Genomic DNA, 57,671 nt, shown 5'->3' with positions numbered 1-57,671 from the left:
AAGAGCGCGCAATCACCAACGGCGAGCCGTGGGGATTTGCCCGTCTGCTGATGGTTGGCGATAACGTCATGTCGGCCTTTATCCGCCTGCTCCGCGCCAAGACCTGGGCACACAAGTGGAGCATCGGTAAACGCGTGCTCAAGGTCTACGCACCGCTGGCGCTGCTGCATTGGGGCGCGTGGTATGTGTTTCTCGGCTTTCACGCGGCCAATGGCATTGCGCATTTGCTTGGCTCGCCCATCGAGTGGTCGGCCACCACGCTTTCGGTGATGCAGGTGATCGATATTGCCGCCGTGGTGATCATCGGCCCGAATGTATTGCGCACTTTTTGCCTGCACTTCATCAGCTCGAACATGCATTACTACGGCGACGTCGAACCGGGCAATGTGCTGCAGCAATGCCAGGTGCTGAACCCTTGGTGGCTGTGGCCGTTGCAAGCGTTCTGCTTCAACTTCGGCAGCAGTCACGGGATTCATCACTTCGTGGTCAAGGAGCCGTTTTACATTCGCCAGATGACCGTGCCGGTGGCGCACAAGGTGATGCGCGAGATGGGTGTGCGGTTCAATGATTTCGGCACGTTTGGCCGGGCGAACCGGTTTGTGCGCGGAGATGAGGAAGTGGTGTCCGGGGAGGCGGTGGAGGCCTGACAGATGCCCCTCACCCTAACCCTCTCCCAGGGGAGAGGGGACTGATCTAGCTGTTTATTCTGGATACATCGACCTGAAATTTCGAGCCGACCTCAGGTTGGAAAAGCATGAAGATCTGCTCCCTTTCCCCCTCTCCCTCAGGGAGAGGGCTGGGGTGAGGGGGGCTTTTGATCTTGGTTCAATCCGGCTGAAACGGCGAAGCACTGAGGATCACCCCGGTCTCTTCCACATACCGCTGCCAATGCCCGATCAAGTCAGTGAGTTTCTGCGGCTGACTCAACGCCAGATCATGAATCTCCCCTGGATCGCTCGCCAGATCATAAAGCTGCCAGGTCGCCGGCCCGACCGGTCCGGGAATCCACACCGCCTTCCACGAGCCCTGGCGAATCGCCCGGCGTCCGAACAATTCCCACCCTGTCACGGTGTGCTCGTCATGCACCTGCGCGGTTTCGCCGGACAGGAAGCCCAGCCACGACTTGCCGCGCAGTGGCGCCACCGCTTTGCCTTTCCACTGTTTGCCCGGATGCCGCACGCCAGCCAGATCGAGAATGGTCGGGGTGATGTCCATCACCGTGCCGAAACCATGGCTGATCTGCCCTTTGAGCGGCAGTTGCGGATAGTGCAGCAGCGCCGGCACGCGGATCCCGCCCTCGGTGGTGAAAGCCTTGAACAAGCGTGACGGCGCGGTTGCCACTTGCGCCCAGTTCGGCCCGTACCAGACATAGGAATTGGCCCGGCCGATGTTGTTGAGGCTGTTGTCGTAATGCTGGTTGAGGTAGGTCATCAGCTCCGGGCCGAACTTGGGGAACGCTTCCAGCAGCGCGCCTTCGGCCCCGTTGTCGGACATGAACAGGATAAACGTGTTGTCGAGCTGTCCCTGCTGGCGCAGGTAATCGACGACCCGGCCGATGTTCCAGTCCATGCGCTCGACCATCGCCGCGTAGACCTCCATGGCTCGTGCGGAAATCTGCTTTTGCTCATCGCTCAAGGCGTCCCACTGCGCGCTGAGCTGAATCAGCGGGTGCGGCTCGACGTCCGCGTCGATCAGGCCCAGCGCCTTGAGTTTTTCCAGGCGTTCGAGGCGCAGCACTTGCGGGCCGGCGTCATAACGGCCACGGTATTTCTCGACGATCTCGGCCGGTGCCTGCAGCGGCCAGTGCGGCGCGGAGAAGGGCAGGTAAGCGAAGAACGGCCGGGTCTGATCGCGTTCCTTGAGGTACTGCAGCAGCTTGTCGCCGAAGGCATCGGAGGAATAGAAGTCCTTCGGCAACTCGTCAACAAACTGATCGTCCTCGATGTACAGCGCCGGGGTGGATTTCAGCAGGCCCGGCGTTTGCTCATCGTAGGTCGGCTCGAAACCATAGTGGTTGGCAGCGCCCGGCAACAGTGAAAACGAGCGCTCGAAACCGCGCGCATGGGGCGCCAGTTCAGCCTTCAGACCCAAGTGCCATTTGCCGCTCATCAACGTTTGATAGCCGGCCTCGCGCAGCAGTTCGGGCAGGGCGACGACGCGGTCGTTGAGGTAGCCCTCGTAGCCGGGTTTGCCGATCAGTTCCGGGGTCAACGCTTCGGCCATTGTGCCGATGCCGGCGATGTGGTGATCGGTGCCGGTCAGCAGCATCGAGCGCGTCGGCGAGCAGGTCGGTGCGGTGTGGAAATCGGTCAGACGCAGACCGTTGTGGGCCAGCGCATCGAGGTTCGGCGTAGCGATTTCGCCGCCGAACGCACCGATGTCGGAAAAGCCTAGGTCGTCGGCCAGAATCACTAGAAAGTTGGGACGTTGCGGCATCGCGAAACTCCTGTTCAGCAGGCAATGAACGTCAGCGGCAGATCGCGGATCTGCACCGCTGCGCTCGGTTGGTAATGGTCATCACTGGTCAGTTCGTGCAGCAGTTCTTCACGCAACTGATGGAAGTCGTAACTGCTGCGCTGGCGCGGGTGCGGCAGGGCGATGTCGACCACTTGCTTGATCCGCCCCGGACGCGGCTCCATCACCACCACGCGATCGGCCAGAAAAATCGCTTCCTCGACATCGTGGGTCACCAGAATCGTGGTGATCTGTGCCCGCTCGCGGATCGCCAGCAGCTCGTCCTGCATTTGCTGGCGGGTCAGTGCGTCGAGGGCGCCGAAGGGTTCGTCGAGCAACAGGATTCGCGGGCTGGCGACGAGACCGCGAGCAATCGCCACGCGCTGCGCCATGCCGCCGGAGAGTTGATGCGGATAGGCCGCGGTGAAATCGCTGAGGCCGACCAGCTCGATAAAGTCTTTGATGCGTTGTTGCTTCTGCGCTCCGCTCAGCGGTTCATTGACCAGACCCAGGCCGATGTTGTCGGCGACCGTCAGCCACGGAAACAGACGATGTTCCTGAAAGACGATGCCGCGCTCGCCGCCGATGCCGCTGACGGCCTTGCCATCGACACTGATCTGCCCGCGAAACTCGGTGTCGAGGCCGACCAGCAAACGCAGCAAAGTGGATTTGCCGCAGCCGCTGGAGCCGACGATGGCGACGAATTCGCCCTCGGCAATGTCCAGGTTGAATTCGCGAATCGCCTCCAGTTCGAAACCGTTGACGGCGAAGGATTTGCCTACGTGGTTGAAGCTGACAATCGGTGCGTTCATGCGTGTCTCCAGCGGGTCGCGCGAATTTCCAGGCGTTGGCCGATCAGGTTGAGCAGGGCGCCGGTGAGGCCGACCAGCAGCATGCCGGCCATGATCAGATCCATACGCAGCAGCTGCTGCGCGCCGATCATCTGACTGCCGATGCCGCCATTGGACGGCATGAAATATTCAGCGCCGATAGTGCCGAGCCAGGCGTAGATCAGGCTCAATCGCAGCCCGGCGAAGATCCCCGGCGCAGCGCCGGGCAGGACCAGTCGACGCAGGCGCTGGCCGAGGCTCAGGCGCAGCACTTGCGCGGCTTCGTTGAGTTGCGGCGAGAGGTTGGCGACGCTGCGCTGGGTGGCGATGAACAGCGGGAAGAAGGCGGCGAGAGCGACGAACACCCACTTGGCCAGTTCGCCGAGACCGAACCACGCGGTGAGCAGTGGCACCCAGGCGAAAATCGCAATCTGCCGCAGTGCGGCGAGTGTCGGGCCGAGCAGGCGTTCGCTGAAACGCGACAGGCCGAGGAGCAAGCCCAGGGCGAAACCGAGGCCGCCACCGATCAGCAAGCCGCCCAGGGTGCGGCTCAGGCTCAGCGTCATGCCGTTGACCAGCGTGCCGTCGAGCAGTCCGTCCCATGTCGTGCTCAGCACAGCCGCAGGGCTGATCAGAATATTCGCGTCGACCCACTGCTGATCATTGGCCGTTTGCCAAAGCGCCAACAAGCCCAGCGGCAACAGCCACGGTTGCAGGCGTTGCCAGCCCTGATAGCGCGGGCCGCGAGTGATGTGCGCGGTGGCCGGGTGCGGCCAGTGCAAGAGTCTGCGGTCGAGCAGACCGATGCCGCGATCCATGGCCACACCGATCACACCGATCACCACGATGCACACGAACACGATGTCGAGCATGAACAGCTGCCGCGCCCAGACCATCAGATAGCCGATGCCTTCACTGGAGGCCAGCAGCTCGACCGCCAGCAACGAGGTCCAGCCGGCGGCGAGTGCCAGGCGCACGCCAGCCATGAACGCCGGCAGCGCAGCGGGAAGCACCAGACGACGAATCAGCAGATGCGGCGGCAGGCGCAACACGGCGGCGGCTTCGCGCAGTTTCGGTTGCGCATCGCGCACACCGACCAGTGTGTGCAAGGTCACCGGCACCACAATGGCCTTGATCAGCACCACCAGTTTCAGCAGTTCGCCGATGCCGAAGAACACCATGAACAGCGGAATCCACGCCAGCGTCGGCACCTGCGCCAATCCAGCGAATGTCGGAAAAACCAGGCGCTCCAGACGTCGACTGAAACCCAGTGCGGCGCCAAGCACCGCGCCGGTCGAAACGCCTGCCAACAAACCCCAGATCAACCGTTGCAGGCTGATCCACAAATGACTCCACAACTCGCCTTGGGCCAGTTCCACAGCGCTGCTCCACACCAGCGATGGCGCCGGCAGGATCTGCTCGCTCATCCACTGATTGCGCGCGGCCAGCCACCACAGGACGAACAGGCTGACGGGCAACAGCCAGGGCAACAGGCGTTGATTCAGGCTCGGCCAGGTGCGACGGCTTTTCAGCGGCGGCGCGGCCAGCGGCAGGCTGAGCAGAGATTGACGGGCCATGGGTGACCTCCGTTGTCGAGTTGCATGGCGAACCGCTTTTCATGTGGCAGCGAGCCTGCTCGCGAAATGGCTGTTTTAAGGCAGCATTGATGGCGGCTGGCATTGCCTCTTCGCGAGCAGGCTCGCTCCCACACTGGGTTTCGTCATATATGAAACTGATCTAACAAACTTGCGTTAGATGCTATCGGGAGATAAGCGAATCCATTTAAGGCTTGCCTGCTTACGCGCATCCAATGCATTCGAAGAATATTTTCGATGCTGTTAATGCATATCGCGCTGCAAACCGCACACGCCCTCGCTTAGGTCATATAGATATAAAAATGTGCATTTATAGTATTTAAGTGAAGGTATGCATCCAGCCTACTTTCGGCTCCTCAGCGATCAAGGAGCCGCACCCATGAACCTTCCCTTCAAACGAATCATCAGCCTGCTGGCCGCCCCGGCGCTTGCAGGCTTTCTTGCGCTTGGCGCCCAAGCCGAAGAACTCAAGGAAATCCGCATCGCCGTGCCTGACCTCAGCGCCGGCACTCAACACAGCGGCGGCGGCATCGTCGATGTGCTGCGCGATCAGCAGATCTTCGAAAAGGCCTTCGCCGAGCAGGGCATCAAGATCCAGTGGAGTTTCTTCAAGGGCGCCGGGCCGGTGATCAATGAGGCGTTTGCCAATGGGCAGGTCGATCTGGCCTATCTTGGCGATCTGGCCGCGATCATCGGCAAATCCAATGGTCTGGACACGCGCCTGCTCAGCGCCACGGCGCGTGGGGTCAAGCAATACCTCGGCGTGGTGCCCGGCTCGGGAATCAAGACCCTGCAGGATCTCAAGGGCAAACGCGTGGCGATCTTTCGCGGAACGGCAACGCAACTGTCGTTCGATGCGGCGCTGGCCAGTCAGGGCCTGAGCGAGAAGGATCTGAAGGTGATCAATCTGGATTTCAATGCGGCGGTCTCGGCGCTCGCGGCCAAGCAGATTGATGCCTCGTGGGGCAGCTCCGCGCTGAGTGCGTTGCAAGCCAAAGGCCTGGCGGAGTTGCCGCTCAACACCAAGGACCTTGGCGGCGCTGGCAGCGTGCAGGCGGTGTTGCTGGGTAATGGCAAGTTTGTCGACGCCCATCCAGAGGTCATTGCGAAACTGCTCAAGGCGCAGCAGCAAGCGGTCGAGTGGCTGACTCAGGACAGCAACAAGGATGCCTATGTGCAGCTGGTATCAGGGCTGGCCAGTTATCCGCCGGTGATTCTTGCTCAGGATCTGAAGGACCAGAATCTCAGCGAGATTTTCCCGTCGACACTGGATCCGGTGTTCTTGAGCGGCCTGCAAGACAAGGTCGACCTGGCGGCGCAGCAGAAGCTGATCCGCAAGCCGTTCAAGGTCAGTGATTGGGTGGCGCCAGAGCTTTCTGCAGCCAGGCTTTAGCTTCCAGATCGTTCCCACGCAGAGCGTGGGAACGATCGGCGTGTGTCACGAAGGGGTTTCAGACAGCGACGCTGACGTCCTGCCGATCCACCGCGACCAACGTCTCGATCATTGCCCTCGCCGCCGGCGACAACCGAAACCCGGTGCGGCTGACGATGCCGCAGCGGGCGTTCATGCTTTCGAGGTTCTGCGGCAGGTTGCGCCAATGCAGCAGCACCAGCGAACCCTTGGCGACATCCTCAATAAACGCCTCCTCCGTGCCGACGCCGATCGCGTTGGATTGCAGTACCACTTTGACCAGCGCCGGAAAGTGCTCGGTCTCGATGGTCGGTGAGAAATCGATGCGCCCGCTGAGGTTCGCCAGCAGCTTGCGAATGCCTGGCGGGATCAGGGTGGCGGCCAGGGGAAAGTCGAACATGTCGTTGGTCGACAGGCTTTCCTTGGCCAGCAACGGATGCCCCGGCCGGCAGAAAAACACCCCGCGCTTGGGCGTCAGCGGTTGCGTCTGGAAATTAGGGTCGGACTCGAAATGGCGGATATCGGCGATGAAGAATTCGATCTCTTCGCGGCTCAGCGCGCGGCTGAGTTTTTCCCAGTTATCCACCTGAAAACAGGTGCGCACTTTCGGATGCGCATTGATGAACTGCGCCACCGCATCGGGCACCAGTTTCACCGCTGGCGCCGGCCCGCAACCAAAATGCACTTCGCCGGCGTCGAGCTTGGTCATTTGCGTCACTTCAGCGCTGAGCAACGCTGCGCCCTGCACCAGGCTCAAGGCATGTTGCAGCACCACCTGGCCCTCGGGCGTGGGGCGCAGATCCTTGTTGCCGCGATCGACCAGCACGCAACCGAATTCCTGCTCCAGCCCCTGAATGCTGCGGCTGAACGCCGGTTGAGTGATGCCCATGGCGTCTGCCGCACGGACAAAACTGCGGTGTTCGTTGAGGGCGATGAAGTAGCGCAACTGGCGAAGATCCATATGCTTTTCCGGCATCCTAAAAATAGCTCGAAGGCATTTGCGACGAGGGTTGCTTGAGGTTTTAAATGCAAGCTCTTATTCCGTCAACGAAGCATATGAATATCTATTAGATGTAATTGGAATATAGATAGAGCGTTGTTTCGCTGCCGCCAAAACCGTAAACCGTCGATGAGGGTCTTCCCATGAGCAATGCCGCACTCGCCGTAAAACCCGTTTCTCACGCGCTGGAAATTCACCCGGTAGCCGGTCGTATCGGTGCCGAAATCCGTGGCGTGCATCTGTCCGGTGAGCTGGACGCCGCCACTGTCGAAGCCATCCAGCAAGCCTTGGTCGAATACAAAGTGCTGTTCTTCCGCGAGCAGACGCAACTCGACGATCAGCGTCAGGAAGCCTTCGCCCATCTGCTTGGCGAACCGGTGGCGCACCCGACCGTGCCATCGCGCGAAGGCACCCGTTACCTGCTCGAGCTGGACGGCGCCGAAGGTCAGCGCGCCAACTCCTGGCACACCGACGTGACTTTCGTCGACGCTTACCCGAAAGCCTCGATCCTGCGCTCGGTGGTCGCCCCGGCCTTCGGCGGCGATACGCTGTGGGCCAACACCGCGACCGCTTACCGCGGCTTGCCGAGCGAGCTGCGTGAGCTGGCCGACAAACTGACCGCTGTGCACAGCAACGAGTACGACTACGCCGGTGCGAAGCCGGACGTCTCGGCAGAGAAGCTGGAGCGCTATCGCAAAGTCTTCACCTCGACCGTCTACGAAACCGAGCACCCGGTGGTGCGCGTGCACCCGATCAGCGGCGAGAAGAGCTTGCTGCTGGGGCATTTCGTCAAACGCATCAAAGGTTATTCACAGGCGGATTCGGCGCACCTGTTCGGCTTGCTGCAGAGCCATGTGATCCGCCAGGAAAACACCGTGCGCTGGCGCTGGCAGGCTGCAGATGTGGCGATCTGGGACAACCGCTCGACGCAGCATTACGCGATTGATGATTACGGCACCCAGGATCGCGTGGTGCGCCGGGTGACGCTCAAGGGCGAGGTGCCAGTGGGGGTGAGTGGGCAGCGCAGCCAGACCATCAAAGGTCGTGATTGAAGATCAAGAGCCCCTCACCCCAGCCCTCTCCCAGAGGGAGAGGGAGCCGACCGAGTTATCTCGCGTTATGCATCGACCTGAAAGACCTTATCGATTATGGATTCGGTGAAGCTGGATCAGGTCGGTGCACCTCTGAAAATATCCCCCATTCAGTCCCCTCTCCCTCCGGGAGAGGGTTAGGGTGAGGGGCTCTTCCCGCTACCACACACCAATCTGAACAACCTTGTCGGTTTCCGGTTCGCCATAACGAAACCGCTGCCCGCGCAAATCGATCTCCGGATGGCTGATCGTCGTCCGCCGCTTCAGTGCGCGTACCCATTCAAACAGATACCCCGCATGCTCCTCGCGCACCGCCGCGTACGCCGGGTCCTCACCCAGATCACTCAGCTCCTGCGGATCATTCAACAGATCAAACAGCTGCGGTCTAAACCCGTCGTACGCCAGGTATTTCCAGCGCTCGCTGCGCACCATGGTCATGCGGCACCGGTCGATCGGCTGGCCCAGTCGTTCCCGCGCCGGGGCCTGGAAGGCGTAGTCGTATTCGCTGATCGCATAGCGGCGCCAATCGGGATATTCCCCGTGCAGCAACGGGATCAAGGAACGCCCTTCCAGCCGGTGTTCCGCGCCCGCTAATCCCAACGCTTGAAGAAACGTCGGCAGCGCATCGATGGTTTCCGCCAGCCGCTCATCGACAGTGCCACGAGTGACATCCGCCGCCGCCCGAGGGTCGCGCACGATCAACGGCACGCCCACCGCCTGCTCGAGCAAAAACTCCTTCTCACCGAGCCAATGATCGCCAAGGAAATCGCCGTGATCGCTGGTGAACACGATCAACGTGTCATCCCAACGCCCGTTGCTCTGCAGAAAATCGAACAGCCGCCCCAACTGATCATCCACTTGCTTGATCAGGCCCATGTAGGTGGGGATTACATTCAATCGTACTGAGTCGCGGGAGAAGTTGAGGCTTTCCTCATGCTGGCGAAAGGCAGTGTATACGGGGTGTTTGCTGGCTGCGGAGGGCGTCGCGCGGACCGGATGAAGAATCGATTTCGTACTGTACAAGGCGTGGTATGGCGCCGGTACGATATAAGGCCAATGTGGTTTGATGTACGAGAGGTGTAAACACCAGGATTTCTCGCCTTGCTCGGTGATGAAGTCGATGGCGCGATTTGTAGTGTAGACAGTCTCTGAGTGTTGCTCGGGAATTCGTGCTGGCAAATTCGCATGACGCATTTTCCAGCCGCTGAGGATTTCACCGTTCTCGCCTTCGGCGGCATTCGCCCAGTCGTGCCAGGGATTCTTGCCATCGAAGCCCTGCGCGCGCAGGTATTGGGTATAGGGCGCGGATTCGCGCTTGTCGTCGAATGACGGATCGTCGGGGTAGATGCCGTCGTGGCGCAGGTACGGTTCGAAGCCGACCTCATTGAGCAACTCGGCTTGCGCGCTGTCCGGGTTGATTGCCAGGCGCTGCAAGGCGTCGACATTGGCCGTCGCATGGGTCTTGCCGACCAGCGCGGTGCGGATGCCGTGAGGTCGCAGGTAATCGCCGATCGTCAATTCATCCAGCGGCAACGGCACCGCGTTCCAGGCCACTTGATGGCTGCTGACATAGCGCCCGGTGTAGGCCGACATCCGCGACGGGCCGCAGATCGTGCCTTGGGTGTAGGCACGGCTGAAACGAACGCCTTCGGCGGCGAGGCGATCGATGTTCGGTGTGTGCAGATGCGGGTGGCCGTAGCAGGACAGGTAATCGCGGCGCAGTTGATCGCACATGATGTACAGCACGTTGCGCACGGGGTTGGGAGGAATGGGCATGGAGTTCACCGGTCAGTGGGACAGGTGAGGGTTTTCGCTGTCGGTGGGGGTTTTCGGCAAGTGCATTTGGGGAATGGTTTTTATGCAGCGATTGCATCAGCCTCTTCGCGAGCAGGCTCGCTCCCACATTGGAAATGCGTATTCCTGTGGGAGCGAGCCTGCTCGCGAAGGGGCCAGCTCAGACAGCAAAATTCTCCAGCGAACACACCTCCTGATCTTCCGCATCAACCACTTTGATCTGCTCAATCATCGCTTCGGCCAACGGTGACAACCGATACCCGGCGCGGCTGACGATGCCATAGCGGGTGTACAGCTCCTCCAGATCATCGGCCAGGCCTTCGATCTTCAAACAGACCAGCTCACCCTTGGCCAGATGCAGCGCATCGGAATACGCGCCGACAATTCCGATCGCCTCCGAGCGCAACACCACACTCAATAGACTCGAGCCGTTTTCGCATTCCACATTCGGGGTGAAATCCGGACGACCGCTGAGGTCGACGATGACCTTGCGCAGGTTCGGCGGGCGGATGCTGACCGCCAGTGGATAACTCAGCAATTGCTCGGCAGTGATGCGTTCAAACGCCGTCAGTGGATGCCCGGCGCGGCAGCAGAAATGCCATTTGCGTGCCCGCAAGCGGTAGGTCTGGTAATCCGGATCGGCCTCGAATTGCCGGGTATCGGCGACGAAGAATTCGAACTCTTCGCTGAGCAGGCGTTTGCTCAGGCTCTGCCAGTCATCGACTTGAAATTGCACCCGCGCTTTCGGGTAGCGGCCGATGAACGCGCCGATCGCGCGTGGGATCAATCCAGCGGCTGGCGCCGGCCCGCAGCCAAAGCGCAATTCCCCGGCCTCGAGGCCATTGAACTGGCTGATCTCATTGGCCATCTGCTGCGCACCGCTGACCAGTCGCCGCGCATGTTCGAGCAGCACATGGCCCTGTTTGGTAGGCGGCAATTCCTTGCGCCCACGGTCGACCAACTGGCAGCCGACGCTGTGTTCCAGTGCTTGGATGCTGCGGCTGAATGCCGACTGCGACAGGTTCACCGCCTGCGCTCCAGCCACGAAGCTGCGTTGCTCAACCAGAGCAATGAAGTGACGCAATTGGCGCAAGTCGATATGCATTTTTCACATAAAAAATATCCGGGAAATGCATTGGATATGCATTAGGTCGACTCCTTATAAAGGCAATCTCTTATGCAGTAAATATATCTAAATCCATAAATAAATAACTTAAAAGAATATGCAGGACTGAAGATGTCTGTGTGTTTTTTGACCAGGAGCCGCGCCATGAGTCCGTTGAATCTCGCGTTACCCCCATCACCCCGACGGCTCAAATGCCTGCCTTTGGCGCTGTTGCTGGCAGGCAGCGCCAGCTGGACTCACGGCTATGCCGCCGAAGCCGAAACCCCTCCGCCCGTCCCCGCAGGCACAGCGGCGGCCAACGGTTCGCAGCTGGAAACCGTGACCGTCACCACCCGCCGCCGCGAAGAAAGTTCGCAAGACGTGCCGACGCCAATGAGCGTGGTCAGTGGGCAGAATCTGGAGACGCAACGGGTTTACCGGATTCAGGACTTGCAGCAACTGGTGCCCAGCGTCAACGTCGCTTACATGCATGCGCGCCAGTCCAGCGTGTCGATCCGTGGCCTGGGTAACAACCCGGCCAGCGATGGCCTGGAAGGCAGCGTTGGCCTGTACATCGACAACGTTTATCTGGGCCGTCCGGGGATGGCGGTGTTCGACCTGATGGACATCGAACAGCTCGAGGTCTTGCGCGGTCCGCAGGGCACGCTGTTCGGCAAGAACACCACCGCCGGGGTCATCAACATCAGCACCCGCGCCCCCAGTTTCACACCGGAACGCAGTATCGAAACCTCGGTCGGCGAGGACGGTTACTTCCAGACCAAAGGCACGATTTCCGGGCCGCTCAACGATCAACTGGCCGGGCGCTTCTCGGCGTATCGCACGCGCAGTGACGGTGACATCAAGAACGAATACGACGGCCACGACCTCAACGGTGGTTCGCGCGAGGGCTTCCGCGCGCAACTGTTGTTCAAGCCCAATGAAGATTTCAATCTGCGCTGGATCGGCGATTACAACGAAGAAGATTCCAGCGCCGGCACCCGCGTGTTGTACAACACCGGGCCGACCATCAACGGCGTCAATCTGTATGAATCGCGGGCCAGCGCGGCCGGGGCGACGCTGGTCAACGGCCGGCATCGCAAGGTCAATCTCGATAACGACCAGCACGTCACCGTGCATCAGGGCGGCACTTCAGTGGAAGCCAACTGGACGTTGCCGAGCGACTTCACCCTGACGTCGGTCAGCTCTTATCGTTTCTGGAATTTCACCCCGCGCAACGACGATGGCCTCAACGTGCCGGCCAGCTACAACGCCGGCGTGTCGGTGGAAGACAAACAGTATTCGCAGGAATTTCGCCTGGCCTCGCCCAAGGGTGAGTTCTTCGATTATGTGGTCGGCGCCTACTATTTCGGCTCGGATCTGGACAACAAATCCTTCTCCTATTACGGCCCGCAGGCCGACATCTGGAATGGCACACCGGCGGGCAGCCTGGCCAACGTCACCAGCGTCGGTAACGGCCATATCCAGACCGACAGTTTCGCCCTGTTTGCCCAAGGCACCTGGCACCTGAGTGAACGTCTCGATTTCACCGCCGGGGTGCGTGGCACCTACGAAGAGAAAAACGCTTCGGTCAGCCGCAACGCGCCGGTCGGCGGCGTGGCGGTGGCGGGTGCGGCAGCCAATGCGCGTCGGGGGCGTGCCGGCGTCTACGATTCCGGTGATTTGAATCAGTACAGCTCCAGCCCCTCGGGACTGCTCAACCTGAGCTATCGCATTACCGACGACGTGCTCGGTTACGCGACGCTGTCCCACGGCGAGAAATCCGGCGGGGTCAACCTCGCGGTCGGCTCCGCACCTACCGCTGGCGCCGACTCGTTACTGATCGGCACCGAGCGCGCCAACAACGCCGAACTCGGCTTCAAAAGCACCCTGTGGGATCGCCGCCTGCAACTCAACGCCAACGTATTCTGGACCCAGGTCAACGCCTACCAGACCAACGCCTATGACGCCGCCAACCGCGTGCAATACCTGACCAACGCAGGCTCGGTGCGCTCGCGTGGCATCGAGTTCGAAAGCACCGTGGTGCCGCTGCGTGGCCTGACCCTGAATTTCAACGGCTCGTACAACGACGTCAGCTACCTCTCGTACAAGGATGCGCCGTGCCCGCCGGAAGTCAGCCAGGCCCCGGGTGCGCCGGCCTCGTGCGACCTCAGCGGCCATCAAGTGGTCGGCGCGTCGAAATGGATCGGCAACGCCAACGGCGAATACAAATGGAATCTGGCTAACGGCTTCGAACCCTACGTCACCGGCAGCTACGCGTTCCGCTCCAAAGCGGTGGGCACGGTCGAGGATTCCGACTACGGGCAGATCCCCAGTTACGCGGTGGTCAACCTATCCACTGGCTTGCGCGGTGATTTCAATCAGGGCCAGTGGGACGTCTCGCTGTGGCTGAAAAACGCCTTCGACAAAACTTATTACACGACTCTGTGGACCGGCGGCAACGGCGGCTATGAAGGCCTGCTCGGCACCCCGCGAACCCTCGGCGTTACCGGTCGCTACGACTTTTAATTGAGCTTTCAAGGCGCTGACCTGGACATGGCCGTTCAACCAATCCTCAGCGGCGCCGGCAAGCAGACGCAGCTGATCGACAGCGACGGCGGCAATCGCGCCTAAACGTCGGCATTCAGCGAACCAAAACAGCCTTTTAAGGCGTTAACGGATGCCGTATCCGAATACTTTTCATGCCGTAAAAGCATGGGGTTTATGGCAGATCGCTGCAGCCCTTTTGGTGCGCGGCTTCGGTAAAAAAGGGCGATTTGCATATTCCTTGAAGACCTATGCATAACGTCAAAGATTACTTTCGGTGATAAGCGCGCAAGCCCAATGTTTACCCCATCGACTACGCCGTGGGGGCTTCAAGAATTGCGGGTTGATCGCTTTGGCTCGTAGAACGAAAGAGACTGCAGGGAGTTGAACAATGGGCAATGTCCAGACCGCCGCCAGCGCAGGGGAGTTGATGTGGCGGCATACGCCGAGTGGCGAACTGGTCGATCTTGGCCGGCCGCACCGGGTGCCGTTGGGGCAGTTGCGTTTGCAGCGAGCGCCCAAGGGTATTTTGAGTCGGCGCGAAACCCTTCTGCTCGGTGTTCTCGCGCTGGTGGTGCATGGCGCGGTGATTTACTGGGTCAGCCAGAAACCGACGCCAGTGCTGCCGGTGGTGCCGCCGGAAATTCCGCCGATGACCATCGAGTTTTCGCGCCCGGCTCCGCCAGCGCCGCCGGTTGTTGCGCCGCCATCACCGGCGCCCGTGGTCGAACCGCCACCGCCAGTGGAGGATGAGTTGGCGGTGAAACCGCCGCCGCCCAAGCCGATCGCCAAACCCAAACCGGTGGTGAAACTGCCGCCCAAACCCGGGCCGAAGCCGGTAGAGCAGCCGCCAGCGCCAACGAAACCGGCAGCCCCGGTCGCAGCGCCAGCGCCCCCCGCGCCGCCGGCACCTGCGCCCGTTACACCGGCTTCAGCCAATGCTGCATACCTGAAAAACCCGGCGCCGGAATATCCGTCGCTGGCCCAGCGGCGTGGTTGGGAAGGCACGGTGTTGTTACGGGTGCATGTGTTGGCCAGCGGCAAACCGGGCGAGATCCAGATTGCCAAAAGCAGCGGCCGCCAGCAGCTCGATGACGCCGCGCTCAACGCTGTGAAGCGATGGAGTTTCGTCCCGGCCAAGCAGGGTGATGTCGCCCAGGACGGCTGGGTCAGCGTGCCCATCGATTTCAAGATTCATTAAACCGAAACCAAATTCGCGCGAAATGTTTACACGAGGGAACACATCATGACGTTACTGGCATCTCCACTGGAATCCATCGAAAGCGCGGTGATCTGGCTGCTGGTGGGTTTTTCCGTCGCCACTTGGGGCCTGGCGTTGCTCAAGGCTGTGCAGTTCGGTCGTTTGAAAGCGCAGGATCGGCGCTTTCATAAACGTTTCTGGGCGGCGTCGAGCCTGGATGCCGCCGCCGAGTTGAGCGAAACCCAGCCCGGCGCCGCAGCGCGGGTGGCGCAGGCCGGTTACGCGGCGATCCAGGTGGGCGAGGCGCCGCAGGCAAATGACCTGAGCCAGGCGATCAACCATCAGGATCGCCTCGAACGCGCCTTGCGCCAGCAGATCGTCCGCGAGCGCCGTTCCCTGGAAACCGGTCTGGCGGTGGTCGCGAGTATTGGCAGCACCTCGCCGTTCATTGGTTTGTTCGGCACGGTGTGGGGAATCATGGAAGCGTTGAAAGGCATCAGCGCCGCCGGTTCGGCGAGCCTGGAAACGGTGGCCGGGCCGATCGGTGCGGCACTGGTCGCGACCGGCGTGGGGATCGCCGTCGCGGTGCCGGCGGTGCTGGTTTACAACTACTTTCTGCGCCGTCTGAAATTGACCGCGGCGGATCTCGATGACTTCGCCCACGACTTCTACAGCCTGGCGCAGAAGAGCGCGTTCCGCGTGCTGATCCACCCGACCGCGCACAAGGTGGCAACGTCGGGCAACGCGGCAAAAGTGAAGGAGGCCTCCTGATATGGCCTTCTCTACGCAAGACACGGATGAGGTGCTCAGCGAAATCAACGTGACGCCGCTGGTAGATGTGATGCTGGTGCTGCTGGTGGTGTTTATCGTCACCGCGCCGCTGCTGACCAATGCGATACCGATCAACCTGCCGAAGACCGAAGCGGTGGCGCCGGTCGAGCAGAAGGATCCGCTGGTGGTGAGCATCGACGGCGCCGGCAAGCTGTTTATCAACAAGGACGAGATTCAGCCCGACTTGCTGGAATTCAACCTCAAGTCGGCCAAGGCCAAGGACCCGGAAGTGCGCGTGCAATTGCAGGCCGATGACGGGGTGAATTACGGCGAAGTGGCGCGAGCCATGGCTTCGATCGAACGGGCAGGGATTTCCAAGTTGTCGGTGATTACTGCGCGGTGACAGGTTTTTGCTTTTCCGGGGCCGTCTCCTTGGCAGGGTGCGGCCCTTTTTTTGCGTTCGGTTTTTGAAAAAGCCCCTCACCCTAGCCCTCTCCCGGAGGGAGAGGGGACTGACCGGGGTGTCTGGCGGCTATACACCGATATGAGAAATCCAGTCGAACTCAAGATTTGAAGAACCTGAAGATCGGCTCCCTTTCCCCCTCGCCCCCTTGGGGGAGAGGGTTGGGGTGAGGGGGAGGAATCTTATGCCCTACACAAATCTCATATTCGATACGGGTCTTAATAAATAGCTTCTTATTCCTTAACGAATATAACTCCTCTCCCTATACTCGACACGGAACAGACACGCCGCAGGAGAGCTTCCCCATGCGCAACGAATCAATCCGCTACCTGATTGTGCCGGGCTGGCAAGGATCGCCAGAAGATCATTGGCAAAGCCATTGGCAGAACAGCCTGCCGAACAGCGCGCGGGTCGAGCAGGCCGATTGGCTGACGCCGCGCCGTGAAGACTGGGTCGCCGCGCTGGCCGAAGCGATTGCCGCGGACAGCACGCCGGTCATTCTCATCGCTCACAGTCTCGGCTGCATCACCGTCGCTCACTGGGCGGCGACTGCGCCGTTGCAGTACCTGCGTCAGGTGCGCGGGGCGTTGCTGGTCGCGCCGGCCGATGTCGAGCGTCCTGCCTGCGCGCCAGCGCTGCGCAACTTCGCACCGATTCCGACGAACCTGTTGCCATTCCCCAGTCAGGTCGTCAGCTCCGACAACGACGCCGCCGTCAGTGCCCCGCGCGCGCTCGAACTGGCGCGCTACTGGGGTGCGGAGGCGGGGATTCTCGCCGGGGCCGGGCACATCAACGTCAAGTCCGGGCATCAGCGTTGGGAGCAGGGGTTTGCCTATCTCTATCGCCTGCAAAACCGTCTGGAACATCACGCCCGCCGTCGCGCCTGACCTTACTATTCAACGCCCCCGTCGGCTGGCGGTTTTGGGCGGGAGCCTGCCATGAGTCTCGAAACCTTCGGTCAGCCCTTGTTGACCTTTCCCGATGCGGAAAAAAGCCCCCTGAGCATTCGCGCCAAGGCGTTGGTGTTCGTCGACCCACGCTCGCGGCAATTGCGCGAGGAGTTGGAGCAGTTGGCTCCACGTGCGATTTCAGTATTGATTCGCGGTGAGACTGGCACCGGTAAAGAGCTGCTCGCCCGGCATATCCACCGCGCCAGTGATCGCAGCGGGCTGTTCGTTTCGGTGAACTGCGGCGCGATCAGCCCGACCTACGCCGACGCCGAACTGTTCGGCTACGCCGCCGGCAGCTACAGCGGTTCGGCCAGCAGCCGCGCCGGCTGGTTCGGTTCGGCCAACGGCGGCACCTTGTACCTGGATGAAATCGGCGATCTGCCGCTGCCGATCCAGATCAAGTTGCTCGCGGCATTGGAAAACCACGAAGTCACCCGCGTCGGTGCGCATCAGCCGAGCCCGGTGGATGTGCGCCTGGTTGCGGCGACCAGCATCGATCTGGCTCAGGCCGTGGACGCCGGAAAATTCCACGAGCGGCTCTATCACTACCTCAGCGAGGGTCATCTGGAGCTGCCGGCGTTGCGCGCGCGTACCGGCGACATTCTCTCGCTGGCGGAGTATTTCCTTGGCATCTACAGCCAGTGTCTGGACTTGCCCGTGCCGCTGATCAGCGAAGCCGCTCAGCATGTACTCGAACAACACAGCTGGCCGGGCAACACTCGCGAACTGGAAAACGTCATCCACTTTGCCCTGCTGGTCAGCACCGGCGACGAGATCCTGCCGGAACATCTGAACCTGCCTGACGCGTCTGCGCCTCAGGTTCAGATCGAACGTCTGGTCAGGCAGACCCATATAGGTGGTAGCAGTGCAGAGCGTAAGGCCTTGAAAGATTGGCTGATTCGCTTGAGCGAGGCGGTGTGACCATTTTCTTCAACATGAACAAAATGGAATATGAAGCTGAATAAACGTTATTGTCCGGGAATAAAAAATCCGGGTATTGTCCGCCTCACGCCAGCGATATCACTTCACTGGCACACGTATTAAATGCCGTCGTCGATGACGACCGTGATTTTCGATAAGGACACTGCATGAAAAAGGTTCTGTTGTTTACCGCATTGGCGGCTGCTCTAACGGCTTCTTTCGCCAACGCCGGCGAGAAACTGGTAGTTGCCGCAACGCCGGTGCCCCACGCTGAAATCCTTGAGCTGATCAAACCGACCCTGGCCAAAGAAGGCGTGGATCTGGAAATCAAGGTCTTCACCGATTACGTGCAACCGAACGTACAGGTCGGCGAGAAGCGTCTCGACGCCAACTACTTCCAGACCCTGCCGTACCTGAACAGCTTCAACCAGGGTAAATACAAGGATGACAAATCCAAGTACCTGGTGACCGTGCAGGGCGTCCACGTTGAACCGTTCGGTGGATACTCGAGCAAGTACAAGACTCTGGCTGAGCTGCCGGACGGCGCGACCATCGCCATCCCCAACGAAGGCAGCAACAGCGGCCGTGCGCTGATCCTGCTGCAAAAGGCCGGCCTGATCGAACTGAAAGATCCGAAAAACGCTTTGGCAACGCCGAAAGACATCGCCAAGAACCCGCACAACTTCAAGTTCAAGGAACTGGAATCGGCCCTGCTGCCGCGCGTTCTGAAAGAAGTTGATCTGGACATGATCAACACCAACTACGCGCTGGAAGCCAAGCTCAACCCGCAGAAAGATGCGCTGGTGATCGAAGGCGCCGACTCGCCGTACGTGAACTTCCTGGTGGCCCGTGAGGACAACAAGAACAGCGACGCGATCCAGAAACTGGCCAAGGCCCTGACCAGCCCGGAAGTCAAAGCGTTCATCGAGAAGAAGTACAGCGGCGCGGTGTTGCCGGCGTTCTGATCTGACGCTTGAGTAAATCCGCTTCAGACGTGAAAACGCCGATGGCCAGTGATGGTCATCGGCGTTTTTTTGCGTGCGTTTCAAGCCGTTGAAAAGATCGTTCCCACGCTCTGCGTGGGAATGCCTCATCGGACGCTCCGCGTTCGGCTCTTAATGGGACGCGGAGCGTCCCGGGCTGCATTCCTTTGCTGCGCGTGGGAACGATCAAAGGCTCAGGCCACCTGCGTCTTCAACGCCCGGCGCAACGCCCTCAACAATTTCAAGATGTCCTGCGGATCCAGCCGCTGCGGCACTTTTACGTCCATGTCTTTCTTCCTTGTGGTGAATGGGCCGGAGAGTCTGGCCAAAAGCTGTGGGTCCTTGGAGGTCTTTCGTGAAAAAAAGATCCGTCCTACAGCGCAAAGAAAAATAGCCGTCTTATTCGTTCCCGGCAAACCCACAGGATAGTTTTTTGGGTGATATCAATATGCTTTAAAGGTATTTAAATTATGGTTTTTATACCTATAAAGTCAGTGCCTGCCGGACGGCCATCCGCCGTCCATGGATTGCATCATTGCCGCTTACCAAGCAGCGTCAGGACGCTTCATGACTTTGGACTACGCCTTTATCCTCAGCACTCTGCCGGCTTTTTTCAAAGCCGTCGGCGTGACTCTGCAGGTCGGTTTGATTGCGATCGCCACTTCGCTGCTGGTCGCGCTGCTCAACGCGACGATTCTGGTGTTTCGCACGCCATACCTGCAAAAACTGGTCGGCTTCTACGTAGAGCTGGCGCGCAACACGCCGTTGCTGATTCAGCTGTTCTTCGTCTACTTCGCGTTGCCGGCAGTGGGGATCCAGGTTTCCGGTTTCACTGCGGCAATCATCACCATGACTTTTCTCGGCGGCGCCTACCTCACCGAAGTGCTGCGCGCCGGCGTCGATGCGGTGCCCCAGGCACAACTGGAATCCGGGCGGTCGATTGGCCTGTCCCACGGCCAGTTGCTGCGCTATGTGATCCTGCCGCAGGCGGGGATCCTCAGCTTGCCGTCACTGTTCGCCAATTTCATTTTCCTGCTCAAGGAAACCACCGTGGTTTCGGCCGTGGCGGTGCCGGAAATCCTCTACACCACCAAGAGCTATATCGCGCTCTATTACAAAACCTACGAAATGCTCGCCGTGCTGACGCTGATCTGCGTGTTGCTGTTCTTGCCGCTGTCGCTGTTGCTCAGCCGTCTGGAAAGGAGGCTCCAGCATGGCCAGTTCGGGTCTTGAACTGCTCTGGGTGTCGTTGCCGCAACTGGCAAAAGGCGCCGGGCAAACCCTGTCGATCTCGTTTCTGAGCATCGCCATCAGCACGATCGGCGGTGTGTTCTACGGTGTGTTGCGCACGTTGAACGTCACGTGGCTGAACGCGATTCTGCGCATCTATCTGGAGCTGTTCCGGGCAATTCCGGTGCTGGTCTGGTTGTATCTGCTGTTCTTCGGTCTGCCGATTTTCTTCGGCCTGAGCCTGCCGAGCTTCTGGTGCGCGGTGCTGGTGCTGTCGCTGTGGGGCGCCAGCGAAGTTGGCGAGGTAGCGCGCGGTGCGCTGCATTCGTTGCCGCGCGGACAGCGTGAAGCCGGGCTGTCGATCGGCCTCAATGCAGCTCAACTCTATGGCTACGTGCTGCTGCCACAAGCGCTCAAGCGCATGACGCCGCCGACCATCAACGTCTATACGCGGATCATCAAGACCAGTTCCCTGGCGGTGCTGATCGGCGTCGTCGATGTGATCAAGGTCGGTCAGCAGATCATCGAGCGCACCTATGAATCGGTACTGATCTACGGTGCGCTGTTCCTGTTTTTCTTTTTCATCTGCTACCCGCTTTCGGCCGCTTCGCGCGTGCTGGAGCGGCGCTGGACGCAAGCATGAGCGCACTGATCGAGTTTCACGGTTTCAACAAATTCTATGGCGCGCAGCAGGTGCTCGATGGCATCGACCTGCAAGTGCAGAGCGGCGAAGTGGTGGTCATTCTCGGACCCAGCGGTTGCGGCAAAAGTACTTTGCTGCGTTGCCTCAATGGTCTGGAAGAGGCCCACAGCGGCAGCCTGAAATTCCTCGACCGAGAGCTGTTGGACAAGGCCACTGACTGGCGCGAAATTCGCCAGCAGATCGGCATGGTGTTCCAGAGTTATCACCTGTTCCCGCACATGAGCGTGCTCGACAATCTGCTGCTCGGCCCGCTCAAGGTGCAGAAGCGCCAGCGTCGCGAAGCGCAGCAGCAGGCCGAAGCCTTGCTTGAGCGTGTCGGCCTGCTGGACAAGCGCGATGCTTTCCCGCGTCAGCTCTCCGGCGGCCAGCAGCAACGCATCGCCATTGTTCGCTCGCTGTGCATGAATCCACGGGTCATGCTCTTCGACGAAGTCACCGCCGCCCTCGACCCGGAAATGGTCAAGGAAGTGCTGCAAGTCATTCAGGGTCTGGCTCGCGAAGGCATGACCCTGCTGATCGTCACTCACGAAATGGCCTTCGCCCGCGCGGTGGCCGACCGCATCGTGTTCATGGATGCCGGGCGCATCCTTGAACAGTCCCCACCCGAGATTTTCTTTACGAACCCGCAAACCGCACGCGCGCAGCAGTTTCTGGAGAAATTCTCCTTCGTTGCAACATCGCCAGAAACGAATCCGAAAAAGGAACTGGAACCGCTATGAAAACTGCCGCTTTGTTACTGCCCCTGCTCAGCCTCGCCTTGCTTGCCGGTTGCGGTAAAACCGAAGAGCCGTCAAAGCCGAAAGTCGCCAGCGAAAACACCGCGCCGGCCGGTTATCTGGACAAGATCAAGGCCCGCGACAAACTGATTGTCGGCGTCTTCACTGACAAGCCACCGTTCGGTTTCGTCGATGAGGCCGGGCGTTACGTCGGCTTCGACACCGACATTGGCCGGCGCTTCGCCAAGGACCTGCTCGGCGACGAAACTAAGGTCGAGTTCGTCGCCGTCGAGCCTGCCAGCCGTATTCCGTTTCTGCAGAGTGACAAGGTCGACTTGATCCTCGCCAACATGACCGTCACCCCGGAGCGCAAGGAAGCGGTGGATTTCACCAACCCGAACCTCAAGGTGGCCGTGCAGGCGCTGGTGCCGCAGGGCAGTTCGGTGAACAGACTCGATGATCTGGCGACGCGCACCACGATTGTCACCACCGGCACCACCGCGGATATCTGGCTGACCAAAAACCATCCGGACTGGAAACTGCTCAAGTTCGAAAAGAACTCCGAGTCGCTGCAAGCCCTGGCCAATGGTCGTGGCGATGCTTACGCGCAGGACAATCTGGTGCTGTTCAGCTGGGCCAAGCAGAACCCGGGCTATCGCGTGCTGGAGGAAAAACTGGGTGCCGAGGCGCCGATTGCACCGGCGGTGAAGAAGGGCAACCTCGAGTTGCGTGACTGGGTCAACAGCGAATTGGCCAGGTTGGGCGAGGAGAAATACCTGCTCAAGCTGTATGACCAATATGTGCGCAAAGAGCTGAGTGATGACACCCGGCCTGAGAGTGTGATTGTTGAAGGGGGCAAGTGGCAGGGGTGATTGCCTGTTGATCGTTCCCACGCTCTGCGTGGGAATGCCTCCATGGACGCTCCGCGTCCAGTGACGCAGAGCGTCACGGGCTGCATTCCCACGCAGAGCGTGGGAACGATCGAATGGGCTAGTCTGGCCAATGCCACGCCGGCTCATCCAGCACCCGCTGCCCGACGATCCCGGTCTGTCCCAACGTCTTCTCCAGCACGATGCAATTGCATTGCGGGTCTTCCTGCAACGCCGAGATCAAACGCCGTGCATGGGATACGACCCACACCTGACACTGCTCCGAAGCGCGAATGATCAGCCGTGCCAGCGCCGGCAGCAGGTCCGGGTGCAGGCTGGTTTCCGGTTCGTTGAGCACCATCAGCGATGGCGGTCGTGGCGTCAGCAGGGCGGCGATCAGCAGCAGATAGCGCAAGGTGCCGTCGGAGAGTTCTGCCGCTGACAGCGGTCGCAACAAGCCTTCCTGATAAAACTCGATAGCGAAACGGCCACCGGCCAACAATGCGATATTCAGCCGCGCGCCGGGAAACGCATCGCTGATCGCCGCGCTCAGTGCTTGCGGATCGCCAATCTCGATAATTGTCTGCAAGGCCGCCGCCAGATCGCGGCCGTCGTGGTGCAGCACGGGCGTGCGAGTGCCCAGTTGCGGCTGACGCACCGGCGCGTCGGCATCGCTGCGAAAGTGATCATAAAAGCGCCAGCGGCGGATGAATTCGCGCATCTGGAACACTTCCGGCGAGCTGCGCAGATTGCCGACCTGATCGAACAGGCTGTCGAAATTCGGCGTGTGTTGTGCCAGCACATCCCAGGCGCGACCTTCGCGGGCGCGGATCATCGGACCGTTGCGATCGACCAGCAGGCTTGCCGGGCGGAACACCGGACCGGCCCAGATGCATTCCCGCTTGATCTCCGGGTCGAGGGCAAAGCATGAAGTGCTCGGCTCCGGCAGGCCCAGGCCGATGGCGTAGCTGAAATCCTCGCCGGCGAACCCAAGGCGCAACCTTTTCACGCCGTGGCGCACAGTCGGCTCGATCGCCACCTCACCGTTGCGCATGCGTCGGCTGATGGTTTCCGGCCCGGCCCAGAACGTCGATTCCAGCCCGCCCTCACGCGCCAGCGCATTGACCACGCCGCCCTGGGCGGTTTCCGCCAGCAGGCGCAACGCGCGGTAGAGGTTGGACTTGCCGCTGCCGTTGGGCCCGGTAATCAGGTTCAGGCGCCCGAGCGGAATGACCAGTTTGTTGATCGAGCGGTAATTGGCCACCGCCAGAGTGTTGAGCATGAAATCCTTCTCCGGGTCACTGCGATACACGGGCAGCATACCTTTAATGAGATAAATCTGGTGTTGGCGTCCGCAACCGTGGAACCCTGTTCTAAGCTCTGAAGTCGTATCGTCTCGACAGCAGCATTTAAGGCCAAGGAGTGTGCATGGCGGGTCCCGGATTGAAAGTGCTGATGGCCGTGAGCGCCATGGCGTTGCTCACCGCATGCGGCGACAAGAAACCTGCTCAGGAATACTTGCCACGGGTCTTTGTGCAAGAGGTCGAACCGGCCAACTACGCCGCCGCGGTGACCCTCACCGGTGATGTGCAGGCGCGGGTGCAGACCCAGCTGTCATTCCGCGTCGGCGGCAAGATCATCCAGCGCATGGTCGATGTCGGCGACCGTGTCACCGCCAAGCAGGTGCTGGCCAAACTCGATCCGAAAGATCTGCAGACCAACGTCGATTCTGCTCAGGCCCAGGTCGTCGCCGAACAGGCCCGCGTGAAGCAAGCGGCAGCCGCTTTCGTGCGTCAGCAAAAACTCCTGCCCAAGGGCTACACCAGCCAGAGCGAATACGATTCGGCACAAGCCGCGCTGCGCAGCAGCCAGAGCGCATTGAGCGCGGCGCAGGCGCAGCTGGCCAACGCCAAGGACCAGCTCAGCTACACCGCGCTGATCGCCAATGCACCCGGGGTGATCACCGAGCGCCAGGCCGAAGTCGGCCAAGTGGTGCAGGCCACCGCGCCGATTTTCAGCCTCGCCCGCGATGGCGACCGCGACGCGGTATTCAATGTCTACGAATCGCTGCTGGCCGAGCGTCCGTCCGATCGCTCGATCGTGGTCAGCCTGCTCGACAATCCCGAGATCAAAACCACCGGCACCGTGCGTGAGATCACGCCGTCGGTGTCGGCGCAATCGGGCACCGTGCAGGTCAAGGTCAGCCTCGACAAACTGCCGCCGGGCATGCAGCTCGGCTCGGTGGTCAGTGCCACCGCCAAGGGCACCGGCAAATCGGCGGTGGAACTGCCCTGGTCGGCGCTGACGAAAAACATCAGCGACCCGGCGGTATGGCTGGTCGATGACAAGGGCGAGGCGCAGTTGCATACGGTCACGGTCGGTCGCTACCTGACCGGCAAAGTGATCATCAGCGAAGGTCTCAAGGGCGGCGAGAAAGTCATTGTCGCCGGCGGCCAGTTGCTGCACCCCGGCATGAAAGTCGAGATTGCCGAAAACACCTACAAGGATCTGCAACCGGGAGCGCAGCCATGAAGCGCCTCGGCCTGTTGTGCATGGCGCTGCTGCTGGGCGCCTGCTCGGAAAAGGAAACGCCGCCGGAACCGGTACGTCCGGTGCTGTCGGTCACGGTCAAAGCGCTGAACGAAGAAAGCCTCGGGCGCTTTGCCGGCAGCATTCAGGCGCGTTACGAGAGCAACACCGGTTTCCGCGTCGGTGGACGCATCGCCAGTCGCAACGTCGATGTCGGCGCCGAGGTGCAGAAGGGCACGTTGCTTGCCACCCTCGATCCGTCCGACCAGCAGAACCAGTTACGTTCGGCGCAGGGCGATCTGGCGAGAATCCAGGCGCAACTGATCAACGCCCAGGCCAATGCACGTCGTCAGCAAGCGCTGTTTGATCGCGGCGTCGGTGCCCAGGCGCAACTGGACGTCGCCAACACCGATCTGAAAACCACTCAGGCCTCGCTTGATCAGGCACGCGCGGCGGTCAGCCAGAGCAAGGATCAACTGAGCTACACCGAGCTGCGCTCCGATCACAAAGCTGTGGTCACCGCGTGGAACGCCGAAGCCGGGCAAGTGGTGACCGCTGGGCAACAAGTGGTGACGCTGGCACAACCGGACATCAAGGAAGCGGTGATCGACCTGCCTGATACGCTGGTCGATCAGTTGCCCAGCGACGTGGTGTTCTCGGTGGCTGCGCAACTCGACCCGAGCATCAACACCACGGCGATCATTCGCGAAATCGAACCCCAGGCACAAAGCGCCACACGCACCCGTCGCGCGCGCCTGACCCTGTCGGATACGCCGGACGGTTTCCGCCTCGGCACCGCGATCAGCGTGACCCTCAGCTCGGCGATCAAACCGCGCATCGAACTGCCGCTGACGGCGTTGCAGGAAGCCGACGGTAAAACCCGCATCTGGGTGATCGACACGCAGAACAAAACCGTCAACCCGCGCGACGTCAGCGTGGTCAGCCGTGGCGACAACAGCGTGGTGCTGGCCGGTGGCGTGCAGAATGGCGAGCGCGTGGTCAGCGCCGGCGTCAACAGTCTCAAACCCGGACAATCGGTAAAACTTGACGAGGACAGTCAATGAAAGGCTCTTTCAACCTCTCCGAATGGGCCCTCAAGCACCAGTCTTTCGTGTGGTATCTGATGTTCGTCGGGCTGCTGATGGGGGTGTTTTCGTACTTCAATCTCGGCCGCGAAGAAGACCCGTCATTCACCATCAAGACCATGGTGATCCAGACCAAATGGCCGGGCGCGACCCAGGAAGAAACCCTCAAGCAGGTCACCGACCGCATCGAGAAAAAACTCGAAGAGCTCGATTCCCTCGACTACGTGAAAAGCTACACCCGCCCCGGCGAATCGACGGTGTACGTGTACCTGCGCGACACCACCGGCGCTGAGGACATTCCGCAAATCTGGTACCAGGTGCGCAAGAAGATCGACGATATTCGCGGCCAGTTTCCCCAGGGCATTCAGGGGCCGGGGTTCAACGATGAGTTCGGTGACGTGTACGGCTCGGTCTACGCCTTCACCGCCGACGGCCTGACCATGCGCCAGTTGCGCGATTACGTGGAACAGGCGCGCGCAGAAATCCGCAGCGTGCCGGGGCTGGGCAAGATCGAAATGGTCGGCCAGCAGGACGAAACGATTTACCTGAACTTCTCCACGCGCAAACTTGCCGCGTTAGGTATCGACCAGCGCCAGGTGGTGCAGAGCCTGCAATCGCAGAACGCGGTGACTCCGGCCGGGGTGATCGAGGCGGGGCCGGAGCGGATCTCCGTGCGCACCTCGGGCCAGTTCGAGTCGGAGAAAGATCTGGCCGAGGTCAATCTCAAACTCAACGATCGCTTCTATCGTCTGGCCGACATCGCCGAGATCAGCCGTGGCTACGTCGACCCGGCGACACCGGAGTTCCGCTTCGACGGCAAACCGGCGATCGGCCTGGCGATTGCCATGCAGAAGGGCGGCAACGTTCAGGAATTCGGTAAAGCGCTGCACGAGCGCATCGACCAGCTCACCGCTGACTTGCCGGTCGGCGTCGGCGTGCACACCGTTTCCGATCAGGCGGTGGTGGTGGAAGAGGCCGTCGGCGGTTTCACCAGCGCCCTGTTCGAAGCGGTCATCATCGTGCTGGTGGTGAGTTTCATCAGCCTCGGCGTGCGCGCCGGTCTGGTGGTGGCCTGCTCGATTCCGCTGGTGCTGGCCATGGTCTTCGTGTTCATGGAATACAGCGGCATCACCATGCAGCGGATTTCCCTCGGCGCGCTGATCATCGCCCTCGGTCTGCTGGTGGACGATGCGATGATCACCGTGGAAATGATGGTTACGCGCCTGGAAATGGGCGAGAGCAAGGAGCAGGCGGCGACGTTCGCCTACACCTCGACGGCATTCCCGATGCTCACCGGTACGCTGGTGACTGTCGCCGGTTTTGTGCCCATCGGCCTCAACGCCAGTTCGGCGGGTGAATATACGTTCACGCTGTTCGCGGTGATTGCCGTGGCGATGATCGTCTCGTGGGTGGTCGCGGTGTTCTTCGCACCAGTGATCGGCGTGCACATCCTCAGTGACAAGGTGAAGGCCCACGATGCCGAGCCGGGTCGCGTTGGCCGGGCGTTCAATGGCGGTCTGTTGTGGGCCATGCGTAATCGCTGGTGGGCGATCGGCGTCACCGTGCTGCTGTTCGTACTTGCGGTGTTCTGCATGCGTTTCGTGCAGAACCAGTTCTTCCCCGCTTCCGACCGCCCGGAAATTCTCGTCGACCTGAACCTGCCGCAAAACGCCTCGATCGACGAAACCCGCAAAGCGGTGGACAAGCTCGAAGCGACGCTCAAGGGCGACCCGGACATCGTGCGCTGGAGCACTTACATCGGTCAGGGCGCGATCCGTTTCTACCTGCCCCTTGATCAGCAATTGCAGAACCCGTACTACGCGCAGCTGGTGATCGTCAGCAAGGATTTCGAAGCCCGCGAGGCGTTGAGTCAGCGCTTGCGCGAGCGGCTGCACAAGGACTTCGTCGGCATCGGCAGCTACGTGCAGGCCCTGGAAATGGGCCCGCCGGTGGGGCGTCCGATTCAGTATCGAGTCAGCGGCAAAGATGTCGATCAGGTGCGCAAACACGCCATCGACCTGGCCACCGAACTGGACAAGAACCCGCACATCGGCGAGATCATTTACGACTGGAACGAGCCCGGCAAAGTCCTGCGCATCGACATCGCCCAAGACAAGGCGCGGCAACTGGGACTGTCGTCAGAAGATGTGGCCAACCTGATGAACAGCATTGTCAGCGGCTCACCGTTGACCCAGGTCGATGACGATATCTACCTGATCAACGTGGTCGGTCGCGCCGTGGATTCCGAGCGCGGTACCCCGGAAACCCTGCAGAACCTGCAGATCGTCACGCCGAGCGGCACCTCGATTCCGCTGCTGGCGTTCGCCACCGTGCGCTATGAACTGGAACAGCCGCTGGTGTGGCGTCGTGACCGCTTGCCGACCATCACCATCAAGGCCTCGGTGCGTGACGAGATTCAGCCGACCGATCTGGTGAAACTGCTCAAGCCGTCGATCGATGCTTTTGCCTCGAAACTGCCGGTCGGCTACAAAGTCGCTACCGGCGGTACGGTCGAGGAAAGCGGCAAGGCCCAGGGGCCGATTGCCAAGGTGCTGCCGCTGATGCTGTTCCTCATGGCGACGTTCCTGATGATTCAGTTGCACAGCGTGCAGAAGATGTTCCTGGTCGCCAGTGTCGCGCCGCTGGGGTTGATCGGCGTGGTCCTGGCGCTGGTGCCGACTGGCACGCCGATGGGCTTCGTGGCGATCCTCGGGATTCTCGCGCTGATCGGCATCATCATCCGCAACTCGGTGATTCTGGTGACGCAGATCGATGAGTTCGAGCAGAAAGGCTATGCGCCGTGGGACGCGGTGGTCGAAGCCACCGAACACCGGCGCCGACCGATTCTGCTGACCGCAGCGGCGGCGAGCATGGGCATGATCCCGATCGCCCGCGAAGTGTTCTGGGGGCCGATGGCCTACGCGATGATTGGCGGCATCGTCGTGGCGACCCTGCTGACGCTGCTGTTTCTGCCGGCGCTGTATGTGGCCTGGTACAAGATTCGCGAACCGCAGAAGGATGAAAAGCCGGCGCAGTGAGCTAGCCCCTGCGATCTTTGGGAAAGGTCTGACTTACAGGGTGAGTGGACTGCGCTAACGTCCCTTCTTCATTCGAAGAGGGACGTGCCATGTCGACTGTTTCCGGCTGGTTACGCGGATGGTTGCTGCTCGCTGGCTTGAGCCTGTCGCCGGCAGTACTGGCCGAAGTGCTGCTGGAAAACCAGCTTTGGCGGGTGCAGGTCGATCCTGCGACGCTGGCGGTGCGCGTTGAAGCCGCCGGCGCTGCGCCGGTGCAGGCCTCGGCCGGTATGCTGCGGCACAAGGTCAGCGACATGGTCAGGCGCGGCAATCGCATCGATTGGCAATGGGACGATGGGCGCTGGTTGCTCAGTGTTGACCTGGACCAGCGTGACCTGACGTTTTCGATTACGGCTAACTCGCCCTCGCAAATCGAGTTTATTCATCAGCCCGCCAGTGCAATGGGCCAGGCGCTGATCTGGCCGCTTGCCGAAGGGCGCTACGTGCCGCACGGTGACCGGGTGTGGCAGAAGTTCCTGCTCGCGCAGGGCGCGCTCGATACCACCCAGGACTTGAGCCTGCCGCTTTGGGGGATGGAGTACGAGAATTTCAGCCTGCACTGGCTGCTGACCAACCCTTACAACAACCAACTGCGCTTCAAGGCCAATGGTGATGCACTGGGGCTGTCGGCCCGGCATCGATTCACATCGCTTGAACCCTCAAAACCGCTGACCTTCAGCCTGTTTCTCGGCACTCTCGATCCCTTGGCCGGGGCCAAGCGCTACAAGCAGTGGCTCATCGAAAGCGATCAATATGAAACCTTGGCGAACAAGCTGATCAAGACCCCGCAAGCCGCCAAGCTGATCGGTGCCGCGCATGTCTATCTATGGGGCAACGACCTGCTCGGCCCTGACGATGTGCGCAACTGGCCGCTGCTGATTGCCCGGTTGCGCGGCTCGGGTGTGCTGGTCAGTGAACTTCGGGCAGCAATGGATGCTGAAGCGCTGCGGTTGCTCGCCAGCGAGACCGTACTCAATCGCTATCAACAGACTGTGATGCTGCGCAGTCTCAATCGCGCGCTGAACGTTCAGGCGCGCAAAACCTGGCAGGCGCGTGCGGTGCCGGACATGCAGGCGCTGGTCAACGGGTACGCTGAGGTGCGCGAGCAGTTGGCCGATGTTCTGAAGGGTACGCTGGCGCCTGATCCTTCGCGCTGGGGGCGCACCTTGTCGCGACGAACCACTGAACGCTTGCAGAGCGCTGGACTTTCGCGTTTATGGCTTGGGCTCGGCGAGGGCTGGGAAGGTGGACTCTGGCACCCGGAGGCGGTGCGCGCCGCCGTCTCTGCGGGGTATCTGATTGCCCCCTATGACTCCTATGAAACCGCGCTGCGCGAGGACGAAAATCCGGACTGGACCACCGCGCACCTCGGCGATCGGGCCAATACCGAGTGCGCGATCGTGGAGGAAAACGGTGCGCTGAAAAGCGGGTTTCAGCAGTCCGGTCACTATACCGATCCGCGATGTGTGCGACCGTTACTTGAGCGGCGCATCGATGCAATCCAGAAGGTTGCCGGGTTCAACAGTTGGTTTCTCGATGCCTATGCCGCTGGGATGCTCTTCGACAGTTATCGTCCCGGCGCACCGATGACCCAGGCGCAAAATGCCGCGGGCAACGTTGCAGCATCGCGCTGGATCAACGAAGTGTTGCAGCTGCCGAGCGGCTCCGAGGATGGCAATGCCGCCACCGCACAGGGGGTCTTGTTCGCACATGGCATGCAGACGCCAGTGATCGGTTGGGGCGATCGCGACATGCAGCAGCCGGGCACAGCGGACTTTTTCGTCGGCCAATGGTACCCACCGGAGCAGCCTGCGGTGTTCTTCAAACCGACCCGATTGAAGGCTGACTACCGACGCGTTCATTTCGCCCCCGCCAGCCGTTTACCGCTGTATCAGGCGGTGTTACACGGCTCTGTCATCACCAGTCATCACTGGTTGTTCGATAACCTGAAACTCAGCGACGTGCGGGTGGAAAACGAGCTCACCCAGTTGCTCTACAACGTACCGCCGCTGTACCACCTGAGTGCGGCCAGCCTTGATCAGCGCTTGCCGCTGATCGTGCGTCAGGATCGATTCTTTCGTCCGCTGCACGAACGTCTGGCGACGCAAGCGCTGACCGCTTTTGACTGGTTGAGCGAGGATCGCCTGGTCCAGCAGACGACGTTTGCCGACGGCACGCGACTGCTGGCCAATTTCGACACCGCTCCACGCAACTGGCAGGGCCGGACGTTACCGGGACACAGCATGACTGCACTGTTAGCGGACGGCAGCGACAGCCAGTATCAGGTACAAGCGGCGCCCTGATTCAGACTTTGCGCCACACGCTCGCCAGCCACGGCTGCTGTTCGCGCGGCAAGCCCGCAGGCCGGTAATAATGCTCCAGCTCGACAAAACCCGCCGCCGTCAGCAACCCGCGCCAGGCTTCGAGATCGTGATACGAGCCGTAGCGCGGCCCATTCCAGCCTTCTTGGTTGTCGCCACGCGGATTTGAACTGAACAGCACGCCACCCGGTTTCAAGGTGCCGTGCAGTTGCCGTAGCACTTGCGGCAACACCTGCAACGGCACATGAAACAGCACGGCATTGGCGAAGATGCCGTCGAAGCGCTCGGCCGGCAGATCAAGCTTGAGAAAGTCCTGCTGCCAGACTTCGCAACCGCTGTCCTGGCGGGCCATGCGCGCGAATTCCTGTGAGCCATCAAGGCCGATCGCCACGTGGCCCATGTGCGTGAAGGTTTGCAAATCCCGGCCCGGCCCGCAGCCGAAATCGAGAATCGTGAAAGGTGCTTCACCGTGAATGTGGCGCAGCAAGGCCTCTATGTTCTGGCTGACATCGTGGTCGCGCGTGCCTTCACGGAAATCCTCGGCCACCGAGTTGTAGTGACCGAGGGTAGTGGCGGTGATCTGTTCGAGGTCGCTGGGCGTTTGCTTCATGTTCGATGCTGTATTGGCGGTGTGAGGGCGGACTATAAGCTTTTTCACCGGCAAAAAAACGCCGCCTGCGCTGGGGCCAGTGCAGGCGGCGATGGGTGCCAGGCTTCAGTGCTGCTTGGCTCCCAGACAATCGATCGAGCGGTCCATCATCGCCTTGGCCATTTCCAGCAGATGCCAGACCGAGAACACCATGGCCCGATCCGCGCCCCCGAGCTGGTCACCGCATTGATGGACGGTCACCGAAGCGCAGCGCAGCAGATCGGCAACATACAGTTGGGCGTCCTCCAGCGTCACATCTTCGCTGATGCTGTAGACGCGTTTCTGTCCAGCCAACGTGACCTGATTGCCGGCCAGATGTGAGTCGACGGCGCGGCACAGTGCAGAGCGATCCTTGAGCAAATCCTCGGTGAACCGCTTGCTTGAGGTAAGGCTGAGTGGCGGATCGGCAAGTTTCTTTTCCATGGGTAAACTCCTGACTTCAAGTGGGAGCCAACCATTTCGCGACTAAACGAGCAGGACGGCGGCTGCACGCGGATCAGTTGCCGGCCGGACAACTGAATCCAGTCACCGCAAAACAGTGACGACCGGAGATTAGCTACAGGATATTTCGGGTACAAGCGGGCAAATTATTCTAGGAATCGTCCTGCAAACCCGCGTGCTTCGGGCTGGCGAAACGACAAAAGTGGTGTAGGAAGCATCCGATTTTAACGAAGGGCATCGCCCAAAATAACGCGATCAGATGGGCGTGGTTGATGGCCACCTGCCGCTATCGACCTTAGCGCTTATTCAGCCCCCGCGCCAGCCTGTCGCCACCCAACTGAATCACCGCCACCAGCGCCACCAGCAAGACGATCACCGTCAACATGATCTGGCTATCGAAGCGCTGATAGCCGTAGCGGTAAGCGATATCCCCCAGCCCACCAGCACCAATTGCCCCAGCCATGGCCGACGAATTGATCATCGTCACCAGGGTGATGGTGAAACCGCCGACAATCCCCGGCAGCGCCTCGGGCAGCAGCACATGCCAGACGATATGCCAGCGCCGGCAACCCATGGCCTGTGCGGCTTCGATCAGACCATGATCGACCTCGCGCAGACTCACTTCGGCGATCCGCGCGAAGAACGGCGTTGCGGCGATTGTCAGCGGCACCACAGCGGCCCACACACCATAGGTAGTGCCGACGATCAGACGGGTGAATGGAATCAGCGCGACCATCAGAATCAGGAACGGGATCGAGCGGAACAGATTGACGAATGCACCCAGCGCACGGTTCAACAGCGGCGCCTCATAGATCCCGCCCTTGTCACTGGTGACCAGAATCACCGCGATGGGAATCCCCAGCAGCAGCGCGATCAGCGACGACACGCCGACCATCAAAAAGGTGTCGATAAAACCCTGCAGCAAGCGATCAAACCACATAGCCCAATACCTCCACTCGTTGCGCCCACTGCCCGGCGCGCTCGCGCAATTGCTCGGCGTTGGACGCCGAACCGCTGACGGCGAGTAAAAGCTGCCCCAGCGCGTGTCCCTGAATTCGTTCGACGCCGCCCTGAAGCAGCTTCACTCGCCCACCCAACGCCGCAAACAACGCGGCCAGATCCGGCTCATCAGCGGCACTGCCGGTGAACTGCAAACGCAACACCACCGCTGCATTTGAAGCCGTGGATTGCGCCTGCAATCGGCTTTGCAGTTCTTCCGGCAAGGCGTGTTGCAGCGGCGCGAGCAAAGTCTGGCTGACTGCGTGTTGCGGATTGCCGAACACTTGCCACACCGGCCCTTGCTCGACCACATGACCATGCTCAAGCACGACGACGCGATCGCAGATCTCGCGGATCACTGCCATTTCGTGAGTGATCAGCACAATGGTCAGGCCCAGGCGTTTGTTGATCTCGCGCAACAGGCCGAGGATCGACTGCGTGGTTTCCGGGTCGAGCGCCGATGTCGCTTCATCGCAGAGCAGAATGTCCGGGTCATGCACCAGCGCGCGGGCGATGCCGACACGCTGTTTCTGCCCACCGGAGAGTTGCGCCGGGTACGCCTTGTGCTTGCCTTGCAGGCCGACCAGTTCGAGCAGTTCGCGAACCTTGTTGTCGCGCTGCTCCTTCGGCACGCCGGCGACTTTCAGCGGCAACTCGACGTTCTGCCAGACGGTCTTGGCCGACATCAGATTGAAGTGCTGGAAGATCATGCCGATGCGCCGGCGCAGGGCGACGAGGCGGTCTTCATCGAACTCGCCGATATCCACCTGATCGATCAACACCCGCCCCGACGTTGGCTGCTCCAGGCGATTGATCGTGCGGATCAGCGACGACTTGCCGGCGCCGCTGCGGCCGATGATGCCGAACACTTCGCCGCGTTGAATCGCCAGGTCGACGCCCTGCAAAGCCGCGACCGGACCTTGCCGACCGTTGTAGGTTTTGCCCACGCCAATAAAGCGTACGTGGGCGCGATTCAACTCGGGATGCAGCTCGGTTTTTTCAGCATTGTGTGGCTCTGGAAGCTCCAGTCGCCGTTGGGTCGCCGCAGTCATGTTCAGCTTTCCCAACCGGCCTGATAGAGCTTGCCGTGGGCCTTGTCCAGCGCCGCGCGAACGGCCGGTGAATGCTGATAGATGTCGACGAACTTGATCAGGCGCGGGTCGGTTTTGCTCTTGGGCTGGATGACGAACTGGATCACGTATTCCTTGTGATCGAGACCGTCGAACAGCAGCGCCGAGCCGGCATCGAAGGTCTTCGCCAGACGGATGTAGGCTGGATAACCCTGGACCAGGTCGGCGTCGTCATAGGCGCGCACCAGTTGCACGGCTTCGACCTGCAGGATCCTGATGTTCTTCGGATTGGCGACGATGTCGTCCTCGGTGGCTTTGTAGCCGACGCCCGGTTTCAGGGTGATCAACCCGGCCTTGGCGAGCAATTGCAGACCGCGACCGCTGTTGATCGGGTCATTGGCGATGGCGACGCTGGCGCCTTCGGGCAGTTCATCGAAGCTTTTGTATTTCTTCGAATACAGGCCCACGTTGTTGATGATCCCAGGAGCGAATGGCACCAGATCGAAACCGGACGCGGCTTTGGCGTTTTCCAGGAACGGGATGTGCTGGAAGTAATTCACATCAATGTCGCCAGCGGCGAGGCTGACGTTGGGCGCGATCCAGTCGGTGAATTCCACCAGCTCGACTTTCAGGCCTTGTTTGGAAGCTTCCTCGACGGCGGCTTCCAGCGGAATGGCGAAAGCGGCGGTGGTGCCGATTTTCAACGGGGCGTCGGCGGCGAAGACAGCCGAGCTGAACAGGCCGAAGGCCAAGGCCAGTGCTTTGACTGGTTGGGACAGGGTTTTCTTGGTCATGATGGTTTTTCCAGTCAGTGCATAAGATTTGTGGTGTCTGTTGTGGCCTCATCGCTGGCAAGCCAGCTCCCACAGGTTTTGTGTGCGCCGCAGACCCTTGTGGGAGCTGGCTTGCCAGCGATGCTTTTAGCGTCGGTACGAAGAGCCGGTATGTTGCTCAGGCAACTGCGCCTCACCGTGAAACAATTTCTCGCGCAAGGTCCCGCTGTCATACGCAGTCTTGTACGAGCCGCGCCGCTGCAACTCGGGAATCACCAGTTCGATGAAATCGACATAGCTTTCCGGGGTGACGATGCGGGTCAGGTTGAAGCCGTCCAGACCGGTTTCGGCGATCCACGATTCGAGTTCATCCGCCACTTGCTCGGGCGAGCCGACCACGGTGATGTAACGACCACCAAGGGCGTGCTGGTCGAGCAATTTGCGCCGGGTCCAGTCGTTGTTCTGCAGGTTTTTCGTCGCCGACTGAATCGCATTGCTCTTCACGTACTGGATCGGTTCGTCGATTTCGTACTGGGCAAAGTCGATACCGGTGGACGCGGAAAAGTGCGCCACGCCGGCCTCGGCGCTGGCATAGCTCAGGTATTCGGCATGCTTGGCCCACGCCGCTTCTTCGGTGGCGCCAACGATCACATTGAGGCCCATGAACACCTTGATGTCTTGAGGATTGCGCCCGGCTTCGACGGCGCTGGCGCGGACCTTGTCGACCTGCACTTTGGTCGATGGTTTGTTCTGGCCGCTGATGAACACGCACTCGGCATGACGCCCGGCAAACAGCAAGCCGCGGTCGGAGCTACCGGCCTGAAACAGCACCGGCGTGCGCTGCGGCGACGGCTCGCATAGGTGATAACCCTCGACCTCATAGAACTCGCCCTGGTGCACGACCTTGTGCACTTTGTCCGGGTCGGCGTAGATGCGCTGCTCGCGATCGTTGCGCACCGCGCCGTTCTCCCAGCTGCCTTCCCAGAGCTTGTACAAGACTTGCAGATATTCTTCGGCCTGGTCGTAGCGGCGGTCATGTTCGACCTGTTCGCGCAGACCCATGGCTTTGGCGGCGCTGTCCAGGTAACCGGTGACGATGTTCCAGCCGACCCGGCCGCGACTCAAATGATCGAGCGTCGACATGCGTCGGGCGAACAGATACGGCGGCTCGTAAGTTAGATTGGCGGTCAGGCCGAAACCGAGGTTTCTGGTAACAGCGGCCATGGCCGAAACCAGCAGCAGCGGATCGTTGACCGGCAACTGGATCGACTCTTTCAGCGTGACGTCCACCGAGTTCTGGTAGACATCGTAGACGCCGACTATGTCAGCGATGAACAAGCCATCGAACAATCCACGCTCAAGCAACTGCGCCAGTTCGGTCCAGTACTCGATCGTGTTGTAGCGGGTCGAAGTGTCGCGCGGATGCGTCCACAGGCCGTGATTGATGTGGCCGATGCAGTTCATGTTGAACGCGTTGAGCAGAATCTTCTTTTTCGCAGCAGTCATCAGATCGTCCCTCGCAGCGGAGGGTTTTCATCGTTGAGGTAGTAATTGCCCACGGCGTGATATTTCCAGCGCACCGGGTCGTGCAGGGTGTGCACGCGCGCGTTGCGCCAGTGCCGGTCGAGGCCGTGTTCGCTCAGCGTCGCCTGGCTGCCGGCCAGTTCGAACAGCGTGCTGCCGGCGGCGAGGGAAATTTCCGTGCTGATCGCCCGCGCTTCGGCGACTGCGATCGAGGCGGCGGCGACGGTTTCCGCGTTGGTTTCGGCTTGCGCGGCGTCGAGGAATTCACCGGCACGCTCAAGCAATGCTTCAGTGGCGTGCAGGCGGATGCTCAAGTGGCCAAAGCTCTTCAATGTCAGCGGATCTTCGGTGGCCTTGTCGTTGCCGGAATCGATCCACGGACGGGTTTTGCTGCGCACGAAATGCAAGGCATCTTCGTAAGCGGCGCGGGCAATGCCGGTGTCGATGGCGGCGTGGAGAATCTGCGCCAGCGGGCCGACCGTGGTCGGGCGTTCGAAAGCGCTCTGGAACGGCAGCACCTCTTCCGCCGCTATATACACATCTTCGAACACTACCGAGCCGCTGCCGGTGGTGCGCTGGCCGAAGCCGCTCCAGTCGTCGATTACCGTCAGGCCCTTGCTTTCGCGCGGTACGAAGGCCAATTGCTGCATGCCATTTTCATCGACCACGGAGGTCGGGATGCGCTGCGCGTAAATCGCCCCGGTCGAGTAGAACTTGCGACCGTTGATGCGATAACCATCACCATCGCGGATGAGACGGGTGACGCGGTCGTGAGCGGTTCTGGTGCCGAGTTCTGCCAGAGCATTGCCGAAGCGTTGGCCGGCGAGCACCTCGGCGTACAGACGCTGTTTCTGTTCATCGCTGCCATTCACGCGCAGCACTTCCAGTGCGTAGAAATGGTTCTGCGGAATCTGCCCGAGCGAACCGTCGGCCTGAGCGATGAGTGCGATGACCTTGGCCAGGGTGACGTTAGATACGCCCGCGCCGCCATATTCTTTCGGCACGCTGATGCCCCACAGGCCGGAGCGGGAAAACACTTCCAGCTCGGCCAATGGCAGGCGGCGTTCGCGGTCGCGCAGGGCGCTGTCGCGTTGGAAATCTTCGGCCAGGTCGCTGGCGACGATCAGGGCTTGCTCATCGCTGGTGATGAGCGCGACGTGATGGGAAAGCGTCATAGGGGGTTCTCCAGATGACTGGTCGTCTCAGATCCAGGAATGGCGAGCCGGCAAAGTGCCGTTCAGGCGATAGGCGCCGACCGCGTGATATTTCCAGCGCACCGGGTCGTGCAGGGTGTGCACGCGGGCGTTGCGCCAGTGGCGGTCGAGATTGAATTCGGCAAGGGTCGCGCGGCTGCCGGCCAGTTCGAAGAGCTTTTCGCTGGCCAGCAGCGAAATCTCGGTGGTCAGCACTTTTGCTTCGGCCACGGCGATCGAAGCGCGTGCGGCGGATTCGGCAGTCAGCGGCGCGGCGTGGACTTCATCGAGCACTTTGCCGGCCTTGCGCAGCAGCGCTTCGGCGGCGTGCAGTTCGATTTTCAGTTTGCCGATATCGGCGATCACGTAGAGGTCATCGCTGGCGCGCTCGACCTTGGCGTCGATCCATGGCCGTGCGCGGGTTTTGACGAAGTCGATGGCGCCACGGGCGATGCCGGCGTCAATGGCTGCTTGAATCAGCTGCGACACTGCGCCCTGGGTGTTCGGCTTGTCGTTGATCTTCCAGTTGTCGATGACCAGGCTCGACTCGACGCGCACGTTGTTCAGCAGAATCGTGCCGCTCGCCGTGGTGCGCTGGCCGAAGCCCGACCAGTCATCGACGATGCGCAGACCCGGCGTGCCGCGACGGACGAAGGCCAGCACCTGTTTACCGTCATCGTTGAGCGCTTTCACCGCGACCCAATGCGCAAACAGCGCGCCGGTGGAGTAGAACTTCTGGCCGTTGATTACGTAATCGTCGCCGTCAGCGGTGATCCGCGCCTTCAGTTCCAGGGTGTTTTTCGTGCCGCGTTCCGGGCCGGCATTGCCGATGCGCCAGCCTTCCAGAACACTCTGGAACAGCTGCTTTTTCTGCGCTTGGGTGGCGGTGCCGAGCAGCAGATGGATGATGCCGAACTGGTTCTGCGGGATCTGTCCGAGCGCCGGGTCGGCGGCAGAAATGATCGCGAATACTTCGGCCAATGTGACGAAAGAAACCTGCGGGCCACCGTATTCGCGCGGGATGGCAATGCTGCCCAGACCGCTGCGGGTGAACTGTTCGATTTCCGACCATGGCAGCTTGCGCTGACGGTCACGTTTGGCCGCTTGCACACGGGCGGCTTGCGCCAGCTCGTGGGCGGCCTTGATCGCTTGAGCGTCGTTGCGCAGTACTTGCGCGGGCAACATCAGCGGGGCGATGTCCAGATCGGACTGCACGTTGGCATCTGCAAGACTGGACATCAGTGCCGCTCCCTGGCTGCACGCAATGCCCTGGCGATCTGCACTGGGGTGATTGTGTTCCGGACCATACCTACCTCACATCTCATGAAAAACGCCGCGAAGTGCGACGATTGAAAGAATGTCCGGTGGTCCGGTTCATATACCCTAAGCGTGTATAAAATTTAAATAAACTAACTTTTAGGAATATGCATAGAAGGGGGATGTTCGGCTTGGTTAACGACTTTCAGGTGAGAGGTCACTGACCTCCCACCTTGGGCAGGTCTCACTTGGTACGTGATTCGGCGGCCTTTAATTCGGGTTTCAACGGGACTTTTACGTACGGATTCACGCAACCGATTTTCAACGTGCGCGGCGGTGCCCAGCGCGAGTTGTTACCGACCCGGTCGAGGATGCAGTAGGTCACGTCCAGCCGCAGGTCTTCGCCCGCTTCGACAATGACCGCCGGTGGCACCCAGACCTGAATCGGCAGCCCGACATCGGCCGCAGTGACTGGCGCCAGATCCATGCGCACATCGCCCCAGCGCAATGTGATGGCGTCGTCTTCTGCCATGTTCAGATAAGGCTCGATGGTCAGCGGCACGCCGCGTTTGATCTGGCTGGGGTTCACGCCCTGACGGCGAATCGCTTCGGGGATGATCACTGGTGCCAGTTGCTGGTTTTCGTCTTCGCACTGCCCAGTGGGCTGACCACCGGGGCAATCGAGTTTGACCTGCACCCGGGTCGCCGCCGACAGTGCCGGACCCTGGCCGACCTGCATCACGCGGTAGTGAATGCGCGCGGTGCCATTGGTGATGAAACTCTCCGGCACCCGCAGGCTCACTGACTCGCCCACATCGGCCGCGCTGAGGACTTTTGACGCGACATAGCATTTGTTCCAGAACAGTTCGATCAGATCGCCAACGTCCATGTCGCGGTAGGGCGGTACATCGATCAGCAGATGGGCCGCTGTCGCCTGGTTGATGCCGGTTTTTTGTGCGCATGCCAGCGTTGGCGCTGCAAGTTCGGGGGTGTGCGAAGTGCGGGTCATCGGTTTCTCTCCTTGAAGTCTTGCAGCGAAATCCGTTTCTGGAAAACAAAAAAGACGCGAATCAACTGGCAATAAAAGCGACAAGTATCTGCTCGGTATTAGTGCGGGTTATTTGAACTAAGGGGCGCCGGTTGCCGACTAGATAAAAGTCTGCGGAGAGGGGTGTCAATAGAGGGGGTTAGTTAATGCGTAAATTACAAGTTAATCAGAAAGCTCCTACGTCATCGAGGCACTAAGCCTAGGTGTAAGCGCGAAATCAGCTACAGATAAACAGCGGTTTCGCGACGTTTTGTGCGGGTTCGTTCACCGGCAAACGTATGGAAATATGACGAATCGAGAATGTGCGTCATCGTTGCGCAATGTATATTTGCGCGCACAAGTAATAAATGTTTAGAAGAATGAAATACCGGGGCAGGGATAACTTCCGTCCGTGGAAGTTGAGGGCTGTGGCAGAGAAAGTTCTCAGGCGTGATTCAGAAACTTGCTGAGAAACTGTTTGGTGCGTTCTTCTTTCGGGTTGGCAAACAGTGCCTTGGCTTCACCCTGTTCAACAATTACGCCCTTGTCGAAAAACACCACGCGATTGGCCACGTCACGGGCAAAACCCATTTCGTGGGTGACAATCACCATGGTGCGATTTTCTTCGGCAAGACCGCGAATGGTTGCCAGCACTTCACCGACCAGTTCCGGGTCGAGCGCTGAAGTCGGTTCGTCGAACAGAATCACTTCCGGCTCCATCGCCAGCGCCCGGGCAATTGCCACGCGCTGTTGCTGGCCACCGGAAAGCCGGCGCGGATAGGCGTCCTCCTTGCCGGCAAGCCCCACTTTGGTCAGCAGCTTTTTACCCAGGGCAACTGCCTCGTCGCGCGGCATCTTCTTGACCACGATCGGGCCTTCGATGACGTTTTCCAAAGCGGTGCGATGGGGGAACAGGTTGAAGTTCTGGAACACGAAGCCGACGTGCTGGCGCAGGTTGCGCACCAGACTTTGCTGCTGGTTCAGCGGACGGCTGGTATCTATTTCGATATCGCCGACCTTGATCCGGCCGCTGGTGGGTTCTTCGAGGAAATTCAGGCAGCGCAGGAACGTCGTTTTCCCCGAGCCACTGGGGCCGATGATCGCGACGACTTCGCCTTCCTTTACCTCAAGGTCGATGCCGTTGAGCACGACCTGACCCTTGAATTGCTTGGTCAGTTTTTCCACGACAATCATCGCGTCAGGACTCCTGGTCGTGCCGATTGACCCGCTCTTCCAACTTGTTCTGCAAGTGCGAAAGCACCGTGGCCAGAATCCAGTAGATCAGCGCGGCGGCAAGATACATGGTGAAGACTTCGAAAGTCCGGGCGGTAATCAGCTGCGCCTGACGGAACAGCTCCGGCACCTGAATGGTCGCGGCCAGCGCCGTGTCCTTGACCAGCGAAATGAAGCTGTTGCCCAGCGGCGGCAATGCCGTGCGCATCGCTTGCGGCAGGATGGCCCGGCGCAGGGTCTGCGCGCGGGTCATGCCGATACTCGCAGCGGCTTCCCACTGACCGCGTTCGATCGAACCGATCGCGGCACGGAGGATTTCACAGGCGTAGGCGGCCATGTTCAGCGAGAAACCGATCAGTGCTGCCGGCAGCGGATCAAGCTCCATGCCCAGTTGCGGCAAGCCGTAATAGATCACGAACAGCTGCACCAGCAACGGCGTGCCGCGAAAGAACGACACGTAGATGCGGGCCAGCCAACTGACCGATTTGAAGCGCGACAGGCGCATCAGCGCGAGGCCGAAGCCCAGCAGCAGACCGAAGAACATCCCGCCGAGGCTGAGGACTACCGTGTAGTACGCGCCCTTCAACAAAAAGGGCGCGGAATCCAGCGCGAGTTGGAAAGCCTCTTCCATTATTTAGTGACGTCTGCGTTGAAGTATTTCTTCGACAGTTTCTCGAGAGTGCCGTCAGCACGCAGTTCGTCGAGCGCCTTGTTCACCGCAGCCAGCAGTTCAGGCTCGCCTTTGCGCAGGGCGATACCGGATTCCTGACGCGAGAAGGCCTCGCCGGCAGCCACGGTTTTCGGGGCTTTCTTGGCGTATTCGAGGGCAGCCAGACGGTCGATCAGGATGGCATCGGTACGACCGTTGTTGAGGTCGGCGAACTTGGTCGGATCATCATCGTAGGTGCGCACGTCAGCACCCGGCACGTTGGCGCGAACCCACTGCTCGTAGTTGGTACCCAGGCCGACACCGACTTTCTTGCCGGACAGGTCAGCGGCGGTCTTGATGTTCAGCGCCGACTCTTTGCTTTTCAGCACGAGGGCCTGGATGCCAGAGACGGTATACGGTTCGGAGAAGTCGTACTTCTTCTTGCGCTCGTCGGAGATGGTCACTTGGTTGACCACCAGATCCAGACGTTTGGATTCAAGTGCGGCGAGGATGCCGTCCCATTTGGTCGGCTGGATCTTGGCTTTGACGCCGAGCTTTTGCGCCAGCGCTTCGGACAGTTCGACTTCGAAACCGGACAGCTTGCCGTTCTCGTCGACGTAGCTGAACGGTGGGTAAGTGCCTTCCAGGCCGACGTTGAGCACGCCTTTGTCCTTGATCTGTTGCAACTGCTCACCGGCCACTGCCTGACCGATCAGGCCAGCGCTGAGCGCAAGACCCAGCGAACCGACCAGCAGAGTGCGACGTAGTGCGGAAAAATTCATGACAAGCCCCTGTGTTTTCTTATGGAAGACGCTTAAGGAATGTAGGCAAATTGGTGATTTGAACGACAGCGCTATCCTGCCTTAAAGCAGCTTAAGCGTCTCGCCCGAAATTCGCCTGCGGCGAGACTATAAGATGTCTGTTTTAGACTTGAAAATACTAGATTGTGTTTCTTTTAGGGTTTTTTGGAATATGCGTCCATTCAGTTGTGGCGAGGGGATTTATCCCCGTTCGGCTGCACCAAAGTTGCAAAGTTCTGCGGCGTTGTAATCTCCTGCGAAAGCAAGGGCCGCTCCGCGACCCAACGGGGATAAATCCCCTCGCCACAGGTATCTGCAATCTGCAGTGATCATCTTGTCAGAAAATCCTTGTAGGCAAACAACGCCGGCGCGCCACCGGTGTGCAGGAAGATAATCGGGCCGTCATCGAAGCGCTGCCGGCCAATCCCGTCTAACAGGCCGGCCATGGCCTTGCCGGTGTAGACCGGGTCAAGCAACAGACCTTCCTGTGCGGCCAACAGTTTCACCGCCGCCAGCGTTCCGGCATTCGGCTCGCCATAACGCGGGGCGAAATATTCGTCCCACAGCTCGACCTTGAAGCTGGCCGGCAACTTGACGCCCAGCAGCTCAGCGGTGCGTTCGGCCAAACCCTGAACCTTCGGCCGCTGATCTTCTTCACTGCGCGAAACGGTCACGCCGATCACCGGCAGTTGCGGCAGCGCCTCACTCAGCGCCAGTCCGAGACCACTGTGAGTACCGGCACTGCCTGAAGCCAGCACCACAGCGGCGAAATCGAGGCCGCTGTCCTTGATCTGCTCAGCCAGCTCCAGCCCGGCGCGCACATAACCCAGAGCACCGAGTGCGTTGGAGCCGCCAATCGGCACCAGATACGGCTTCTTGCCGTTGCTGCGCAGGCGCACGGCGAGGGCGGCCAGTTGTTCGTCAGCATTATCGAGGTTGTCGACCAGTTCGACCTTGGTGTCGAACAGATCGAGCAGCAAGCGGTTGCCGTTGCCGGTGTAATTGCTGTCGTCAGTTCCCAGCGGGTTTTCCAGCAGTGCCACACAGCCCAGGCCGAGTTTCGCCGCCAGTGCGGCGGTCTGGCGCACGTGGTTCGATTGCAGCGCACCGGCCGTGATCAGCGTGTCAGCACCTTGTGCGAGCGCGTCGGCGGCGAGGTATTCGAGTTTGCGCAGCTTGTTGCCGCCCATCGCCAGCGGCGTCAGGTCATCGCGCTTGACGTACACCTCGCGGCCGAGCCAGGTGGACAGGCGTTCGAGTTTTTCCAGCGGCGTGGGATGGCTCAGCAGTTCGAGACGGGGGAAGCGTTGCAGCTGTTGTTTGATCATGGGTCCGTACTGGCGCAGAAGAATGAAAGGACTATAGGCACGCGTTTTTGCCCGGGCAACCGCCAATCGCTTATAGCCAAATGGACTGAGGCCAGCACTATCGGTTCTTAATTCGTCGGCGAAAGCATGCCGTAAAGTAGGCGCCGATGACGCGGCCAGACAGTCCGGCCGCCCGTGAGGAGTCTTTACCGTGAGCGAGCGTTCCAGCCATTGGCAATTGCACACCATCGTCAGCCAGCTGCGCAGCGCGCGGGATCAGTGGCGCGCACAGAATGGTCGCGCTTCAGGGGAGCAGGGCGGCCGCGAATTGCCATCGCGAGCGGCGATGGCGGAAATTCTTGAGGCGCTGTGTGGCGCGCTGTTCCCGATGCGTCTGGGGCCGGTCGATCTGCGTGAAGAAAGTGAAGATTTCTACGTCGGCCACACGCTTGATGTAGCGCTGAATGCCTTGCTGGCGCAGACGCGCCTGGAGCTGCGTTACGTTGCCCGCCACAGCGCGCAGGACGACAGTGAAGTCGAAACCCGCGCCATCCAGATCGTGCAGGATTTCGCTTTGGCCTTGCCGGGGCTGCGCACGCTGCTCGACACCGATGTGCTGGCGGCCTATCACGGCGACCCGGCGGCACGCAGCGTTGATGAAGTGCTGCTGTGCTATCCGGGCATTCTTGCGGTGATTCACCATCGCCTCGCGCACCATTTATACCGTGCCGGGCTGCCGCTGCTGGCGCGGATCAGCGCGGAAATCGCGCACTCGGCGACGGGCATCGATATCCACCCGGGCGCGCAGATCGGCCGCAGTTTCTTTATCGATCACGGCACCGGTGTAGTGATTGGCGAAACCGCGATCATTGGTGAGCGAGTGCGGATTTATCAGGCGGTGACCCTGGGGGCCAAGCGCTTCCCGGCGGATGAGGACGGCCAGTTGCAGAAGGGCCATCCGCGTCATCCGATCGTTGAGGATGACGTAGTGATCTATGCCGGGGCGACGATTCTCGGACGGATCACCATCGGCAAGGGCTCGACCATTGGCGGCAACGTCTGGCTGACGCGCAGTGTGCCGGCGGGGGCGAATCTGACGCAGGCAAATCTGCAGCATGATGACGGGACGCAGAAGTAGGCCGTGGAATCCTTTTCCCCTCACCCCAGCCCTCTCCCGGAGGGAGAGGGGGCCGACCGAGGTGTTTTGCGTCATACATCGACCTGAAATACCGGGTCGATTATGGATTCGGCACGGTTTCCTCAGGTTGGCGCACATTCTGAACATCCCCCAATCAGTCCCCTCTCCCTCTGGGAGAGGGTTAGGGTGAGGGGCTTTTGATTCTTGCTTGGCGCAGTGAACGAATCTCACAAAACCCGCGTCATAAACCTCCTCGGGCGCTGTAGGAAACCTACCGCCCAGCCCTGCGATTAGTCCTTACCACCCCATTCATGTTTAACTTGAACGTTCATTCAAGTTAAACCGGTGGTTCGCTGCCCGCTCACAACAGGAGGCTTGCCTTTGCTGAGTCCGATCATTTCAGCCACGTTCCAACCCTTCGAGGTGCACCTTTCATGAGTGCATCGTCTACCCCCGCCAGCGGTCTGGTGCGCATGAATCCGCCGGTGTTCTACTTCGCCGCGACGGTCATTCTGCTGTTTGGTCTGGTCGTCATCGCCATCCCCGAACAGGCCGGCGCCTGGTTGCTGGAAGCGCAAAACTGGGCGGCCAACACGGTCGGCTGGTACTACATGCTCGCGATGACCCTGTATCTGGTCTTCGTGGTGGTCACCGCGTTATCCGGCTACGGCAAGATAAAACTCGGTGCCGACCACGACGAGCCCGAATTCAGTTACCTGTCCTGGGCCGGCATGCTGTTCGCCGCCGGGATCAGCATCACGCTGTTTTTCTTCTGCGTTTCCGAACCGCTGACCCATATGCTCCAGCCACCGCAAGGCGAGGCCGGCACAGCGGACGCCGCGCGCCAGGCGATGCAGATTCTGTTTCTGCATTGGGGCCTGCATGGCTGGGGCGTGTTTGCCTTTGTCGGCATGGCACTGGCCTATTTCGCTTATCGGCACAATCTGCCGCTGGCCCTGCGTTCGGCGCTGTATCCGCTGATCGGCAAACGCATCAACGGCCCGATCGGCTATGCGGTGGACGGCTTCGGCATCATCGCCACGGTGTTCGGTCTTGGTGCCGACATGGGCTTCGGCGTGTTGCACCTCAACTCGGGCCTGGATTATCTGTTCGGCATCGCCCACACCCAGTGGATTCAGGTCGGCCTGATCACGCTGATGATGGGCGCGGCGATCATCGTTGCGGTCTCCGGTGTCGATAAAGGCGTGCGGGTGATGTCCGACATCAACATGCTGCTGGCCTGCGGGCTGCTGCTGTTCGTGTTGTTTGCCGGGCCGACACAGCACCTGCTCAACACGCTGATCCAGAACGTCGGCGACTACCTCGGCGCCCTGCCGATGAAGAGTTTCGACCTCTACGCCTACGACAAACCGAGTGACTGGCTGGGTGGCTGGACAGTGTTCTACTGGGCCTGGTGGATTGCATGGTCGCCGTTCGTGGGTCTGTTCATCGCGCGGATTTCCCGTGGTCGCACCATCCGTGAATTCGTCTTCGGCGTGCTGCTGATTCCGCTCGGTTTCACCCTGGCGTGGATGTCGATCTTCGGCAACAGCGCCTTGGACCAGGTGCTCAATCACGGCATGAGCGCGCTCGGTATGTCGGCCATCGACAATCCGTCGATGAGCATTTACCTGCTGCTGGAAACCTACCCGTGGAGCAAGACCGTCATCGCCGTGACGGTGTTCATCAGCTTCGTGTTCTTCGTGACCTCGGCGGACTCTGGCACCGTGGTCCTCTCGACCCTGTCGGCCAAGGGCGGCAACCCAGATGAAGACGGGCCGAAATGGCTGCGGGTGTTCTGGGGCGCGATGACCGCGCTGATCACCAGTGCGCTGCTGTTCTCCGGCAGCATCGATGCGCTGAAGTCGGCGGTGGTGCTGACCTCATTGCCGTTCTCGTTGATTCTGCTGCTGATGATGTGGGGCCTGCACAAGGCGTTCTATCTGGAGTCGCAGAAGCAGATCGCGCAGTTGCATTCGCTGGCGCCGGTCTCCGGTTCGCGGCGTGGCACCGGCGGTTGGCGGCAGCGCCTGAGTCAGGCCGTGCACTTCCCGTCCCGCGATGAGGTGTACCGCTTCATGGAAAGCACAGTGCGCCCGGCAATCGAGGAAGTGACCGCCGTGTTCGTCGAAAAAGGTCTGCACGTCGTTACCCAGCCGGATCCGGCGCATGACAACGTCAGCCTGGAAATCGGCCATGGCGAGCAGCATCCGTTCATCTATCAGGTGCAGATGCGCGGCTACTTCACGCCATCGTTCGCGCGCGGCGGCATGGGTTCCAAGCAACTCAACAATCGCCGCTACTACCGCGCCGAAGTGCACTTGAGCGAGGGCAGTCAGGACTACGATCTGGTCGGCTACACCAAAGAGCAGATCATCAACGACATCCTCGACCAGTACGAACGGCACATGCAGTTTCTGCATCTGGTGCGTTGATCGACGGCTGAGTGCCGGGTCTGCTCAGGACTCGGCGCTCAGCAGCATGAACAACACCATTGCCGCCACCGGCACGCCGAACACCCCGCTGCCAAGCGCTATTTACGAACCCAGCGGCCGCCCGCATGAACTACGCCGACTGCGCCATTGATCAGGGTCATCGCAAGCCATAGCGCTGCGAAGCGGTAGGCCATGGTCTGGCGGCTGAAGCCAATGGGGTCGCCGATGTAAAGCATCAGTGCGAGCAGGACCAGGCCGGAGAAAGTGATGATGGTGATGTGCATGGCAGTTTTGGCCTGGTGAATGGGTGTTGCCTGCTCGGCCGCCTTCGCGAGCAGGCTCGCTCCTACAATGGATCTCGGCTGGACATGAATTTCATGTTCACAGGAGAACTCTGTGGGAGCGAGCCTGCTCGCGAAGGGGCCAACTCGGTGTCACTTTGAGCATCGCCAATCCAGCGAGGCTGAAGCGCAGGAAAAAATGTGAAACGTTTCAGCAATTGGTCCAACCCGAGGTCGGCGTCGCGCCGCTTGGGCGTATGCTGGGCGGGTTGTTCAGAATTGGATATGAAGGCCGGACGTTGCGGCAGAACCTGGGGCTCGCCCGACCTGTAAACCGCTTCGCATGATTGGTAGAGCTTTTGTGGCGAGGGGATTCATCCCCGTTCGGCTGCGAAGCAGTCGTAAAACCAGCGCACTCGGTACAGTTGATTCACCGAGGTTTCAGGTTTTGGGGCGGCTTCGCCACCCATCGGGGATAAATCCCCTCGCCACATAGTTTGGTTTCACCCTCAATCTGCTGTTAATCAAACAAGAGAGGATTCGATGACTTACACCGCTGCCGAAAATCGCTACGACTCCATTCCCTACCGCCGCGTCGGCCGCAGCGGTCTGGTGCTGCCGGCATTGTCGCTGGGCCTGTGGCACAACTTTGGCGACAGCACTCCGATCGAGACCCAGCGTGCCTTGCTGCGCACCGCGTTCGATCTGGGCATCAACCATTTCGATCTGGCCAACAACTACGGCCCGCCATACGGCAGCGCCGAGATCAATTTCGGTCGCCTGCTGCGTGAAGACTTCAAGCAGTATCGCGACGAGCTGATCATCTCGAGCAAGGCCGGTTGGGACATGTGGCCCGGCCCGTACGGCCAGGGCGGTGGCTCGCGCAAATACGTGCTGGCCAGCCTCGACCAGAGCCTGCAACGCCTCGGCCTGGACTATGTGGACATCTTCTATTCGCACCGCTTCGACCCGGACACTCCGCTGGAAGAAACCGCCAGCGCCCTCGCCACCGCCGTGCAGCAGGGCAAGGCTTTGTACATCGGCATCTCGTCCTACTCAGGGGTGAAAACCCGAGAAATGGCCGCGCTGCTGAAAGAGTGGAAAGTGCCGCTGCTGATTCATCAGCCGGCGTACAACCTGCTCAATCGCTGGGTGGAAAAGGATCTGCTCGATACCACCGATGAGCTCGGCACGGGCGTCATCGCCTTCACGCCGCTGGCGCAGGGTTTGCTCACTGACAAATATCTCAACGGAGTGCCGGCCGATGCGCGAGTCAATCGCCCGGGCGGCGGCTCGCTGCAGGCTTCGCACTTGTCCGAGGCCAACATCGCTCACGTGCGAGCGTTGAACGAAATCGCCCAGCGTCGCGGGCAGAGCCTGGCGCAACTGGCACTGGCGTGGACCCTGCGTGATCCACGAGTGACCTCGGCACTGATCGGCGCGAGCCGGCCGGAGCAGATCATCGAGAACGTCGGCGCGCTGAAGAATCTGCATTTCAGTGCTGAAGAGCTGGCGGAGATTGACCGGTTTGCCCAAGAGGGCGGGATCAATCTGTGGGAGAAGCCTTCGACAGCCGAATAAGCCGCTGAGAGGATCGTTCCCACGCTCTGCGTGGGAATGCCGCCCGGGACGCTCTGCGTCCCATCTAAAGCCGAACGCGGAGCGTCCGTTGATGCATTCCCACGCAGAGCGAGGGAACGATCATCAGCTATCACTTGAAGAACGGCACATCCCCCAACACCGTCGCCCGCTGCATCACCCGCCGCGCCGGTCGGTAATCGTCCACCGCGTAATGCTGCGTCACGCGGTTGTCCCAGAAGGCAATATCGTCTTTCTGCCAGCGCCAGCGAATGGTGAACTCCGGCCGGGTCGCGTGGGCGAACAGAAACTTCAGAATCGCCTCACTCTCGGTTTCGGACAGTTCGTTGATCTTCGAAGTGAACCCTTCACTGACGAACAGCGAGCGCCGGCCGCTGACCGGATGCGTACGAATCACCGGGTGCGACAGCGGTGGATTCTTGCGCCGTGCTTCTTCCCACTGCGCCAGCGCTTCAGGCGTGTTGCCGTAGCGCTCGAGGGGAAACGAACGAGTGAAATCGTGGGTGGCGGTCAGACCTTCGAGCAGGGTTTTCATCGGCGCCGACAACGCTTCATATGCCGCGATTCCGCTGGCCCACAACGTGTCGCCACCGAACTCCGGCAGCAACTTGGCGCTGAGCACCGCGCCCATTGCCGGCGTCGGCAGGAAGGTCACGTCGGTGTGCCAGATCGCGTTATCGCGCACGTCGGTGACGGCGGTGTCGAGGATCAGTACTTCCGGTTGTTCCGGCACGTTCGGGTAGATCGGATGAATGTGCAGGTCGCCGAAATAATGCGCGAAGCGTGCCTGTTGCGCTGGCTCGATCGGCTGGTTGCGGAAGAACAGCACCTGATACTTGAGCAACGCCTGTTCGATGGCGTCGCGGTGTTCCAGGCTCAGCGGCTGGCTGATGTCGACGCCACTGATCTGCGCGCCGAGGGCCGAGCTTAATGGGGTGATGCTGAGGGTGCTCATGGTCGTTCTCTTCGAATTCGGAGTGTCATGCTTTTGTGGGAGCGAGCCTGCTCGCGAATGCAGAGTGTCAGGCGACAGTGCAGTGACTGATCTGACGCTTTCGCGAGCAGGCTCGCTCCCACAGGGGGAATTTTCACAAAGCGATTTAGTGCGTCTGGCCGTGCCACGGCACCAGTCTGCGCTGCAACGCGCGCAGGCCCATTTCCATGGCGAAGGCGATCAGGGCGATGACCAGAATTCCCAGCACCACCACATCGGTGACCAGAAACTGCGCGGCCGACTGCACCATGAAACCCAAGCCACTGGTGGCCGCGATCAGTTCAGCGGCGACCAGGGTCGACCAGCCGACGCCCAGACCAATACGCACGCCAGTGAGAATGTCCGGCAGAGCGCTCGGAAAAATCACATGGCGAATCAACTGCGAGCGCGTCGCGCCCAACGACTGCGCCGCGCGCAGTTTTGCCGGGTCGACGGTACGCACACCCGTCGCGGTGGCGATGGCAATCGGCGCAAAAATCGCCAGATAGATCAGCAGCACTTTCGACAACTCGCCGATGCCGCACCAGATCACGATCAGCGGCAGATACGCCAGCGGCGGGATCGGGCGATAGAACTCGATCAGTGGATCGAGCACACCACGGGCGATGCGGTTGGCGCCGATGGCAATGCCCACCGGCACGGCGGTGAGAATCGCAAAAGCGAGACCCAGGCCGATGCGGCTAAGGCTCGCGCCCAAGTGCTGCCACAGCGTCGAATCCATGTATCCCGAGGTCGCGAGCAACCAGCCTTTTTGCAGCACGGCAGCAGGCGGTGGCAAGAACAACGGTTCGATCAGGCCGGTCGCGGTCACCGCCCACCAGACCGCCAACAGGCCGAACAGGGTCAGCAGGCTGATCCAGCGAGTGCTGAGGCTGCGGCGCACCGGGATGCTCACCGAAGGTGTTTTCACCGCCGCAGCGGAAACGTCGTAACTGCTCATGCGCGCTCCTGCCGGGGTACGGCGCTGCGTTGCGAGAAGACTTTGCTCAGCACGTGCTCGCGGGTTTCGATAAAACGCGGATCGGACTTGATCGCGCGGGCCGACTCGCCAGCGGCATAGCGCTGACCAAAATCCAATTGCAGGCGCTCGACGATCTGCCCCGGATTCGGTGCCAGCAGAATCAGGTCCGTGGCGAGGAACACCGCTTCTTCAATGTCGTGGGTAATCAGAAAAACCGGTTTGGCAGTGCGTTGCCAGACTTGCAGCAACAGCTCCTGCATCTGCTCGCGAGTGAATGCATCAAGCGCACCGAACGGCTCGTCCATCAGCAACACGCGCGGGTCGGCGGCGAGGGCGCGGGCGAGGCCGACGCGTTGTTTCTGGCCACCGGACAATTGCCAGATGCGCCGCTCTTCGAAATCGGCGAGATCGACCAGCGCGAGCATTTCCCGGGCGCGCTGTTCGCGTTTGTCCTTGCCGACACCGGCCAGTTCAAGGCCGAAGGCGACGTTGGCCAGCACGTCCTGCCAGGGCAGTAAAGCGTCGTCCTGAAACACCACGCCACGTTCGGCGCTCGGGCCTTTGACTGGCACGCCGTCAAGGGTGATGCGTCCTGCACTCGGTTCGACGAAGCCGGCAATCAGGTTCAACAGCGAAGTCTTGCCACTGCCGGACGGGCCGAGGGCGACCAGCAATTGCTGCGGCCCCAGGGTCAGAGAAATATCCGCCAGCACCGGCTCCGGGCTGCCCGGGTACTGTGCGCTGATGCGCTCCAGCTGTAGCAAGGCCATCGCTGTATCTCCCGATCAGTTGGTGATGTATTTGGCGCTGACGTAAGGCGCGTAGTCCGGCAGGACGGCGTCGACCTTGCCTTGCTCCTTGAGGAACGCGGCGGTGTCAGTGATGGCTTTGGTGGTCGGCGCGCCGAGGTCACTGACCTGATCCGCCGCCAGCGGGTAGACGTTGCCCTGCAGCAGCAATGGGATGTCGCTGGCTTTGGCGCCAGACAGCTTCACCAGTTTGTCGACGTTGCTCTGGTTGGCCAGCCAGGCCTGCGGATCCTTGCGGTAAGCGGCGTAGGCGTCGAGGGTGACCTTGGCGAACGCGGTGACGATTTCCGGGTGCTTTTCGGCGAAGTCTTTGCGAACGATCCAAGCATCGAACGTAGGCGCGCCGAACTTGGCCAGCTCGCCGGAGGTGATCAGCACTTTGCCGTTTTCCTTGGCCACGCCCAGTGCCGGATCCCACACGTAAGTGGCGTCGATGTCGCCGCGTTTCCACGCGGCGATGATGGCTGGCGGCGCGAGGTTGAGCACGGTGACTTTCGACGGGTCGATGTTCCAGTGCTTGAGCGCGGCGAGCAGGCTGTAGTGCCCGGTGGACACGAACGGCACGGCGATTTTCTTGCCGATCAGATCCTGCGGAGTCTTGATGCCGGAGCCGTCGCGCGCGACCAGTGCCTCAGCGGCGCCGATCTGCGTGGCAATCAGGAAGGTTTCGACCGGCACTTTGCGGGTGATCGCGGCGGTCAACGGACTCGAACCGAGATAGCCGATCTGCACATCGCCGGACGCGATGGCGGCGATGATATCGGCACCGTTATCGAATTTGCGCCAACTGATGTCAGCCTTGGTGGCTTTCTCGTAGGCGCCGTCGGCCTGCGCGACTTTGGCCGGGTCGACGGTGGTCTGGTAGGCGACGGTGAGATCGGCCGCCTGGGCCAGGAAGCTTGCAGCGGCCAGTGAGGCGGCGGCGAGCAGGCGAAGCGGGGAATTCAGTTTCAATTGAGAGCTCCAGATCAGGCGACCGAATGTCGGCGTGAGTGGAGACTAAATGATCTAAGAATCCCGAAATAAATAACTTTTTCGAATGAGCTTATGAGCGGAAAAATCTAAGGATAGGAGAGGGTGTGGGGATTTCGGATGATTCGTTCGACGTGAGAACTTTGCCCCCTCACCCCAGCCCTCTCCCCCAAGGGGGCGAGGGGGAAAGGGAGCTGATCTTCATGCTTTTCAAGGCCTGAGTTCGGCCCGGTATTTCAGGTCGGTGTAGCTCGCAAGAACAACGCGGTCAGTCCCCTCTCCCTTTGGGAGAGGGTTAGGGTGAGGGGCTTTTAATTGCTGATGGCGAGGATGCTCGCCTGATACGCGCCGACAAACACATCGAAATCGCCGACTTCGTTCTGCTCAAGCTCGGTCTGCTGCGCCAGCGACGCGCGCGCCAGTTCTTCAAACTTCGCTTGCTCGTCAGCCGCCAACGGCTCGCTGCGGAAGAACTCGGCGTGGGTCTGGCTCTGGCGCAGGGAGAATTGGGCAAAGCTTTCCTTGTGCTCGGCCATGGCCGCCAGCACCTGCGCCGATGGTGTCAGCGACGGGTCGTTGACCTTGGCCAGTTGCGCATCCAGGGCCTTGCTGTGGGCATCGCCGCCGACGCTCTGGTCGAGCATCGCCGCCAGCGGAGCAATCTGTTCCAGCAGTTCGGCCGCCCATTGCTTCATCTCGACCGGCTGACCGTCACGCTGCAATTGCAGGCCCGGACGGCGACCTTCCTTGACCACGCTGAGGAAGTTCGAGGTGGCGTTGCCGCACGAAGTGTTGGTCAGCAGCGGGCTGTCGTTCAGCGCGCAGTACAGCAGGAAGGCGTCGATGAAGCGCGATTCGGTGAGGTCGATGCCCATCGGCAGGAACGGGTTGATGTCCAGGCAGCGCACTTCGACGTACTGGATGCCGCGCGCCATCAACGCCTGGATCGGCCGCTCGCCGGTGTAGGTCACGCGTTTCGGGCGGATGTTGGAGTAGTACTCGTTTTCGATCTGCAGGATGTTGGTGTTGAGCTGCACCCACTCGCCATCCTTGTGCGTGCCGACTTCTACATACGGCGCATACGGCGTGGCCACCGCTTCGCGCAGGCTGTCGGTGTAGCTCGCCAGGTCGTTGTAGCACGGCGTCAGGCCGGCCTGAGCGTTGCTCTGATAACCGAGATCGCTCATGCGCAGGCTGGTGGCGTACGGCAGATACAGCGTGTCCGGATCGAACTGCTCGAGCTGATGCGAACGCCCGCGCAGGAAGCCGGCGTCCAGCGCCGGCGAGGCACCGAACAGGTACATCAGCAGCCAGCTGTAGCGACGGAAGTTGCGGATCAGCGCGATGTAGGACACCGACTGGAAATCGCGATCGGTGCCGACGAAACCTTCGGCCTCGCGCAGCAATGGCCAGAGTTGTTCCGGCAGGGAAAAGTTGTAGTGAATACCGGCAATGCACTGCATGGTCTTGCCGTAACGCAGGGCCAGGCCCTTGCGATAGACGTACTTGAGCTGACCGATGTTGGAGGTGCCGTAATAGGCAATCGGGATGTCTTCCTCGGCCGGCAGCGGGCACGGCATCGATGGACTCCACAGGTACTCGTTGCCGAGTTTGCTGTAGGCAAAACGATGAATCTTGTCCAGGCTCGCCAGCGTGTCGGCAGGATCCGGCAGGGCTGGCGTAATGAATTCCAGCAGCGACTCGGAGTAGTCGGTGGTGATCTGTTCGTTGGTCAGCGCGGAACCCAGGGCTTCGGGGTGCGGCGTTTGCGCCAGGCGACCTTCACTGGTCACGCGCAGGCATTCACGTTCGATACCGTGCAGGCACTGCTTGAGCAGAGAGAGGTTAGCGCGCTCGCCGAGCAGAGCCAGGCGGCGGTTGAGAAGTTCGCTCAATTTGGATTCCTTCACGCGTCAGTCGCCCCAATATGGGGGTGGGCAAGACGGTCTACAAGGGTGAAGTTGAAACTGGCGTTATCGCCTGGTTTTTCGGGCCTGTCAGCCCCCGTTGAATCGCCAACTTCATTCCCTGAATCTGGCGGATGCACGCGAACTGTGGGAGCGAGCTTGCTCGCGAAGGCGGAGTGTCAGGCGACTTGAGGCTGACTGAAATGCCCTCTTCGCGAGCAAGCTCGCTCCCACAGAAAAGCTCGACGCTGCGATCACAGCGCCGAAATTAACTCAAAATGATGAGCAACATCTACAGGACAGCGAAGGTGCCTTGCGCTTTTGCGACCAGTTTGTCGCCCTGCATCACCTCGGCTTCGACCACCAGCGTGCGCCGGCCCGGGTGGATCACCCGCGCCGTGCACAGCACCTCGCCCTCGGAAACGGCGCGGATGTAGTTGATCTTGCATTCGATGGTCGCGCTCTGCTGATCGAAGCCATGGCTGCTGGAACAAGCCAGGCCCATGGCAATGTCGACCAGACTGAACAGCGCGCCGCCGTGCAGTTTGCCGCCGCGGTTGCGCAGTTCGGGCTCAAGCGCCAGGGCGACCTGCGCCACCCCGGTTTCGAGACTGTGCAGGCGACAGCCCAACAGCTTGAAAAACGCGCTCTCGACGAGCCCGGCCGGCATGTCCATCAGCGTTTCTTCAACTGCTTGGCGTTGGCGAACAGCGAGGCCATCGCATTGTTCACCGGCGCGGCGGTGGCGGTTTCTTTGCGCGGCGCGTTGCCCGAAGACTGGCGCGGTGCCGAGCCCGGACGCGAGCCACGCGCACCGTCGATTTTCTCGCCGGGAGTGTCACTCATGCGCATCGACAGGCCGACGCGTTTGCGCGGGATATCGACTTCCATGACCTTCACTTTCACCACGTCACCGGCCTTGACTGCTTCGCGCGGGTCCTTGATGAACTTCTCCGACAGCGCCGAGATGTGCACCAGACCATCCTGATGCACGCCTATGTCGACGAACGCACCGAACGCCGTCACGTTGGTCACCACGCCTTCAAGGATCATCCCCAGTTGCAGATCCTTGAGGTCCTCGACGCCTTCCTGGAACTCGGCGGTCTTGAACTCCGGGCGCGGATCGCGACCGGGTTTTTCCAGTTCTTGCAGGATGTCGGTGACGGTCGGCAGACCGAAGGTTTCGTCGGTAAATTTCTTCGGATCCAGTCGCTTTAGGAAAGCGGCATCGCCGATCAGCGAGCGAATGTCGCGGTCGGTTTCAGCGGCAATGCGCTGCACCAGCGGATAGGCTTCCGGGTGCACCGCCGACGAATCCAGCGGGTTGTCGCCGTTCATCACGCGCAAGAAGCCGGCGGCCTGTTCGAAGGTTTTTTCGCCCAGTCGCGCAACTTTCTTCAGCGCTGCACGGGTCTTGAACGCGCCGTGTTCGTCACGGTGAGCGACGATGTTCTGCGCCAGCGTTGCGTTGAGGCCGGAGATCCGCGCCAGCAATGCCACGGAGGCGGTGTTCACATCCACGCCCACGGCGTTCACGCAATCCTCGACCACGGCATCCAGGCCGCGCGCCAGTTTCAGCTGCGAGACGTCGTGCTGGTACTGGCCGACACCGATGGATTTCGGATCGATCTTCACCAGCTCGGCCAGCGGATCCTGCAGGCGACGGGCGATCGACACGGCGCCGCGGATCGACACGTCCAGATCCGGGAATTCCTTGGCCGCCAGTTCCGAGGCCGAGTACACCGAGGCGCCGGCTTCGGACACCATGACCTTGGTCATTTTCATCGCTGGATATTTTTTGATCAGCTCGATCGCCAGCTTGTCGGTCTCGCGGCTGGCAGTGCCGTTACCGATGGCGATCAGGTCCACCGAGTGCTTGGCGCACAGCGCGGCGAGAATGGCGATGGTTTGATCCCATTTGTTGTGCGGCACGTGCGGGTAAACCGTGGCGTGGTCGAGCAGCTTGCCGGTGGAGTCGACTACGGCAACCTTGCAGCCGGTACGCAGGCC

The 57,671-nt window shown here is 60.7% G+C and carries 48 protein-coding genes and 1 pseudogene (2 of these 49 cut by a window edge); 21 read left to right on the top strand and 28 right to left on the bottom strand.

Annotation, left to right across the window (positions count from 1 at the left end; genetic code table 11):
- Positions 1-647, top strand: the 3' portion of a protein-coding gene (locus tag D8U70_RS13820; RefSeq protein ID WP_130929100.1) for a fatty acid desaturase. It extends 424 nt beyond the left edge of the window; the window shows 647 of its 1,071 coding nt (coding positions 425-1,071); its start codon lies beyond the left edge, outside the window; its stop codon occupies positions 645-647.
- A 178-nt stretch (positions 648-825) separates the two neighbouring features.
- Here D8U70_RS13820 and D8U70_RS13815 read toward each other — a convergent pair whose 3' ends face one another.
- From D8U70_RS13815 to D8U70_RS13805, 3 genes are read right to left on the bottom strand one after another with little or no spacing between them, the layout of a single operon-like run.
- Entirely contained in the window at positions 826-2,436 is a 1,611-nt protein-coding gene (locus tag D8U70_RS13815; RefSeq protein WP_073471494.1) for an arylsulfatase, read from the bottom strand.
- A gap of 14 nt (positions 2,437-2,450) precedes the next feature.
- A complete protein-coding gene (locus D8U70_RS13810) occupies positions 2,451-3,266 on the bottom strand; it encodes an ABC transporter ATP-binding protein (RefSeq protein ID WP_071174032.1) in 816 nt (271 codons plus the stop codon).
- Entirely contained in the window at positions 3,263-4,861 is a 1,599-nt protein-coding gene (locus D8U70_RS13805; protein ID WP_130929099.1) for an ABC transporter permease subunit, read from the bottom strand. The genes D8U70_RS13810 and D8U70_RS13805 overlap by 4 nt, the downstream gene beginning before the upstream one ends.
- Positions 4,862-5,258: 397 nt before the next feature.
- Here D8U70_RS13805 and D8U70_RS13800 point away from each other — a divergent pair, with 397 nt between their 5' ends.
- Positions 5,259-6,272, top strand: coding sequence for an ABC transporter substrate-binding protein (locus D8U70_RS13800; RefSeq protein ID WP_016772231.1), 1,014 nt, complete (start codon positions 5,259-5,261; stop codon positions 6,270-6,272).
- Between the two features lie 58 nt (positions 6,273-6,330).
- Here D8U70_RS13800 and D8U70_RS13795 read toward each other — a convergent pair whose 3' ends face one another.
- A complete protein-coding gene (locus tag D8U70_RS13795) occupies positions 6,331-7,251 on the bottom strand; it encodes a LysR family transcriptional regulator (RefSeq protein ID WP_039756363.1) in 921 nt (306 codons plus the stop codon).
- A 182-nt stretch (positions 7,252-7,433) separates the two neighbouring features.
- Between D8U70_RS13795 and D8U70_RS13790 the strand changes: the two genes are divergently transcribed.
- On the top strand, positions 7,434-8,342 hold the full coding sequence (locus D8U70_RS13790) for a TauD/TfdA family dioxygenase (RefSeq protein WP_130929098.1): 909 nt from the start codon (positions 7,434-7,436) through the stop codon (positions 8,340-8,342).
- A gap of 198 nt (positions 8,343-8,540) precedes the next feature.
- Here D8U70_RS13790 and D8U70_RS13785 read toward each other — a convergent pair whose 3' ends face one another.
- Positions 8,541-10,157, bottom strand: a complete 1,617-nt coding sequence (locus D8U70_RS13785) for an alkaline phosphatase family protein (RefSeq protein ID WP_130929097.1) — start codon at positions 10,155-10,157, stop codon at positions 8,541-8,543.
- A 178-nt stretch (positions 10,158-10,335) separates the two neighbouring features.
- The gene (locus tag D8U70_RS13780; RefSeq protein WP_071174037.1) at positions 10,336-11,280 is read right to left on the bottom strand and encodes a LysR family transcriptional regulator; all 945 of its coding nucleotides are present in this window, start codon (positions 11,278-11,280) and stop codon (positions 10,336-10,338) included.
- 165 nt (positions 11,281-11,445) lie between these two features.
- Between D8U70_RS13780 and D8U70_RS13775 the strand changes: the two genes are divergently transcribed.
- From D8U70_RS13775 to D8U70_RS13725, 11 genes are all read left to right on the top strand, one after another.
- Positions 11,446-13,806, top strand: coding sequence for a TonB-dependent receptor (locus tag D8U70_RS13775; protein ID WP_130929096.1), 2,361 nt, complete (start codon positions 11,446-11,448; stop codon positions 13,804-13,806).
- A gap of 409 nt (positions 13,807-14,215) precedes the next feature.
- Entirely contained in the window at positions 14,216-15,025 is an 810-nt protein-coding gene (locus D8U70_RS13770) for an energy transducer TonB (RefSeq protein WP_130929095.1), read from the top strand.
- A gap of 45 nt (positions 15,026-15,070) precedes the next feature.
- Entirely contained in the window at positions 15,071-15,796 is a 726-nt protein-coding gene (locus D8U70_RS13765) for a MotA/TolQ/ExbB proton channel family protein (protein ID WP_110602241.1), read from the top strand.
- A 1-nt stretch (position 15,797) separates the two neighbouring features.
- Positions 15,798-16,199 carry a biopolymer transporter ExbD gene (locus D8U70_RS13760; protein WP_122508390.1) on the top strand — a complete coding sequence of 134 codons (402 nt, stop codon included), beginning with the start codon at positions 15,798-15,800 and terminating at the stop codon, positions 16,197-16,199.
- A 365-nt stretch (positions 16,200-16,564) separates the two neighbouring features.
- Positions 16,565-17,146, top strand: a complete 582-nt coding sequence (locus D8U70_RS13755; protein ID WP_130929094.1) for an alpha/beta hydrolase — start codon at positions 16,565-16,567, stop codon at positions 17,144-17,146.
- 51 nt (positions 17,147-17,197) lie between these two features.
- Positions 17,198-18,130, top strand: a complete 933-nt coding sequence (locus tag D8U70_RS13750; protein WP_130929093.1) for a sigma 54-interacting transcriptional regulator — start codon at positions 17,198-17,200, stop codon at positions 18,128-18,130.
- Between the two features lie 167 nt (positions 18,131-18,297).
- On the top strand, positions 18,298-19,095 hold the full coding sequence (locus D8U70_RS13745; RefSeq protein ID WP_016772222.1) for a MetQ/NlpA family ABC transporter substrate-binding protein: 798 nt from the start codon (positions 18,298-18,300) through the stop codon (positions 19,093-19,095).
- 585 nt (positions 19,096-19,680) lie between these two features.
- On the top strand, positions 19,681-20,346 hold the full coding sequence (locus D8U70_RS13740; protein ID WP_071174042.1) for an amino acid ABC transporter permease: 666 nt from the start codon (positions 19,681-19,683) through the stop codon (positions 20,344-20,346).
- Entirely contained in the window at positions 20,327-20,986 is a 660-nt protein-coding gene (locus tag D8U70_RS13735; RefSeq protein WP_071174043.1) for an amino acid ABC transporter permease, read from the top strand. The genes D8U70_RS13740 and D8U70_RS13735 overlap by 20 nt, the downstream gene beginning before the upstream one ends.
- Entirely contained in the window at positions 20,983-21,765 is a 783-nt protein-coding gene (locus tag D8U70_RS13730) for an amino acid ABC transporter ATP-binding protein (RefSeq protein WP_110644766.1), read from the top strand. Before D8U70_RS13735 ends, D8U70_RS13730 begins: the two co-directional genes overlap by 4 nt.
- Positions 21,762-22,634 carry a transporter substrate-binding domain-containing protein gene (locus tag D8U70_RS13725; protein WP_110644767.1) on the top strand — a complete coding sequence of 291 codons (873 nt, stop codon included), beginning with the start codon at positions 21,762-21,764 and terminating at the stop codon, positions 22,632-22,634. The genes D8U70_RS13730 and D8U70_RS13725 overlap by 4 nt, the downstream gene beginning before the upstream one ends.
- Positions 22,635-22,752: 118 nt before the next feature.
- Here the strand turns inward: D8U70_RS13725 and D8U70_RS13720 are convergent, their stop codons facing one another.
- Positions 22,753-23,913: an AAA family ATPase gene (locus D8U70_RS13720; protein ID WP_130929112.1), complete on the bottom strand. Its 1,161-nt coding sequence runs from the start codon at positions 23,911-23,913 to the stop codon at positions 22,753-22,755.
- A 146-nt stretch (positions 23,914-24,059) separates the two neighbouring features.
- Between D8U70_RS13720 and D8U70_RS13715 the strand changes: the two genes are divergently transcribed.
- The 4 genes from D8U70_RS13715 (at position 24,060) to D8U70_RS13700 (ending at position 31,625) form a co-directional block, all read left to right on the top strand.
- Positions 24,060-25,163, top strand: a complete 1,104-nt coding sequence (locus tag D8U70_RS13715) for an efflux RND transporter periplasmic adaptor subunit (protein ID WP_130929092.1) — start codon at positions 24,060-24,062, stop codon at positions 25,161-25,163.
- A complete protein-coding gene (locus D8U70_RS13710) occupies positions 25,160-26,224 on the top strand; it encodes an efflux RND transporter periplasmic adaptor subunit (protein ID WP_110644770.1) in 1,065 nt (354 codons plus the stop codon). Before D8U70_RS13715 ends, D8U70_RS13710 begins: the two co-directional genes overlap by 4 nt.
- Positions 26,221-29,283 carry an efflux RND transporter permease subunit gene (locus D8U70_RS13705; protein ID WP_071174048.1) on the top strand — a complete coding sequence of 1,021 codons (3,063 nt, stop codon included), beginning with the start codon at positions 26,221-26,223 and terminating at the stop codon, positions 29,281-29,283. Before D8U70_RS13710 ends, D8U70_RS13705 begins: the two co-directional genes overlap by 4 nt.
- A gap of 89 nt (positions 29,284-29,372) precedes the next feature.
- Complete coding sequence (locus tag D8U70_RS13700; protein ID WP_130929091.1) at positions 29,373-31,625, top strand: glycoside hydrolase; 2,253 nt, start codon at positions 29,373-29,375, stop codon at positions 31,623-31,625.
- 1 nt (position 31,626) lies between these two features.
- Here the strand turns inward: D8U70_RS13700 and D8U70_RS13695 are convergent, their stop codons facing one another.
- From D8U70_RS13695 to D8U70_RS13635, 13 genes are all read right to left on the bottom strand, one after another.
- Positions 31,627-32,253: a class I SAM-dependent methyltransferase gene (locus D8U70_RS13695; RefSeq protein WP_130929090.1), complete on the bottom strand. Its 627-nt coding sequence runs from the start codon at positions 32,251-32,253 to the stop codon at positions 31,627-31,629.
- 105 nt (positions 32,254-32,358) lie between these two features.
- Positions 32,359-32,715, bottom strand: a complete 357-nt coding sequence (locus D8U70_RS13690; RefSeq protein WP_016772210.1) for a hypothetical protein — start codon at positions 32,713-32,715, stop codon at positions 32,359-32,361.
- A 313-nt stretch (positions 32,716-33,028) separates the two neighbouring features.
- Complete coding sequence (locus D8U70_RS13685; RefSeq protein WP_130929089.1) at positions 33,029-33,673, bottom strand: methionine ABC transporter permease; 645 nt, start codon at positions 33,671-33,673, stop codon at positions 33,029-33,031.
- Positions 33,663-34,784 carry an ATP-binding cassette domain-containing protein gene (locus D8U70_RS13680; protein WP_130929088.1) on the bottom strand — a complete coding sequence of 374 codons (1,122 nt, stop codon included), beginning with the start codon at positions 34,782-34,784 and terminating at the stop codon, positions 33,663-33,665. The genes D8U70_RS13685 and D8U70_RS13680 overlap by 11 nt, the downstream gene beginning before the upstream one ends.
- A 2-nt stretch (positions 34,785-34,786) precedes the next feature.
- On the bottom strand, positions 34,787-35,596 hold the full coding sequence (locus D8U70_RS13675; RefSeq protein WP_071174052.1) for a MetQ/NlpA family ABC transporter substrate-binding protein: 810 nt from the start codon (positions 35,594-35,596) through the stop codon (positions 34,787-34,789).
- Positions 35,597-35,722: 126 nt separating this feature from the next.
- Positions 35,723-37,081 (bottom strand): LLM class flavin-dependent oxidoreductase, encoded by a 1,359-nt coding sequence (locus D8U70_RS13670; protein ID WP_130929087.1) that lies wholly within the window; start codon positions 37,079-37,081, stop codon positions 35,723-35,725.
- A complete protein-coding gene (locus D8U70_RS13665; protein ID WP_130929086.1) occupies positions 37,081-38,274 on the bottom strand; it encodes an SfnB family sulfur acquisition oxidoreductase in 1,194 nt (397 codons plus the stop codon). Before D8U70_RS13665 ends, D8U70_RS13670 begins: the two co-directional genes overlap by 1 nt.
- 27 nt (positions 38,275-38,301) lie before the next feature.
- The gene (locus tag D8U70_RS13660; protein WP_130929085.1) at positions 38,302-39,531 is read right to left on the bottom strand and encodes an SfnB family sulfur acquisition oxidoreductase; all 1,230 of its coding nucleotides are present in this window, start codon (positions 39,529-39,531) and stop codon (positions 38,302-38,304) included.
- 262 nt (positions 39,532-39,793) lie between these two features.
- On the bottom strand, positions 39,794-40,558 hold the full coding sequence (locus D8U70_RS13655; protein WP_122747915.1) for a hypothetical protein: 765 nt from the start codon (positions 40,556-40,558) through the stop codon (positions 39,794-39,796).
- 462 nt (positions 40,559-41,020) lie between these two features.
- A complete protein-coding gene (gene tcyN, locus D8U70_RS13650; protein ID WP_130929084.1) occupies positions 41,021-41,770 on the bottom strand; it encodes an L-cystine ABC transporter ATP-binding protein TcyN in 750 nt (249 codons plus the stop codon).
- Positions 41,771-41,774: 4 nt separating this feature from the next.
- Complete coding sequence (tcyL, locus tag D8U70_RS13645) at positions 41,775-42,440, bottom strand: cystine ABC transporter permease (RefSeq protein WP_016772200.1); 666 nt, start codon at positions 42,438-42,440, stop codon at positions 41,775-41,777.
- Positions 42,440-43,240, bottom strand: a complete 801-nt coding sequence (tcyJ, locus tag D8U70_RS13640) for a cystine ABC transporter substrate-binding protein (RefSeq protein ID WP_016772199.1) — start codon at positions 43,238-43,240, stop codon at positions 42,440-42,442. Before tcyJ ends, tcyL begins: the two co-directional genes overlap by 1 nt.
- Before the next feature lie 347 nt (positions 43,241-43,587).
- Positions 43,588-44,586, bottom strand: coding sequence for a D-cysteine desulfhydrase (locus D8U70_RS13635; protein WP_110644778.1), 999 nt, complete (start codon positions 44,584-44,586; stop codon positions 43,588-43,590).
- A 190-nt stretch (positions 44,587-44,776) separates the two neighbouring features.
- Between D8U70_RS13635 and epsC the strand changes: the two genes are divergently transcribed.
- Positions 44,777-45,703: a serine O-acetyltransferase EpsC gene (epsC, locus tag D8U70_RS13630; protein ID WP_073471516.1), complete on the top strand. Its 927-nt coding sequence runs from the start codon at positions 44,777-44,779 to the stop codon at positions 45,701-45,703.
- A 473-nt stretch (positions 45,704-46,176) separates the two neighbouring features.
- Positions 46,177-48,138, top strand: a complete 1,962-nt coding sequence (betT, locus tag D8U70_RS13625) for a choline transporter BetT (RefSeq protein ID WP_160768576.1) — start codon at positions 46,177-46,179, stop codon at positions 48,136-48,138.
- 24 nt (positions 48,139-48,162) lie between these two features.
- Here the strand turns inward: betT and D8U70_RS13620 are convergent.
- Positions 48,163-48,422: pseudogene (locus tag D8U70_RS13620) on the bottom strand (hypothetical protein).
- Between the two features lie 540 nt (positions 48,423-48,962).
- Between D8U70_RS13620 and mgrA the strand changes: the two are divergent.
- A complete protein-coding gene (gene mgrA, locus D8U70_RS13610) occupies positions 48,963-50,000 on the top strand; it encodes an L-glyceraldehyde 3-phosphate reductase (protein WP_076565051.1) in 1,038 nt (345 codons plus the stop codon).
- A gap of 130 nt (positions 50,001-50,130) precedes the next feature.
- Here mgrA and tauD read toward each other — a convergent pair whose 3' ends face one another.
- The 7 genes from tauD to D8U70_RS13575 all read right to left on the bottom strand — a co-directional run.
- A complete protein-coding gene (gene tauD / locus D8U70_RS13605) occupies positions 50,131-50,973 on the bottom strand; it encodes a taurine dioxygenase (RefSeq protein WP_130929082.1) in 843 nt (280 codons plus the stop codon).
- A 145-nt stretch (positions 50,974-51,118) separates the two neighbouring features.
- Positions 51,119-51,952 (bottom strand): taurine ABC transporter permease TauC, encoded by an 834-nt coding sequence (gene tauC / locus D8U70_RS13600; RefSeq protein ID WP_130929081.1) that lies wholly within the window; start codon positions 51,950-51,952, stop codon positions 51,119-51,121.
- Positions 51,949-52,743 (bottom strand): taurine ABC transporter ATP-binding subunit, encoded by a 795-nt coding sequence (gene tauB, locus D8U70_RS13595; protein ID WP_130929080.1) that lies wholly within the window; start codon positions 52,741-52,743, stop codon positions 51,949-51,951. Before tauB ends, tauC begins: the two co-directional genes overlap by 4 nt.
- A 15-nt stretch (positions 52,744-52,758) precedes the next feature.
- Positions 52,759-53,736, bottom strand: coding sequence for a taurine ABC transporter substrate-binding protein (tauA, locus tag D8U70_RS13590; RefSeq protein WP_110644783.1), 978 nt, complete (start codon positions 53,734-53,736; stop codon positions 52,759-52,761).
- A gap of 329 nt (positions 53,737-54,065) precedes the next feature.
- Positions 54,066-55,649 carry a glutamate--cysteine ligase gene (gene gshA / locus D8U70_RS13585; protein WP_130929079.1) on the bottom strand — a complete coding sequence of 528 codons (1,584 nt, stop codon included), beginning with the start codon at positions 55,647-55,649 and terminating at the stop codon, positions 54,066-54,068.
- A 304-nt stretch (positions 55,650-55,953) separates the two neighbouring features.
- On the bottom strand, positions 55,954-56,337 hold the full coding sequence (locus D8U70_RS13580) for a PaaI family thioesterase (RefSeq protein ID WP_071174065.1): 384 nt from the start codon (positions 56,335-56,337) through the stop codon (positions 55,954-55,956).
- On the bottom strand, positions 56,337-57,671 hold the 3' portion of the coding sequence (locus tag D8U70_RS13575; RefSeq protein ID WP_110644785.1) for a Tex family protein. 990 nt of this gene lie beyond the right edge of the window; the window shows 1,335 of its 2,325 coding nt (coding positions 991-2,325); its start codon lies off the right edge, out of view; it ends in the stop codon at positions 56,337-56,339. The genes D8U70_RS13580 and D8U70_RS13575 overlap by 1 nt, the downstream gene beginning before the upstream one ends.

It is taken from the genome of Pseudomonas sp. Sample_20, from assembly GCF_004307585.1.
In the GTDB taxonomy this organism is placed as follows: Bacteria; Pseudomonadota; Gammaproteobacteria; order Pseudomonadales; family Pseudomonadaceae; genus Aquipseudomonas; species Aquipseudomonas atacamensis.
This window is presented reverse-complemented; position numbering and strand designations above follow the sequence as displayed.

Bases quoted from the DNA above. Each gene is read 5' to 3' on its own strand.
- mgrA (WP_076565051.1), top strand. From the start codon at position 48,963: ATGACTTACACCGCTGCCGAAAATCGCTACGACTCCATTCCCTACCGC.
- D8U70_RS13710 (WP_110644770.1), top strand. From the start codon at position 25,160: ATGAAGCGCCTCGGCCTGTTGTGCATGGCGCTGCTGCTGGGCGCCTGC.
- tcyJ (WP_016772199.1), bottom strand. From the start codon at position 43,240: ATGAATTTTTCCGCACTACGTCGCACTCTGCTGGTCGGTTCGCTGGGT.
- D8U70_RS13790 (WP_130929098.1), top strand. From the start codon at position 7,434: ATGAGCAATGCCGCACTCGCCGTAAAACCCGTTTCTCACGCGCTGGAA.
- D8U70_RS13755 (WP_130929094.1), top strand. From the start codon at position 16,565: ATGCGCAACGAATCAATCCGCTACCTGATTGTGCCGGGCTGGCAAGGA.
- D8U70_RS13690 (WP_016772210.1), bottom strand. From the start codon at position 32,715: ATGGAAAAGAAACTTGCCGATCCGCCACTCAGCCTTACCTCAAGCAAG.
- D8U70_RS13785 (WP_130929097.1), bottom strand. From the start codon at position 10,157: ATGCCCATTCCTCCCAACCCCGTGCGCAACGTGCTGTACATCATGTGC.
- D8U70_RS13685 (WP_130929089.1), bottom strand. From the start codon at position 33,673: ATGTGGTTTGATCGCTTGCTGCAGGGTTTTATCGACACCTTTTTGATG.
- D8U70_RS13580 (WP_071174065.1), bottom strand. From the start codon at position 56,337: ATGGACATGCCGGCCGGGCTCGTCGAGAGCGCGTTTTTCAAGCTGTTG.
- D8U70_RS13810 (WP_071174032.1), bottom strand. From the start codon at position 3,266: ATGAACGCACCGATTGTCAGCTTCAACCACGTAGGCAAATCCTTCGCC.
- D8U70_RS13655 (WP_122747915.1), bottom strand. From the start codon at position 40,558: ATGACCCGCACTTCGCACACCCCCGAACTTGCAGCGCCAACGCTGGCA.
- D8U70_RS13775 (WP_130929096.1), top strand. From the start codon at position 11,446: ATGAGTCCGTTGAATCTCGCGTTACCCCCATCACCCCGACGGCTCAAA.
- betT (WP_160768576.1), top strand. From the start codon at position 46,177: ATGAATCCGCCGGTGTTCTACTTCGCCGCGACGGTCATTCTGCTGTTT.
- tauC (WP_130929081.1), bottom strand. From the start codon at position 51,952: ATGAGCAGTTACGACGTTTCCGCTGCGGCGGTGAAAACACCTTCGGTG.
- D8U70_RS13675 (WP_071174052.1), bottom strand. From the start codon at position 35,596: ATGACCAAGAAAACCCTGTCCCAACCAGTCAAAGCACTGGCCTTGGCC.
- D8U70_RS13695 (WP_130929090.1), bottom strand. From the start codon at position 32,253: ATGAAGCAAACGCCCAGCGACCTCGAACAGATCACCGCCACTACCCTC.
- D8U70_RS13760 (WP_122508390.1), top strand. From the start codon at position 15,798: ATGGCCTTCTCTACGCAAGACACGGATGAGGTGCTCAGCGAAATCAAC.
- D8U70_RS13735 (WP_071174043.1), top strand. From the start codon at position 20,327: ATGGCCAGTTCGGGTCTTGAACTGCTCTGGGTGTCGTTGCCGCAACTG.
- D8U70_RS13725 (WP_110644767.1), top strand. From the start codon at position 21,762: ATGAAAACTGCCGCTTTGTTACTGCCCCTGCTCAGCCTCGCCTTGCTT.
- D8U70_RS13705 (WP_071174048.1), top strand. From the start codon at position 26,221: ATGAAAGGCTCTTTCAACCTCTCCGAATGGGCCCTCAAGCACCAGTCT.
- D8U70_RS13805 (WP_130929099.1), bottom strand. From the start codon at position 4,861: ATGGCCCGTCAATCTCTGCTCAGCCTGCCGCTGGCCGCGCCGCCGCTG.
- D8U70_RS13670 (WP_130929087.1), bottom strand. From the start codon at position 37,081: ATGACTGCTGCGAAAAAGAAGATTCTGCTCAACGCGTTCAACATGAAC.
- D8U70_RS13715 (WP_130929092.1), top strand. From the start codon at position 24,060: ATGGCGGGTCCCGGATTGAAAGTGCTGATGGCCGTGAGCGCCATGGCG.
- D8U70_RS13730 (WP_110644766.1), top strand. From the start codon at position 20,983: ATGAGCGCACTGATCGAGTTTCACGGTTTCAACAAATTCTATGGCGCG.
- D8U70_RS13795 (WP_039756363.1), bottom strand. From the start codon at position 7,251: ATGGATCTTCGCCAGTTGCGCTACTTCATCGCCCTCAACGAACACCGC.
- D8U70_RS13660 (WP_130929085.1), bottom strand. From the start codon at position 39,531: ATGTCCAGTCTTGCAGATGCCAACGTGCAGTCCGATCTGGACATCGCC.
- D8U70_RS13665 (WP_130929086.1), bottom strand. From the start codon at position 38,274: ATGACGCTTTCCCATCACGTCGCGCTCATCACCAGCGATGAGCAAGCC.
- D8U70_RS13720 (WP_130929112.1), bottom strand. From the start codon at position 23,913: ATGCTCAACACTCTGGCGGTGGCCAATTACCGCTCGATCAACAAACTG.
- D8U70_RS13750 (WP_130929093.1), top strand. From the start codon at position 17,198: ATGAGTCTCGAAACCTTCGGTCAGCCCTTGTTGACCTTTCCCGATGCG.
- D8U70_RS13770 (WP_130929095.1), top strand. From the start codon at position 14,216: ATGGGCAATGTCCAGACCGCCGCCAGCGCAGGGGAGTTGATGTGGCGG.
- D8U70_RS13740 (WP_071174042.1), top strand. From the start codon at position 19,681: ATGACTTTGGACTACGCCTTTATCCTCAGCACTCTGCCGGCTTTTTTC.
- D8U70_RS13745 (WP_016772222.1), top strand. From the start codon at position 18,298: ATGAAAAAGGTTCTGTTGTTTACCGCATTGGCGGCTGCTCTAACGGCT.
- D8U70_RS13800 (WP_016772231.1), top strand. From the start codon at position 5,259: ATGAACCTTCCCTTCAAACGAATCATCAGCCTGCTGGCCGCCCCGGCG.
- tauD (WP_130929082.1), bottom strand. From the start codon at position 50,973: ATGAGCACCCTCAGCATCACCCCATTAAGCTCGGCCCTCGGCGCGCAG.
- D8U70_RS13635 (WP_110644778.1), bottom strand. From the start codon at position 44,586: ATGATCAAACAACAGCTGCAACGCTTCCCCCGTCTCGAACTGCTGAGC.
- D8U70_RS13780 (WP_071174037.1), bottom strand. From the start codon at position 11,280: ATGCATATCGACTTGCGCCAATTGCGTCACTTCATTGCTCTGGTTGAG.
- D8U70_RS13680 (WP_130929088.1), bottom strand. From the start codon at position 34,784: ATGACTGCGGCGACCCAACGGCGACTGGAGCTTCCAGAGCCACACAAT.
- tauB (WP_130929080.1), bottom strand. From the start codon at position 52,743: ATGGCCTTGCTACAGCTGGAGCGCATCAGCGCACAGTACCCGGGCAGC.
- D8U70_RS13765 (WP_110602241.1), top strand. From the start codon at position 15,071: ATGACGTTACTGGCATCTCCACTGGAATCCATCGAAAGCGCGGTGATC.
- D8U70_RS13700 (WP_130929091.1), top strand. From the start codon at position 29,373: ATGTCGACTGTTTCCGGCTGGTTACGCGGATGGTTGCTGCTCGCTGGC.
- tcyL (WP_016772200.1), bottom strand. From the start codon at position 42,440: ATGGAAGAGGCTTTCCAACTCGCGCTGGATTCCGCGCCCTTTTTGTTG.
- tcyN (WP_130929084.1), bottom strand. From the start codon at position 41,770: ATGATTGTCGTGGAAAAACTGACCAAGCAATTCAAGGGTCAGGTCGTG.
- D8U70_RS13815 (WP_073471494.1), bottom strand. From the start codon at position 2,436: ATGCCGCAACGTCCCAACTTTCTAGTGATTCTGGCCGACGACCTAGGC.